This is a genomic window from Rhizobium sp. M1 (assembly GCF_002531805.1).
Taxonomy (GTDB): Bacteria; Pseudomonadota; Alphaproteobacteria; order Rhizobiales; family Rhizobiaceae; genus Rhizobium; species Rhizobium etli_C.
Window position 1 is genome coordinate 112,041 of the sequence record NZ_NWSW01000007.1, and the last position, 57,671, is coordinate 169,711.

Genomic DNA, 57,671 nt, shown 5'->3' on the forward strand with positions numbered 1-57,671 from the left:
TGCTGCGCCGTTACGCGCAGTAAAAGGGCTTGCCATAGCAGGCGCGCTGGAGTTGAACGACCGGCAACGGCTTCGTTGAACTGCGGCAGAACCTGTTTTTGCCGCATTGCTTCGCGAAATAGCGAAATGAGGGCCAAGTTTTAGAGGATTGCCGGTGAGCGATACGACGAACCAGAGCAACGACAGCCAGGCGCAGAAGGGACCGATCATCCCGAAGTCGCCGAACGAGGCCCTGCGTCCGGAACGTGTTCCGGAGCCGCCGAAGCGCTCCAAAAATGCGCGCAGCCAGATCGTCCTCTTTCTGAACTTCATCATGACGATGGCGGTCCTGGTCTGCGTCGTCGCGGTCATCGCCTTCTATTACGCGACCTCGACCTATCAGAGCCCGGGTCCGCTGCAGACGAACACCAATTTCATCGTCCGCAACGGCGCGGGTCTCGCCGAAATCGCTTCGAACCTCGAGCGCAATGCGATCATCTCCGATGCCCGCATCTTCCGATATCTGACGGCGACACATCTTTCCGCCGGCGAGAGCCTGAAGGCCGGCGAATACGAGATCAAGGCGAAAGCCTCCATGAGCGATATCATGGAGCTGCTGAAATCGGGGAAGTCCATTCTCTATTCGGTTTCCTTCCCCGAAGGCCTGACGGTTCGCCAGATGTTTGACCGCATGCTGCAGGATACGGTGCTGGAAGGCGACCTGCCGGCCGCACTGCCGGCCGAAGGCAGCCTGCGTCCCGACACCTACAAGTTCTCGCGCGGCACCAAGCGTTCGGAAATCATCGAACAGATGGCGGCGGCACAGCAGAAGCTCGTCGATCAGGTCTGGGACAAGCGTGATTCCTCGCTGCCGCTGCGGTCCAAAGAGGAATTCGTCACACTCGCCTCTATCGTCGAGAAGGAGACCGGCGTTCCCGACGAACGTGCCCATGTCGCGTCGGTCTTCCTGAACCGGCTTGGCAAGGGCATGCGCCTGCAGTCCGATCCGACGATCATCTACGGGCTCTTCGGAGGCGAGGGAAAGCCGGCCGACCGGCCGATCTACCAGTCGGACCTGAAGCGGGACACGCCCTATAATACCTATGTCATCAAGGGCCTGCCGCCGACGCCGATCGCCAATCCCGGCAAGGATGCGCTGGAAGCCGTCGCCAACCCTTGGAAAACCCAGGATCTCTATTTCGTCGCCGACGGCACTGGCGGCCACGTTTTCGCCGCGACGCTCGAAGAGCACAATGCCAACGTCAAGCGCTGGCGCAAGCTCGAGGCCGACAAGGGTTCGGATCCGAACATCGCGGTCGACGGCCAGCCGGAAGAGCAGCCGGCCGAGAATGGCGCGACTGTCGCGCCGCCGAAGAAAAAGAAGATCAACTGACGGATTTCGGGAGGCTCGCATGGCTTTGCAGTCCATGACCGGTTTTGCGCGGCGCGAGGGAACGAGCGGCCGCTGGCGCTGGGCATGGGAATTGCGCTCGGTCAACGGCAAGGGCTTCGACCTGCGCCTGCGCCTGCCGCCCGGCCTTGAACGCATGGAGGCGGAGGTCCGCCGCCTTGCCGGCGAAAGTTTCAGCCGCGGTAACCTGCAGGCTTCGCTCTCGGTCACTGCTGATGAGAACCGTTTCGAGGCGGTGCTGAACAGGCAGGCGCTTGCCGCCGTGCTTGCCATGCGCGAGCAACTGGTGGACGTGATCGATCCGGCGCCGCTGAAGCTCGATACGCTGCTTCTGGTGCGCGGCATCGTGGAGTTCCGCGAGGGCGAGGACGGCGAGGCGGCGCTTGCCGCCCGGGATGCCGATATTGCCGCCGGCCTCATGGGCGCGCTTGCCGACCTCCGGGCGATGCGCGAACAGGAAGGGGCGGCGCTCTCCCGCATTCTTCTCGATCACGTCGCAACGATCGAGGGCCTGACACGGACGATCGAGACGGATCCCTCGCGCTCGCCGCAGGAGATCGCCTCCCGGCTCGTGGCACAGGTCGCCTTGCTGATGGACGGCATGGCTGCGCTCGACCGGGACAGACTGCATGCCGAAGCCGCGCTGTTGGCGACCAAGGCGGATCTGCGCGAAGAAATCGACCGCCTGAAGGCGCATGTCGCCGCAGCGCGTGATCTCCTGGTGAAAGGCGGACCTGCCGGACGACGGCTGGACTTCCTTGCACAGGAATTTAACCGCGAATCGAATACCATCTGCTCGAAGTCGAATGCCTCGGCGGTTACCGCTGCCGGCATCGAGTTGAAAGTCGTGATCGACCAGTTCCGCGAGCAGGTCCAGAATTTGGAGTAAGACATGAAACCGGCGAAATCCTCGCCCGTGCAGATCGCCCGCCGCGGTCTGATGCTTGTCATCTCGTCGCCGTCGGGCGCCGGCAAGTCCACCATCGCGCGCACGCTGCTGGAGCAGGATAGGCAAATCGGCCTCTCCGTCAGCGTCACCACGCGCCAGCGCCGCCCGAGCGAAGTCGAGGATGTGCATTACCACTTCAAGAGCGTGCGCGAGTTCGAGCGGCTGCGCGATAGCGACGCGCTGCTGGAATGGGCCGAGGTGCATGGCAATTTCTACGGCACCCCGCGCGAGCCTGTGGAGCAGGCCATGGCCGAGGGCCGCGACATGCTCTTCGACATCGATTGGCAGGGCGCCCAGCAATTGCAGGAGAAGATGTCGGCCGACGTCGTCTCGATCTTCGTGCTGCCGCCGACCATGACGGAACTCCAGTCGCGGCTGCACCGCCGCGCCGAGGATTCCGAGGAGGTCATCCAGACGCGTCTTGCCAACAGCCGCGCCGAGATCGCCCACTGGCGCGAATATGACTACGTCATCGTCAACGACGATCTCAACGCCGCCTTCGACGCCGTCCAGTCGATCGTCAAGGCCGAACGCCTGCGCCGCGACCGCCGCCATGGCATGTTCGATTTCGTCCGTGGATTGCTGGAAGAGACGCCGTCGCTCTAAATTAAAAGCATATCGCAAAGCTCCGCAGCGGTTGAGGGCGCTTTAAAGGCTGTTTGCCAGAAGGCAGAACTCCTCGACGGACAACGTCTCCGCCCGCCGCGCCGGATCGATCCCGGCCTTGACGAGCAGACTCTCGCCGCCGAGTGGCTTCAGGCTCTGGCGCAGCATCTTGCGGCGCTGGCCGAAGGCGGCCTGCGTCACCTTTTCCAGATTGGCAACAGAGCAGGGGATGGGATTTTCCCGGGGCGTCAGATGCACCACCGTCGACGTCACCTTCGGCGGCGGCGTGAAGGCTTGCGGCGACACGTCGAAGGCCATGCGTGCCTCGGTCCGCCAGCCGCAGAGCACGCCGAGACGGCCGTAATGGTCATCGTCCTCACCGGCGACGATACGCTCGCCCACTTCCTTCTGAAACATCAGCGTCAGCGACTGCCAGAACGGCGGCCAGGCCTTGGGCAGCAGCCAGTTGACCAGCAGCTGCGTGCCGACATTATAGGGCAGGTTGGCGATGATCTTGACCGGGCCTTCCGGCGCCAGGGACTCGAAATCCGTCTTCAGCGCATCGCCTTCGATCACCTCCAGCCGGCCCGGATAGTGATCGGCGATCTCGGCGAGCGCCGGCAGGCATCGCGTGTCCCGCTCGATGGCGATCACCTTCCTGGCGCCGAGGGCCAGGATCGCACGCGTCAGCCCGCCTGGGCCTGGGCCGACCTCGATCACGGTCGTTTCTTCGAGCGCCCCTGCCGTGCGGGCGATCTTCTGGGTCAGGTTGAGGTCCAGCAGGAAGTTCTGCCCGAGCGCCTTGCGCGCATCGAGGCCGTGACGCTGAATGACGTCGCGAAGCGGCGGCAGGCCGTCGAGTGCTGCCATCAGCGGCGGCTTTCCCAAGTGCGGCCGAGCTGGAAGGCGAGCTTCAGTGCCGCAACGAGGCTCTGCTCGCGCGCCAGCCCTTTGCCGGCAATGCCGAAAGCGGTGCCGTGATCCGGCGAGGTGCGCACGAAGGGAAGTCCGAGCGTGACATTGACGCTGTCGTCGAAACCGAGCGCCTTGGCGGGGATCAGAGCCTGATCGTGATACATGCAGATGGCGACATCGTATCGCGCCCGCGCCTCGTCATGAAACATCGTATCGGCGGGCAGGGGGCCGATGGCGTCGATGCCCTCGTCGCGCAGGCGCTCGATGGCCGGGCGGATGACATCCTCGTCTTCCCTGCCGATCGTTCCGGTTTCGCCGGCATGCGGATTGAGGCCGGCAACGGCGAGCCGCGGCGCATCGATGCCGAAGCGCTGCCTCAGATCTTCGTGAGCGATCCGGCAGGTTTCCATGACCAATTCGTCCGTCAGCGCCTGCGGCACGTCCCGCAGTGGAATGTGAATGGTGACGGGAATGGCCCTGAGCTTCGGTCCCGATAGCATCATGACAGGGGTCACCGGCCTGCCGGTTGCCCTGGCGGCGAGATCGGCGAGAAATTCGGTATGGCCGGGAAAGCGGAAGCCCGCCTCGTAGAGCACGGCCTTGGCGATCGGATTGGTGACGACTGCGAGCGCCTCGCCGCCGATGACAAGCGATACGGCTTTCTCGATCGCCGCGATCGTGCCTTTCGCCGTTGCCACATGCGGCTCACCGGCCACGACCTCAATACCAACAGGCACGCTCATGACCGGCAGTGCATCGGCAAATATGCCGGTCGCCTCGTCGGTCCTGTCGATCTTACGGATGGAAACCGCCAGGTTGAGCTGGCGGGCTCGCAAGGCCAGGACATCAGGATCGCCGATCAGGAAAAAAGGCGGGAGTCCGAGTTCACGCCGCCGGAGCCAGGCCATCAGAGTGATATCCGGCCCGATGCCGGCGGGATCGCCCTGGCTCAGCGCAAGCGGCCGTGAGAACGGTATAGCCATTGTCGGTCAGCGATAGGCGATCTGCGCCTTCTTGCGCAGTTCATCCAGATATTTCTTGCTGTTCTCGTTTTCCGGCGGACCATTCTTGGCGGCCTTGGACTTGTCGAGATCCTCCTGGCGGAAGACCATTTCAGCGGCCTGGTCGTCGGAAACCTGGCGTTGGCTGCAGATCGCCAGATATTCGACACCCTTGTCGGTGACGCGCGTGCCGGTCGTGTTGCCCTTGGCCTGCTCGACCAGAGGCTTCCAATCCGGCGGGATTTCGGGAGCGAGCATGCGGCCGAGGTCGCGCACGGCGACATCGCGCATCGTTGCGGCAAAGACCTTTGCCTGGTCGCAGCCGGGGAATTTCGAGCGCGACGCCTCGGCCTCGCCCTTGCGCTTGCCGGTGATGGCGGCGCGCTTGGCTTGCGGGATGACGAAGATGATCTGCTGCAGCATATATTCCGTCGTCACCGGCTTCTGCTTGTTGTTCTGCATCATGCGCGAGACGAGATCGTAATTCGACAGCCGCGAGGTCGAGCCGTAACGCGCATTGACGACACGCGGCCAGCTCATCTGCACGGCGATGAAGCCCTTGAAATGGTCGACGCCGACGCCGGCGCGGTCGAGGATCTGCGACATCTGCTCGACGGAAAGCTTGTTGCCGGCCGAAAAGCGCGCGAAAGACGCATCGACGTCCTGCTGCGAAACCGACATACGGACGCGGGCGACCTCCTGCCGCTTGAGCGTTTCGTCGATCAACTGCTCCTTGGCGGTCTTGGCATCGGCCTTCGTATGCTGCAGGCGCAGGAAGGCCTGCCGCTTGGCGACATCGCCGCTGGTGATGGCAGTGCCGTTCACCACGGCCTGCACTTCGCTTGCCGCCAGCGCCGGCCCCGCAAGGCTCGTCAGCAAGGCAAGTGCTGCGCCGGCGAGAAAGGCGGTTATGGCTTTTTTCGCGTCAATCATCTGTTGACCTCCCAATAGCGCCGCGAGACGGTGTTCGCGGCGTTCTTACCACAGTGCGAGACACGCGGAAATCGCTTCCTTCACGGCGCGAATCCCCTATGCCTCAGATATCGGCTGGCGGCAATGTCCTGCACAGGCTTACGGCGAAAGAATGACTTGAGGCCATGTTTACGCCGTCCGCCGCTAGTTGGAGAGGGTATCTGAGCCGATCTTGATGTCGCCGAGCGTGCGGAACGTCAGCCGCGCGCCGATCGTCCAATCGCTTGCCGACTCGTCCTCGGAATCCCTGCTGTCCGTATAGGCGATCGTGAAGATCGTGCATTCGTCCTCATAGGAAAGGCCGAGCGTCCGGCGGCTGATCACATCATTGTTCAGATCCCAGGCGATGCCGCCGAAGATCGACCAGTAATCCTTGAACTTGACTCTGCTGCTCGTCTGGATCTCGTCATTGTCCTCGGCGAAGCCATAGGCCGGCTGGGCGCTGAGATGGGTGTAGGTCACCTGCGTCTGGAAGGTGTCGTTCTGGTAGGCCGTCGTCAGGTCGCCGCGCCGGAACTCGAAATCCTTCTCGTCGAGACGGTAGGAGGCGGCGACGGACACACCGTATGGCGTTTCGACGCCGCCGAGACCGACATAATCGGAGCGGTCGGTTTCGAGGCCCGAATCCGCGCCGACATTGACGAGGTCGTCGGTCGCGAACGAGTTCTGGCCGGCGATCTGGTAAGACTGGCCGAAGATGCCGTGCAGCTTGTAACCGCTGTCGAAAGTCCCGGTATACTGGACGCCGACATTGGCGCGGGTGCCGCCTTCAATACGGTCGTAGCCTGAGAACTTGTCGCGGTCGAAAAGCGACGTGGCATCGAAGACGAAGCTTTGTGCATCCTCGTTCGGCAGCCGGCCGGCGAGTTGCTCGTCGGGGCGGGCATAGATCTGCGCGATCGGCTCGAGGATATGGGTGCTGTTTTCCGTCGTCATCAGAATTGGATAACGCAGCTCCAGCCCGGCGGTGAGCATCGAACGGGTGGCGGAATTGTCGTCAAGGTAATTGCCGGCGTAACCGGTCGGATCGTTCATGTTCAGCGCGAAAGCGTCGCCGCGCGCGGCCAGAAGCGGCGTGATCACCAGGCCGGTCGGCGTAACGTAGGTGCGTTTCCACTGAAGTTCGGCGGTCAGGCGCGACGTCTGGCCCTTCAGGCCGCGGAAGCGGTCGAATCCGTCGACGGTATAGAAGTCGTCATGTGTGCGCGAAATATTCGTCAGGTTGACATCCGCGGACAGTTCGCCGCCTGCGAGCGGCTGAGGGGCTACATAATGATAATCGAGCGCGGGATAGACGATCGCCTGCTGTTTTTCGGCGGTGTTCGTGCGGTCGGCATCCTGGACGTCGAAATAAAACGCCCGCATGTCGAAATAATTCCGTTTGCCGAGCCCGGTCAGGTAGATCTGGTTCGTGCGATCCGTGCCGCTGAGGCCGCGGAGCTTGTACGTCTTCGAGAAATTGTTGTCGCTCTGCATCATGACGTCCCAGCCGAACGTCCAGCGCGGATTGATGCGGAACTCCGCCTTTGACGCCACCATGCCACGCTGATCGGCTTCGGCATCGCTGGTACCGGAGCTGAAATTGCCCGGGCTCGCTTGGTCGATGCCGGCGACACGCAGGATATGCGTGCCGTTTTCGAAGCGCTGACGGAATTCGCCTTCGACGAGGAAGCCCTGGGCCGTGTAGCCGGTTGCGGTGACCGTCGCATCCATGCTCGGCGAGATCACGTAATAATAAGGAATGGAAAGACCGAAGCCGAGATTCTGCGACAGGCTCATCGTCGGGAACAGGAAGCCGGACTTGCGCTTCACCGTATTGTCGGGAACTTCGATGAACGGCACGAAGGCAATTGGGTAACCGAGCAGCTCGAAGCGGGCCCGCTCCAGGCGGATCGTATGGGTCTCGCCGTTCTGGATCACGCGCTTGGCCTTGACCTGCCAGAAGGGCGCACGCTTCGGATCTTCAGCGCAGGGAAGGCAGGCGGTGTAGACGCCCTTGTTGAGAATCATCTTCGTGCCGCCGACACGCTCGCCGCTTTCGGCGACGATACGCGTATTGTCGGAGGTCTCGATGCGCAACGAGTTCAGGAACCCGTCGGCAAAATTGTCGGTCACGTCTAGGTTGTCGGCATAGATGCGGTTGCCGTCCGGGCTGACGAGCTCGACATTGCCGATCGCCATCATCCGGCCGGTCTTCTGATTGTACTCGACCTTCTGCGCGACCATTTTGTAGCCGCCATAGTTGATCTGCACGCCGCCGACCGCCGAGACGATCTCGGCGTCACGGTTATAGACGAGTTCGTTGGCCGAAAGCAGAAGCTTGGCCCCTTCGGGAATCTTATTCTCGATATTTTGCTCAGGCGTGCTGGCCTGGCCGTAGGAGGCCGGGGCGCTGCCGAAATAGGAACATAGAGCCGCACCGACAAGCAGGGCAACCAGTTGTTTACTAAAATACTTGCGGTCGCCTACCGCCACTAGCCGTCCTCCTGATGAAGCAAAATAGTCGCGCCCAAGGCCAGCGCGACGACCACCGGTATCCAGGTCGCCACGAAGGGAGGCACGACTCCACTGCTTCCGAATGCTTTTACAAGCACGGTGATGACATAAAGCATGAAGCCTGACAGGATTCCACCCAGAATCACGGGGCGGGATTGGTTGAACCGGCTAAATTTTAGGGACACTGTTGCAGCAATGAGAGTCATGGCCACCAGCAGCAATGGCTGGGACAACAGAGAGTTGAATTGCGTCTCCAATGCCTTGGTCGAGATGCCGAAGGATTTGGCCGCCGCGATGCGGTTGGAAAGGTCAAAGAAACCAATTGTTTCCGGCGCTGTCAGCCGCTCCTGGACGAAATCCTGTTTCAGATTGGTGCGAAGTTGGACCGAAGCTTTGCGCAGCGGGATTTCCCCAGGCTTACGCTCAACGACACCGTTAAGCTGCCAGTAACCATCTTCCAACTTTGCCGTGGCGGCATCCTGTCTCAGAATGACTCGGCCGCTTGAATCGAAGTGGATCAACACGGCGTCGACCAGCTTGGTGCCGTTCTCCTGGACCGTCTGGGCGCCGATGATGACATCGTCGCGGCCGCTGATCTGGCGCAGCCACGGAATCTGCGGCGCCTTGCGCAGAACCGCGTTTTCGCCGCGCCAGTCGGATTCGACGAGCAGTGCCTGGCGCTGTCCCCAGGCGGCAAGCGGATTAAGCGCCGTCATCGTCAGCAGGCCGAGCGCCAGCGAGCCGGCGATGAAGGGAAACATGAACTGCCAGACCGAGATGCCGGCCGCGCGGGTGACGACGAGCTCATATTTGCGATTGAGCCCGATCAGCACCGTCATGCCGACGAAGAGCGCGATGAAGGGGATTGTCTGCTGCAGGATGAGCGGCAGGCGTACGGCGGTCATCACGATGCCGCCGCCGATGGTGTAACCGGGCAGGCCGGACATGCGGCCCGCTGTCTCGCTGAAATCGAGGAGGAAGGAGATCGCCGACACGCCGATCAGGAACCAGCCCGTCGTCGCCAGGTAGCGGCGAAAGAAATAACGCGACAATGTCCCGAACATCATTGGGCAGCGCCCCCGCCGGACCTGCTGGTCGCGGCAAGCAGTCTTTCCTGCATCCGTCTCCAGGAGGCCGATATCCGCTCCCAGATGAACGAAGGCATGACCAGCCGCTTGTGCATGCTGAGGAAGATGATCGAGACGATGCTGCTGACGATCGGAATGGCGTAGAGAACGACGATATATTCCGGATCGGTGTCGATCTGGTTCGCCGCGTAGAAGGCAGCCCATCGGAACGCGAAGGCATAGGCGAGCGCGCTCACCATCGGATGCAGCCGTGCTTCGCGATGCGACCGCGCATCGCCGGCGATCGCCAGCGAAAACAGGGCAAAGACGACAGGCAGGATCCAGTCCGTCAGCCGCCGATGCAGTTCGGCGCGATAGCTCTGCGGCCGGATCGTAAAGTCTTTGTCGTTCGGATCCGGATTGAACAGGAACCACAGGTCGCGGTCGCTGGCTTTCAGCGTCGCCTGACCGCGGTTCTCCGTCATGTCAGAGAGGTCGAAGGAATAGGAATCGAAATTGATGACCGAGACGTTGCCGTCAGGCGTTTTGCGATGCACCTCGCCGTCATGCATGATCAGCGTCGTGCCCGTATCGTCGACCGCGCCTTCCTTGGCGTAATAGATCAGCTCGTAGGCCGGGTCCCGCTCGTCGGCGACGAACAGGCCTTTCAGCATGCGGCCCGCCAGACGCTTCGAGATCTGCACATAGAGACCCTCGTCGATCTTGCGGAAGGTTTTTTCCTCGATCACCGAGGAGAGAAGATCGGCATAGGTTTCGGCGATCATCTGGCGCGCCACGGTCTTTGCCCGCGGCTCGACGATATTGTCGACGAAGAAGGAAAAGACGCTGATGACGGCGGCAAGCAGCAGGATCGGGCGGACCAGAATGCTGCGCCGTGCCCCGGCCGCGTCGATGACGGTCAGCTCGGAATCGTTGTTCATCGTCGTCAGCGTTTGGGTGATAGCGATGACAAGCGCGAAGGGCAGCACGACAGGAATGATCGACGGCAGGATCATCGTCGCCAGCTTGGCGAACGAGCCGATCGACTGGCCGCTGTCGGTGACGAGGTTGATGCGCTGCAGCACCTGTGTCGTCCAAATGATCGCCAGCACGGGCAGGAGCGCCACGAGAAACATCTGGCCGACGCGCCGCAATATGTATGTCTCGAGTAGTTTCATGCCGGCCCTTGAAAGCACCTGCAGGCCCCAAACGGCTTGCAGGAGAATCCCTCTACGCTCTTTGTCGCGCTTTTGCGACAAGCAGGTGTCAAAAATTCATTCAAATTTCAGAATTTTTTTGGCTCTGTTGCGACTCAGTTAACGCCAGCAGCGCTGCGAAGACGACAAGCGAGGACAGCCATCCGAGCGTCACATCGGAGAGATAATGCGCGCCGAAGGATAGCCGCAAGGCCGGCGTCAGGATCGAGATCGCGGCGATTGGCGGTACCAGCGCGTAGCGCAGCGATTTCGGAACGAAGAGCAGCAGGCAGAGCAGCCAGCCGGCGCTCGCCGCCTCGCCGGAGACGAAGGAGCAGTTTGAAACGCATTTGCCGGCAAGCGAACCGGCCTCGACGAAATGCAGGGGGCCGCCGAAAATATCCGTCTGCACCGGCCGCGGCCGGCCCCAATGTTCCTTCAGGATGACATTGACGAGCAGCACCGGCCCGATCAGCAGCGTTCCGAGCGCGACTTTGAGCTTGCGCGCCCGCTCGGCGTTGAAGGTTGCGCCGTGCTGCTGGTAGCATTCGATGAGTTTCCACGCCATCACGATCGCCACGACATAGGGGAGGCGGAAGAAGATGGTGCGCAACAGGTCGAAGTTCCCCGAGTCGCGATAGGGAAAGCCGCCGCAGATGCTTCCGGCAGCGACCGTCGCGTCGCAATCGGTGCTCACGAAAAAAAGCTGGGAAAAATAGATGTCGATCCCGGGGAAGGCGCGGAAGACGATCAGCAGCCCCCACCACGCCCAGAACAACAGCATGAATGCACCGAAAGTCGTCTTCGGCAGGCGGATCACCGGGCCCCGCCATCGATTTTTCGAAAAAACTGTCAACGCGAATATCTACGAAACTGACGAAAACATGTGGGCCTGGACGGCCGCGGGCGACCATAACAAGTGTCGCAAGCCATTGACAGACCCGACAAACGCGAAATTATCCGCCAGGGACGGATTTCAGAGAATCCCAGCGGAGAAGACATGTCAGCAAAGTTTGAAATTTCATTCTCGAAGTCGGCGAAGCTCCATGGCGGGCTGGCGATCCTGTTGAAGACTGCGGAGGCCGACGGCGCCGCAGGCGCTGAAACGGCCGATCCGGCAGGCGTGATCGCCAAGGCTGCGAAGATCGCGCGATTCTCCGGAAAATCCATGGCCGCGCTCGATATCGTCGCCCCGGAAGGTGCGCCGGTCGAACGCATCGTCGTCCTCGGGCTTGGCAAGGCTGCCGAACTCACCGCCCATGACTGGCTGAAGGCCGGCGGTGCTGCGGCATCGAAGATCAAGAATACGGACAAGGCTGCCATCTTCATCGACGTGCCCGGCCTGGCGACGGACGCGCGCGCGGCCGCCGATTTTGCGCTCGGCATGCTGCTGCGGAGCTACAGCTTCGACGCCTATAAGACAAAGAAGAATGACGACGAGGAGAAACCGGCAAAATCCGTCAAGGTGACGATCGTCACCGCCGATGCGACCGGCGCCAAGAAGGCGTTTTCCGATTCCGAAGCGATCGCAGGCGGAGTCAATCTTGCCCGTGACCTTGTCAACGAGCCGCCGAATGCACTTGGCCCGGTCGAATTCGCCGGCAGGGCAAAGGAGCTGGAAAAGCTCGGCGTCGACGTGGAAATCCTGACCGAGAAGGAAATGCGCCGTCTCGGCATGGGCGCCTTGCTCGGCGTCGCCCAGGGTTCCGTGCGCCCGCCGCGTCTCGCGATCATGCAGTGGAAAGGCGGCAAATCCAAGGATCGTCCGATCGCCTTCATCGGCAAGGGCGTCGTCTTCGATACCGGCGGTATTTCGATCAAGCCGGCCGCCGGCATGGAAGACATGAAGGGCGATATGGGCGGCGCCGCAGCCGTAACCGGCCTGATGCATGTGCTCGCCTCCCGCAAGGCGGCCGTCAACGCCGTCGGCATCATCGGCCTGGTCGAGAACATGCCTGATGGCAATGCCCAGCGTCCCGGTGATATCGTCACCTCTATGTCCGGCCAGACGATCGAGGTGATCAATACCGATGCCGAGGGCCGCCTCGTGCTCTGCGACGCGCTCTGGTATTGCAATGATCGCTTCAAGCCGCAGTTCATGATCAATCTCGCCACCCTGACCGGCGCGATCGTCGTGGCGCTCGGCAATGTGCATGCCGGTCTGTTTTCCAATGACGACGAGCTTTCCGGCCAACTGACGGCGGCCGGCCTTTCGACCAACGAGAAACTCTGGCGCATGCCGCTCGGCAAGGATTACGACAAGCTGATCGACAGCAAATTCGCCGACATGAAGAACACCGGCGGCCGCCAGGCCGGCTCGATCACCGCGGCGCATTTCCTCAAGCGTTTCGTGCAGGAGACACCCTGGGCGCATCTCGATATCGCCGGCACGGCGATGGGCTCGCCGCAGGATGAGATCAACCAGTCCTGGGGATCGGGCTTCGGCGTGCGCCTGCTCGACGAGCTCGTTCGCGCCCATTATGAAGCCTGATGACCGACATTCTCTTCTATCATCTGACCGAAACCAGGCTGGAAGACGCGCTTCCGCCGCTCATCGACAAAAGCGTCGAGCGCGGCTGGCGCGTCGCCGTTCAGACGCGTGAGCCGGCGCGGCGCGACGCGCTCGATGCGCATCTTTGGACGTTCCGCGAAGAGAGCTTCCTGCCGCACGGCACCGACCAGGCCGATTTCGCCGAGAACCAGCCGGTGCTTTTGACGGTCACGTCGGACAACGCCAATGCGGCGACGGTGCGTTTCGTCGTCGACGGCGCCGAGCCCCCGCCGGCAGACCCTTATCAGCGCATCGTCTTCATGTTCGATGGTCACGATCAGGAGCAACTGGAAGCAGCGCGCGCGCAATGGAAGAGGCTGAAAGGCGAGGGGCATAACCTCACCTATTGGCAGCAGACGCCGGAAGGACGCTGGGAGAAGAAGGCCTGAGCAGGCCCCTCTAGGTCCTTGCCGTCGGGCTGACAGGCAAGGACCGCCAAGTGGCTCAATCGTGGAAGGCTTCGACGAATTTCCGCTTGCCGAGCATGAAGGCGTCGGCGACATGGCGCAGCGGCGCCAGATCGACATCCGATTTGCCGGCCTTGATGATTTCGGCAAAGCGACGGTAGAGCGAGGGATATTCCTGCTCCGGTTCGGCGAAGGTCAGCGTCCCGTTGATCGAAAGCTTGGCGCCGCCTTCGGCAAGCACCATCTGGCCGGCCGCCGTTTCCGCGACGATGTCCCAGCTCTGCTTGCCGGTCTGGCGCCAGTCGAATTCGGCGCGAACCGGCAGGCCGTCGGCATTGCGGAAATGAATGTCGGCGGCGATCGGCGCATCACGGTTTTCGGGAAATTCGAGCACCGCCTCGGTGATGAAGATCGGCCGCGGCAGGATGTGGGTGACGATCGACAGCGCATTGATGCCGGGATCGAAAACGCCGAGACCGCCGGCCTGCCAGATCCATTCCTGGTTCGGATGCCAGTGGCGGACATCCTCTTTCCAGATCACATGCACGCTTTTGATCGTCGTCGAAGCAAGAAACGCCTTGGCGGCTTCGACCGCCGGCGCATAGCGCGAATGCCAGCTGGCAAACAGCGACGCGCCCTGCTTTGCGGCAAGCGTCTCGAGATCGGCCACTTCGCTCAGCGTCGCGCCGGGCGGCTTTTCCAGGAAGACATGCTTGCCGGCGACGAGCGCCTTATAAGCGGCCTCGTAGCGGTATTGCGGCGGCATGCAGAGCGAAACGGCGTCGATCGAAGGCTCGGCGTCGAGCATCGCCTCGATCGTCGTATAGCTATTGATGCCTTCGACCGTGCCGTGGCGGCTGGCCGTGGCGACGAGTTTGAAATCGGCGTTCTTGGCGATGGAGGGGAGGTGCTGGTCGCGGACGATCTTGCCGACGCCGACGATGGCGAGATTGATGGGAGACATGGTGTTTCGCTCGAACCTGTGAAAAGTATGATTTATTGGGCGTCTTGTAGCAGAAAGAGGAGCGCCGACAAGCTCTCCCTTCATTCTATTGCTTCATCCTACCCCATGATGGCCCGTCTATCTCATGATAGTTTGGCGAAGGAAGCTGTAACCCATCGCCGCGCGAGCAGCGCGCTCTTGCGAATCGCCGTCGCCGCCATGCCCGCCCAGGCCGAATTCATGAAAGAGTGGCTTGTGTCCTTCCTCCTCCAGCCGCGCGGCAAAGCGGCGCGCATGCGAGGGATGCACACGGTCGTCATTGGTGGAGCTTTCGATATAAATCGGCGGATAGGCGATCTCGCTCGCCGGCCTGACATTGTGAAGCGGCGAATAACCGAGCATGAAGTCCCGATCCAGGGGGACCTCCGGATCGCCATATTCGTCCATCCAGGCCTGCCCTGCGCTGAACAGGTGGAAGCGCGTCATATCGAGCACCGGCACCTGGCACCAGATCGCGCCGAAATCGTGCGGATAGCGGGTCAGCATTACGCCGGTCAGCAGGCCGCCATTGCTGCCGCCCTGGCAGGCGATCCGCGACGGCACGGTGTAGCCGCGGGCGACGAGATCGCGGGCGATGGCGACGAAATCGGCAAAGGCCCGGTCTCGCCCCTGCCGTTTGGCGCTGCGATACCAGTCGGGCCCGAATTCACCGCCGCCGCGGATATAAGCCTGTACATAGGCGCCGCCTTGCTCAAGCCAGCGACCGGTCACGCCGGAATAATTCGGCGACAGCGCAACGTCGAAGCCGCCATAGCCGTAGATCAGCACCGGCAGCGCGCCCTTGGTCCACTGTCTCGGCAGGACCAGCCGATAGGCAACCCTCGTTCCGTCTTCGGAAACCGCCTCCAGTAGCTCGGACGACATGCCGGTCGCATCGAAATAGCTCGGCGCCACGGCGGTGAACACCGGCTCGGGCGGCTTGCTGCGATCGGAGAGTTCGAGGCGATAGCAGGTGGGTGGCTGCAGGAAACCCTGACCGACGATGTAGAGCGTGTCGTCGCCGAGATGCAGATCCGCATAGAGCGGCCTGAAATGAGCCGTCTGCATATCCGCCGGCAGCGCGATTTCCCGCTGTTCGGCATCGGGCTTCGTCAGGTCGAGCACCATGAGACGCGGGCGCAGCCGATCGGAGACGATGAACACGCACCACTCGCGCATCAGCATCATCTGCGAGATCGACTGGCCTTCACCAGGTTGAAACAAGATCCGCTCCGGCCCGAGCGGAACTGCCTCAGAGTTCGGATCGAAGCGCTGCAGCACCAGGCTGCCTGTCGCAACGCGCTCGTCGGTCTTTGCCCGCCAGAGGCAGTGATCGTGGTTGAACTGAAAGTCCGCCTCCCTAGGCAGGTCGATACGCCGTTGCCCGCCGTCATCGGCTATCAGGTAGGCGCTGGCGACGCCGATCTCGTGCGCGGCGACGAAGATGTCGATCAAGCCGGCATCCGCCGAGGTGCCCGACAGGGCAGGGTCGATAACGAGATTGAAGCCATAGACGTCTTCGTCGGCGGCTTCGAAGAGGATGGTGGCATCTTCCGGGCGCTGCCCGCGCTTCAATCGCCGACCGACGCGCGGCCATCCCGAGCGGGTCGCCGAAAATCGGTCGATCGAACCGAAATAGCAGATCTCGTCGCGGCTTAGCCAATTGGCATGCGATCGCGCCGCCGGCGTGTCGAAGCCGCCCGTCACGATCTCTTTGTTCTCTGCGTCGAATTCGAGCAGGCGGACAAGGTCCGAGCCGCCGTCCGAAAGCGTGAGCAGCACGCGCGTCGGTTCCCAGGGGCAGGTGACGACGCCGCGCCAGGTCCAGCGCTTGCCTTCGCCGACGCAAAAGGCGTCGAGATCGAAGACCTCCTCCCAATCGGCCTCCGGCAACGGCTGCTGATCGGCCGGCAGGCGCAGCCAGACGCCGAGCGGATTGGCCTTGGACTGGCGGAAATCGAACAGCCACTTGCCGCGGCGCATCGGCACGATCAGCCGGTCCTGCCGCTCGATCAGCGTCTTGATCGCGTCGCGATCCTCAGCGAATTCCGGCGTCCTCAATGCCGCGTCGGACAGCGCGTTATGTTCGTCGATGAACTGGCGGGTGCGCGGATCCTCGTCCGCTTCGAGATGAAGGTTCATGTCTGAGTTGCCGGCCTCCGTTGACGTCTCACAGATCTAGCGCATGATGTCGATGAGCGTGAGCGGTTTTCGATGATATCAGTTTCCGACTGTTCAAATGGCTTACCGCTTCCGGAGAGGGTGCAGACACGACGTTTCGAACCAAGCCAAGTTCGCCTGACGCTTACTCTTCAAGCTGGGCGTCATGAGCCTTTTTCAACGCGTCGCATCCCCCAAGCGCGTCCACAGTAGTCGATGCCCATTCCTGCACCTGTTGGTCGGACATCTCTAATGTGGGGTTTCCGTCTTGAGCGAGCAGTTTCAGGCTGGCGCCCTCCAATCGTGCGATAGCTGCCTCAACATCTGTGTAGATCTCTGTTCCTGGGTTGCATCCCTGCTTCTCGATGTATTCAAGAAACCGTGGACGCATCGGTTTTGGTTCAGCTCCGCAGTATCTTTCCGCGAGAGCATGAATGACCAGCGCGTACTCAAGTCCCATGAATCGCAACTCGACCGGTTCGTTCGGCTTGATACTGTTTCTGCAAAAATTTGCAGATTCAGCATTGGCGGCAACGAGCGGTACCAAAGCTAACACCGCGCCACAAAGATAGCGAAACAAAACACTTTTCTCCCGATATCCTCTGAATCACAATACGGCCGAAAATCCCTTAGCGCACAGTCACGAAACCGGCAGAGGCGACGAGGTTGGTCGGGGCGTGCGTCTTCTTGAACTTCAGCGTCACGACCTTGTAGCCTTCGGCTTCGAGTTTCGAAAGCAGGGTCGGCAGCATCTTCGCCGTGCGCTTGTGGATGTCATGCATGAGAATGATGCCGTGGCCGCGTTTGTGCAACTGGTCCATCGTCCGCTGCGTGACGGAGGCCGGCGTCGTGGCGAAATAGTCCTTGCTGTCGATGTCGACATCCATGACCACCATGTCGCGCATGGCGATCGCGGCACGCAGCCTGTGGCTCTCGGAAAGATAGGGGAAGCGGAAGAAGGAGACATCGCTTCCCGTCGCCTTGGTCACCGCCAGCTGGCCCTTTATCACCTCCGCCATCGCCGCGTCGAAACTCAGATCGTGTTGCCGTCCATCGCCACCTTGCGGGCGAGCGCCGGGTGCATCTCGGCCATCGCGCCGACCATCATGAAGGCGCCCTTGACGCCGAACTGGTCGAGGATCGCCAGAACCTTGTCGGTCCGGCCCGGGATCGGGCCGTCGTCGAAGCTCAGGATCACTTCCTTGTCCTGCAGCTTGAGATCGGCGAGCGAGGAGACTTCCAGCGTCCGTCCGGCCAGATGGTGCCAGCCGGTCATGCGCGGCGCCGCTTCGTTGTCCGCATAGGCGAGTTTGCGCTCCTCGGGGGCGATCACCGAGGAGGTCTTGATCGATGTGTCGGGGGCTTGTCTGGTCGTGCTGCAGGCGGAGAGGGCGGCCGTAAGGGCGATGCAGGCCAGGACGAAAAAGCGATGCATGGAAAGGGCTCAACAAATCGGTAATGAATGTTGAGACAACCTTTCGAATTATGGTTAACGATCGGTTGAGATCGCCGGGAATTGTCGTGATGCGCGCCACTTCGCCGCGCTTTCGATCAGGACTGTGGCTATCCCGCCATCGCTTCTTCGTATTCCGACGACAGCATCAGCCATTCTTCCTCGGCAGCAGCGAGTTTTGCCGCGGCCTCGCCGCGCTGCTTTGCCTTTTCGGCGGCCTTGGCGGGCGTCTTTTCGTAGAGAGCGGGATTTGCAAGTTCCGCGTCAAGCGCCTGAATCTGTTTCTCCAGCTTCGCCGTCAAGGATTCGATTTCGTTGATCTTTTTCTTCAGCGGCGTCAGCGAGGCGCGCCGCTCCGCATTGAGCTTGCGTTGATCGGCCTTGGAGGTCGCATCGTCGGCCGGCTGCGGCTTTTCTTCTTTTTTCTTGCCGGAGGCGACGATCAGGTCGCGATATTCGTCCATATCGCCTTCGAAAGCGGTGACGGTGCCGCCGTTGACCAGCCACAGCCGGTCGACCGTCGCCTCGATCAGGTGACGGTCGTGCGAGATCAGGATGACGGCGCCTTCGTAGTCGTTCAGCGCCTCGATCAGCGCGCGCCGGCTGTCGATGTCGAGATGGTTGGTCGGCTCGTCGAGGATGAGCAGGTTCGGCGCGTGGAAGGCGGCAAGCCCCATCAGCAGGCGGGCTTTTTCGCCGCCGGAAAGATCCTTGGCCGCGGTCGCCATCTTCTCGGTCGCCAGTCCCATCTGGGCGACACGGGCGCGCACCTTGGCCTCCGGGTCGCCAGGCATCAGCCGCCGTACATGCTCCACCGCCGACTGCTCAGGGATGAGGTCATCGAGCTGGTGCTGCGCGAAAAAGCCGATCTTCAGGGAAGGCGCGAGCTTCACTTCGCCACTTTCCGGGGCAAGCCTGCCGGAGATGAATTTCGCGAAGGTCGATTTGCCGTTGCCGTTCGAGCCGAGCAGGGCGATGCGATCGTCATTGTCGATGCGCAGGTTGAGGTTCTTCAGGATCGGCTTGCCCGGCTGGTAGCCGACGGCGCCGCCCTGGACCGCGACGATCGGCGAGGCCGGCTGCTTCTCGGGCTCGGGAAAGGTGATCGGCTGTACGTGGTCCTCGATGACGGCAGCGACCGTGCCCATGCGCTCGAGCGCCTTGACGCGCGACTGCGCCTGCCGGGCCTTGGAAGCCTTGGCCTTGAAGCGGTCGATGAAGCTCTGCAGATGTTTGCGCGCCGCGTCGTTCTTGGCCTTGGCCTTGGTCTGCAGCTCGTCGGCTTCCGCCTTCTGCCGCTCGAACTGGTCGTAGCCGCCGCGATAGAAGGTCAGTTTCTTCTGGTCGAGATGGACGATCGCATTGACCGCATTGTTCAGGAGGTCGCGGTCATGGCTGATGATAATGACCGTGTGCGGGTAGCGCCGGACATAGTCTTCCAGCCACAACGTGCCTTCGAGATCGAGATAGTTGGTGGGTTCGTCGAGCAGCAACAGGTCCGGCTCGGAAAACAGCACGGCGGCCAGCGCCACGCGCATGCGCCAGCCGCCGGAGAAGGAGGAGGCGGGGCGGGCTTGCGCCGCCTGGTCGAAGCCGAGGCCGGCGAGAATGCTTGCGGCGCGCGCTTCGGCTGAATGCGCGTCGATATCGACGAGGCGCATCTGGATTTCGGCGATACGGTGCGGATCGGTCGCCGTTTCCGCCTCGGCAACGAGGGCCGCCCGTTCCTTGTCGGCTGAAAGCACGATCTCGATCAGGGATTCCTCGGTCGCCGGCGCTTCCTGCGCCACCTGGCCGATGCGTGCCGCCTTCGGGATCGACACGGATCCGGTCTCCGAGCCGAGATCGCCGGTAATGACGCGAAACAGCGTGGACTTGCCGGCGCCGTTGCGCCCGACAAGCCCCGCCTTCGTGCCCGAAGGCAGCGAAATGCTGGCATTGTCGAGAAGCAGGCGCCCGGCTATACGGGCGGAAATATCGGTGAGCGTGATCATGGCCGGCGTTTTGGCCGAAAGCGTCCGCTAAGGCAAGAGCTTGTCCCACGGCAAGCTTGCTTGTCCGTCCGGCGGGGGTATTTGTCCGCTTCTCAGTGGCCGAAGGCTTGCACTGGCTGGCGGGGGTTGGTCTGCGCGGCGAGGAGCGCCACGCGGGCATTGGCCTGCAACTGTCCGGGCGTTGCCGCATCCGTGCTGAGGGCAACGCCGATCGAGATGGTCAGCCTGCCGCGATCGGCCCTGTCGGAGGTCGCGAAGACCAGATTGTCCTCGACGGAGGCACGCAAGCGCTCGGCGATCGTCATCGCATCCTGCATGCCGACATTGGCAAACAGGAAGGCGAATTCTTTCGCCTCGGTGCGGGCGACGAAGTCGTTTTTCTTGACCGACTTGCGGAAGAGGCCGGCGAGCTTTTTCAAGAGCTTGTTGCCGGCCTGGGTGCCGTATCTGTCGTTGAGATCCCTGAAATTGTCGATATCGACCATAATAAGCGCGCTGCCGGCGAACCCCTCGTCGCGCTCATAGAGATCGGCGATCTCGCGGTTCAGCGCGATGCGGTTCGGAAGTCCGGTGATCCGGTCGGCGACGGCGGCCGACTGCATCGCCGAAATGCCGCGTTCCAACCTTTCCAGTCTCTTGATGTCGTCCTGCAGCTTATCCGCGATCTCCGTTTCCGCCGACAGCACCGTCGCCAGCGAAGCGGAGAGGTAGTCGATCTCGCCGAGGAAGGCGGTGAGGCTCTGGTTGTCGTTGCCGGAAACCGATTTCAGGATCGTGCCGCAGGCGCGTGCAAAGGCGTCTTTGTGCCGCAGCCCCTCGGCAAGCCTCTCCGCCACCTCGCGCAGCATCCGGCTCGCCTCGTTGCGCGACGTCTCGCCGGCCAGACCGCAATGGCCGACAAGGCGGTACTTCAATCCGAGTGCGTCAAGCATCGCCTGTTGCGGCTGCTGTCCGAGCGCCGCAATATCCTGGGCAAGACCGGCATTGAGCCCGACGATCGCCTCGTGGAAAAGTTCGTAATTGCGCGGCAGCGCCGCAATGTTCAGCCGCGTCAGGTGCTGGGCGATCCTCTGAATGTCCACCATAGGCGCCGGGTGCGCCGCCTCGCGCGGCACCAAAGCGTTTGCGCTTGCATTCTGCATGACGATCCCTCGCAGCCGGCTTCTTCGTTCATTCCGCTATGCCCGCAAGGCTTTAAGAGAGGTTGAATCTTTGGGGCCAAAAGGCTTGGATTTGCGGCGAAACCGGCAAAGGCGGTTAACTCAGTCTTGATGGCCAGAACATGATGCCGAAAAGTGTGAGCGGTTTTCGGATGTGTAGCGCAAAACAAATGGCCTAGCGGGGACATCTGGGAATTGTCGGGAAATCACGGTGAAAGCATTTAAACGCAGGGCTTTCGGTGGATTTCGAGGCATCCTGACATCCGTAGAGTTTTCAGCATTCACAACGGTCGATCAATGGGTCTGGAGCCATTGATCGACGGCGGTTATCAGTTCAAGTGCTCTTATGAGTACGGGTCTCAGTGTGCGGTCGACCACGTCGCCATCTAGCTGCATCTTTTCGCCGAGTTCTCCTCTTGGGGCGTCTGGAAGAGACTGCACCTTGGATAGGTATTCACCGTCAAACCGAGAGGCTGCATGCACAATTAAATTTCGAATGCACGATAACTGATGAAACTCAGGTCCCTTGAGCAGCTCAAGTATGGAATCCCCATCTTGGGAAAAGGCGAGCGCGTATGCCTCAACGACTTTGTCGAGCCTGCTGAAATTTTGATATTCTGAAAGAATGGTTCCCATCGCGCCATTGATTTCGAAGTTGGCCTGGGCCAGCCGGGCAAGTGAGACGGTCTTCTTGTCACTTCGACCTTTCAGTTCCGCGAGAGTCGCAGGATGGGCGTTCAGAGCCGCCACCCATAGATCCTGAAAAAGGCTTTCGATCGCAGTCCAGACGCCGGTCAATTGGGCGGCAAACCATGACTCTAATGCATCTGAAGTCTTTTCATTATCAGATGATATACGCTGCACGTAACCATATGCGGCATCGACCAGAGCTATATACTCCTGTGAGGGATGCCGGGTTTTATTCATCCGGTTCAAGTCTTCAGCGTGCTTCGTGAGCTCGGAAGTCACGGTTCTTGAAAGGAATTCCTCAAGCGGAATGCCTGAAGAATTATCATGCCCGAGTGCCGCTTTGGCCGCTGCGCGCTCCGACACTATAATCGGGATGATCAGGTTAGATAGCAGCGTCGAGAAACGTTGCACCCTTTCCACGTTGCGAGCCAGGATGACTGCTGACTCGCGTAGCGCCGGATGGTCTGGAAGCTTCATATACAACACGACGGAGGATGCCCAATCGGCACCTGGCTTAAGCTTGAAATCGCGCATTGAGGCTTCCATTGAAGGCGGGTGAAGTTGAGTTCTGTAGTTTGCCTGGAGCGGCGTGAGTCCAAATGGCTCCATGACTGGCTGAACTGGTTGAAGCGAAATGTCCCACCGGGGCTGAGCCTGTCTCTGTTACTAACTGAAGTTGCGCGCTGCGCCATGTATGCGCCCTACGGATGACGTCAGTGCTGACTTTTTAACTGAGATCGGACCTCACATCCACTCACGGCCCTCGTTGCGCAGGAAGTAGATGAGATCGAGACTGAGGCTCGGCTTGCCGAGCGCCGTCAGCGTCATGTGGCATTGGCCGCGATGATGGGTCTGGTGATTGAAGAGATGCGCAAGCGCCGGCTGCAATGGCTGGGTGATCTCGATCGGCTGCGTCACCGGCACATAGGTGAAATCGGCGGCAAGGCTTGCCTCTCCAAGCGTGCCCGTCCAGGCAATGATCCGCTCGTCCTCCGCCTTGCGTGCGACAGCAAGCGCATCGAACTCCTCGAAGAGCACGGCATCGAGCGTCGCCGGCGCGTCGCCGGTACCGGTGAAGCGCTTCATCCAGATCCGGTCGGCGACGAGCAGATGATTGAGCGTGCGGTGCAGCGAGCCGAAAAAGGCGCCGCGATCGCTGCGGAATTCCGCATCGCTGAGTTCGGCCGCCGCAGCGTAGACCTGGGCGTTGGCCCAGCGGTTATAGGCGGCAAACATCCTGTAATGTCGGAGCATCGGTCCCCCTGTCATGATTGCGGCAGTCTAGCCGGTTTCCGCAGAAATCGCAGTGATGACGCCATGAAATTTCCTGATTTGATCGCAGGCGCGTTCTGTCGTCGAATGCAGGGAGTTGCGATCTCGAAAGGACTGTCATGACCAGAGCCCTCTATTCCCTCTGCGGCGCCGATGAGCGGCGCTTCTTTTCGCCCCATTGCTGGAAGGCGGTGATGGCACTGGCGCATAAGGGACTCGATTTCGAAGAGATTCCGACGACCTACGCCCGCATCCGCGAAATCGGCGGCGGTGTCTCGCCGACCTTGCCCGTCCTCGACGACAACGGCCGGCTGATCTCCGACAGTTTCGCCATCGCTCTCTATCTGGAGGAGGCCTATCCGGAGCGGCCGTCGCTCTTCAACGGCGAGGGTGGCAAGGCGCTGTCGCGGATGGTGGAGGGCTATTCGCAGATGATCGTCCATCCGGCGATCATGCGGATCGCGCTTCTCGACATCCATGCGATCCTCGACGAGGGAGATAAGGCCTATTTCCGTCAAAGCCGCGAAGCACGTCTCGGCAAGTCGATGGAAGTCATTGCCGCCGACAGCGAGGCGGAGAAAGCCGCCTTCGGCGCCAAGCTGGAGCCGCTCCGGCATATGCTGAAGTTCCAGCCTTTCATCGGCGGTGAGACGCCGCTCTTTGCCGACTATATCGTCTTCGGCGCGCTGCAATGGCTGCGTGTCTGCGCGGGTCTAGCCATGCTGGCCGCCGACGATCCCGTGATCGCCTGGTTCGAGCGCTGCCTGGATCTCCATGAAAGCCGCGGCCGGACTGTGACAGCGGCGTGAAATTGCCGCCGACCTCTTGTTTTCGGGCGTTGGGGCGGGTAAAGACCGCCCACTTTTCCCGAGAAAACAGAGGATTTGACTATGGCGATTGAACGCACCTTCTCGATGATCAAGCCTGATGCAACCAAGCGCAACCTGACGGGCGCCATCACCAAGATGCTCGAAGATGCCGGCCTGCGCGTCGTCGCCTCCAAGCGCGTCTGGATGAGCCGCCGCGAAGCTGAAGGCTTCTATGCCGTTCACAAGGATCGTCCCTTCTTCGGCGAACTCGTCGAAGGCATGACCTCCGGCCCGACCGTCGTCCAGGTTCTGGAAGGCGAAGGCGCCATCCTCAAGAACCGCGAGATCATGGGCGCGACCAACCCGGCAAACGCTGATGAAGGCACGATCCGCAAGGTTCATGCGCTCTCGATCGGCGAAAATTCCGTTCACGGCTCGGACGCTCCGGAAACGGCTGCCCAGGAAATCAAGTACTGGTTCTCCGATACCGAAATCGTCGGCTGAGGCCACGCTTCGGCATTGGCTGGCAACGCCTTGAATTGACTCTCGAAAGCCGGGGCCTCGCTCCGGCTTTTTCTATTCCGGGCATTTGTCGGTGTTCGAGAAATCGACGCTGCCGTCGGGCTTGAAGACCTCAGGGTTCTTGTCATAAAGCGCACCAACGACGAGCGGCTTGCTCGGCAGCACGGTCTGATCGAGGTCGGATCGGAACTGCGTCGTCAGTTCCTGCAGCACCTTGCCGTCCTTGTCGACCAGCCGGATGCTGACGGAATAGGGACGGTCCTTGCGGACGCAGTGCAGGTTTTCGCTCTGCAGCGCGATCTTGTCGTCGATGGGGTAGATTTTCTGGTTCAGCACCAGCGGCGCGCCGCCTTGAGGATTTTCGAATTCGGCGATGATGACCGAGCCGTCGGGAATGGGACCGGTCTTCTTCAGCGTCAGCAGATAGGTGGCGCTCGCCACCCGATAGTTGAAGACGAAAAGATGGCCGGTGACCTCGACCAGGTTTTCCGCCTGGCGCTGGCAGGCGGACAGCGCCAGGCCAATTGCAGCCGCTGTGACGATCAGATGTTTCCTCATGGGATTTCCTCCTTCTTGCGGCGGTAGTGCCGGTTCGCCTTGGCGCGGTTGCCGCAGACCGCCATGTCGCACCAGGCCCGGCTCCTGTTCTTGCTGCGGTCGATGAACAGCCAGCCGCAATTGCCGCAGATCTTCATGCGCTCCGGATCGGGCATGGCGATCAGCCGCAGCACCGAATGGGCGGTCGCCGCCGCCACGCTGCCGGGGTTTGCTTCGCGCAGCACCTTCGCCACCGCCTCCAGCAGTGCCGCCAGCGATTGGTCGTCGCCGCCCGTCAGTATACGCTCGCGGAAATAGCGGTCGATCGCTTCCCGCAGCGCGATGAAATCCGCCTCGTTTTCCTTAGCCACCGGGGCGATATTGCCGAAGAGGGCTCGTTCGGCGCAGAATTCGGCGGCAGCGTGCGGAAAGTCGCGCATCTGATTGCTGACGGCGAAGCGATCGATCCGCCGTGCTGCATCGTGGCGCAGAACGACGCTGTTGGCGACATCAAGCGCCAATGCGCCGCCGGCAAAACGGTGAGGGGTCCAGGAAAAGCTCATCATGAAATTATAACTGGCTAAATGAGTTTTGCCAGTTATAATTTTGGTGACGCGGAGTGTCCGGAATGGCCTATCTTCTGCAGCAGCTGGCGAATGCGGTTCCGCTTGCTGCCCTCTATGCCGCGCTCGCCTTCGGTTATGCCGTCGCCTTCGGCGTCACCAAGCGGGCCGACATCACCTATGGGGCGATCTTCGCCTTCTCCGGGCAGATTCTGCTGCTTTTCACCGAGCTCGCCTTCAATCGTTTCTGGCTGGTGCTGCCGGCCGCTCTTGCCGTCGGCGCCTGTGCCGCGATCGCCTATTCGCTGGCGGCGGGCATCTGGATCGGCCGTTCGATCATGCTGCCGCTGGTCAGCAAGTCGCCCAATACGGTGATCGTTGCCGCGCTCGGCATCATGATCGTGCTGATGGAAACCGCCCGACTGGCCGCCGATACAAGGGCGATCTGGCTGCCGCCGTTTCTGAACGACACGGTGGTCTTCTGGAGCGACGGGCCGTTCAAGGTGACGCTCACCTATATCCAGCTGATCGACACGGCGCTGATGGCGGCCATCGTCGCGGTGGGTGCGTTGATCCTCAGGCGCACCGCCTGGGGCCGCATCTGGCGTGCCGTCACCGACGATCCGCTGGCCGCCGAGCTCTGCGGCACCAGCGCCAGCCGCGTTTTCCTTGTCGCCTATGCGGCCGCCGCCCTCGTCGCCACGATCTGCGGCATCCTCGCCACCTTTTATTACGGCTCGATGGATTTCGGCGCCGGCCTGATGTTCGGATTGAAGGTGCTGCTGATCGCCGCTGTCGGCGGCTATTCCGATCCGCTGCGCTCCGCCGGCGGCGCCGCCGGGCTTGCCGTCGTCGAAACCCTATGGGGCGCGTACGGCCCCTTCGTCTGGCGCGATCTCGTCATCTTCTCGCTGCTCGTCCTATTGCTGGTCATGAGCCGCAGAGAGCGCGTGCTGCTTTAGCTCATTTCCACTTGTCGCGTGCTGCATCGTCGGCATCCTTTGCCGCGACCCAGTCGCCGGCGGCGCCGTCCTTGCCGTGCTCCTTCTTCCAGAAAGGGGCCGCGGTCTTCAGGAAATCCATGACAAAGTTGGCGCCATCGAACGCCGCCTGCCGGTGCGGCGCGGCCGCGACGACGAGCACGATATTCTCGCCCACGGCGATCTTGCCGTAGCGGTGAATGGCGGTCAGCCCGAGCAGCCCGAAACGGGCGATGGCGAGTGCGCCAATGCGGCTCATCTCGGCTTCGGCCATGCCGGGATAATGCTCGAGTTCCAGCGCCGCCAGCGCGCCGCCGTCATCACGGCAGAGGCCGGAGAAGGTCACAATGGCGCCGACGTCGGGTTTGCCCTTGGAGAGCAGGTCGACCTCGGCTTGAAGGTCGAAGTCTTCGGGTTGGACGCGGATGGTGGGAGTGATGGTCACCACAGGGGCCTCCGCTGCTTTGATGCGCTGCCGAAGCCGCAACTTCCCTCATTCCTGTGCTTGTCACAGGACTCCAGTGCGCCCAAGTCCTTGGGCGCGGGAGACATTACTCGCAGGCGAAAGGAGTCATTCACCGCGCGGACGCGCGGTGGCTGGATTCCTGTGACAAGCACAGGAATGAGGGAGAGAGAAGGAGATGCAGCCATGCCCATCGTCAGCCTCCCTTGGTCACCCTCCCGTCATCGGCGGAAATATTCCAATTTCCCGCGCCCCCGCGATCGGCTCGTCATGCTCGACATGCTCCATGTCGAGCGCCACGCGGATCACCTCGGGATATTGAAGTGCGGCCTGATATTCTTCGCCCAGCGTCTTCAAATGATTCAGAAGATCGGCGACGGTGACGATGGAGGAGGGGAGGTCGATCTCCTCCTCACCCTTGCCGATGCGCTCGCGCACCCAGGCGAAATAGACAAGTCGCGTCATTCCTCGTTATCCACGATATGTTTCAACCCGGCGCGGAAATAATCATAACCGGTATAGATGGTCAGCAATGCGGCGATCCACAACAGTGCGATACCGGTCTGCGTCGTATAGGGGAAAATTTCGTCGCCGGCAGGACCGGCGAGCAGGAAGGCGATGGCGACGAGCTGCAGCGTCGTCTTCCATTTGGCGATCCGCGTCACCGGCACGCTGACCTTCAGCGCCGCCAGATATTCGCGCAGGCCGGACACCAGGATCTCGCGGCAGAGAATGGTGATGGCCGCCCAGATCGACCAGCCGGCGATGGTCTGGTCGGCCGCGACCAGGAGAAGGATCGAGGCGACCAGCAGCTTGTCGGCGATCGGATCGAGCATGCGGCCGATATTCGACGTCTGGTTCCAGATGCGGGCGAGGTAACCATCGAGGAAATCGGTGAGCGAGGCGATGATGAAGATCCACAGCGCCACCCAGCGCGCCGTATTGCTGATCGACAATCTGCCTTCGATGAAGAAGCAGAGGACGATCAGCGGCACGGCGAGGATGCGGCCGTAAGTCAGAAGGTTGGGGATGCTGTACGCGCGCGATGCCATGGGATCGTTTCTCTGAACTGATGCGCCGCGATAGCGCCGCGCGTCTTTACGAAAATCGATTCCGATTTTCGGGGCCGATGCCGTAGATGACGGCTTTGACCGCGGACCGTCAACATTGTTTCTGTCTTTTCACTGCCTTTGCGTGGAATTTGCGACGGCCGCCGGTTATTTCGCGGCGTCCTCGTGGAAATGGTTGTAAACTTGCCTGGCGACGGCTTCCGAGATGCCCTCTACCGCCATCAGGTCGGAAAGAGCGGCGCGCGAAACCGCTTTCGCCGTGCCGAAATGCTGCAGCAGCGCCCGTTTGCGCGATGGGCCGATGCCGCCGATCTCGTCGAGCGGGTTCTTGACCATTTCCTTCTTGCGCCGGGCCCGGTGCGAGCCGATCGCGAAACGATGCGCCTCGTCGCGCATGCGCTGGATGAAGTAGAGCACCGGATCGCGCGGCGGCAGCGTGAAGCTCTCCCGCCCCGGCGGAAAGAAGCGTTCGCGCCCGGCATCGCGGTCGACACCCTTGGCGATGCCGATCGCCATGACGCTGTCGGTGATGCCGAGCTCGGCGAGGATGGCGCGCACCGCCGTCATCTGCCCCTGGCCGCCGTCGATCAGGATTACATCGGGCCAGGCCGGGAAGGGCATGTCGGCGGCGTCGCTTGCCGTTGCCTGCGCCGTCCGGTCGGGAATGCCTTCCTCCTTGATCAGCCGCGAGAAGCGCCGCGTCATCACCTCCTTCATCATGCCGAAGTCGTCGCCCGGGGTGATGTCGGTCGATTTGATGTTGAACTTGCGGTACTGGTTCTTTACGAAGCCTTCCGGCCCCGCCACCACCATGCCGCCGACGGCATTGGTGCCCATGATGTGCGAGTTGTCGTAGATTTCGATGCGCTGCGGCGCATAGGCAAGCCCGAAGGTGTCCTTGAAGCCTTCGAGTAGCCGTGACTGCGACGCGGTCTCGGCAAGCTTTCGCCCATGCGCCTCGCGTGCATTGCCGACGACATGGTCGACGAGATCGCGCTTTTCGCCGCGTTGCGGCACCAGGATCGACACTTTGTGGCCGGCCTTTTCGCTGAGCGCCGCGGCGAGCAGCTCCAGTTCCTCGATCGTCTCCGACAGCATGATCTGTTTCGGCACCGGCTTGTCGTCATAAAACTGCGCGAGAAAGGCATTCAGCACTTCGGCGCTGGAAAGCTGCGGATCGGCCTTCGGGAAATAGGCACGGTTGCCCCAGTTCTGGCCGGTGCGGAAGAAGAACACCTGGATGCAGGAGACGCCGCCTTCGTGATGGATGGCGAAAACGTCGGCCTCCTCGACTCCAGCAGGATTGATGCCCTGGTGGCTCTGCACATGCGAAAGTGCCGCCAGGCGATCGCGGTAGATCGCCGCCCGCTCGAAGTCGAGATCCTCGGCCGCCTGGTTCATCGCTTCGGCCATGTGCGATTTCACCTTCTGGCTCTTGCCGGACAGGAAGTCTTTCGCCTCCTGCACCAGTTCGGCGTAGCCCTCGTCGCTGACCTCGTGCGTGCAGGGCCCGGAACAGCGCTTGATCTGGTAGAGCAGGCAGGGGCGGGTGCGCGTTTCGAAGACGCTGTCGGTGCAGGTGCGGATCAGGAAGGCGCGCTGCAGCGAATTGATCGTCCGCCCGACCGCGCCGGCCGAAGCGAAGGGCCCGAAGTAATCACCCTTTCGCGCCCTGGCGCCGCGATGCTTGAAAATCGCCGGCGCCCGGTGATCGCCGGTGATCAGAATATAGGGAAACGACTTGTCGTCACGCAGCAGCACGTTAAAGCGCGGCCGCAAGCGTTTGATCAGATTCGCTTCCAGCAGCAGCGCTTCGGTTTCCGTGCGCGTCGTCACGAATTCCATGTTCGCCGTCTGCCGCACCATCTGGGCGATGCGGTTGGAATGCACGCGGCCGACGGCGTAGTTGCCGACGCGCTTCTTCAGGCTGCGCGCCTTGCCGACATAGAGCACGTCGCCTTCGGTATTGAACATGCGGTAGACGCCGGGGCTGTTCGGCAGCCGCTTGACGAATTCGCCGATCAGTTCCGCGCCGATGAGCCCGGTCTCGTTGAGGCTGCCGGCGTTCCAGTCGACCGCTGCCGCGAGGGGGGCGGCGGCGGAAACCTCGCCTTCCACCTCGATATCGTCTTCGCTCTCATCCGTATCGTCGTAGAGAACGCCGCCATCCGGCAGCTTTCGTCCGTTCATTCCGTAATCTCCGCCACGTCGGGCGTCTGCCAGGCGAGGTGCTGGCCGCCGTCGAGGGCAATCATCTGGCCGGTGATCGAGGGCGTGTCGAAGAGGAAGCGAATCGTTTGTCCGAACTCGCCGAATCCCGGCCCTGCCTTCATGATAAGCCCGTCGATCTGAGCCTGGAAGTCCTCTTCCGATTGCCGTGCACTGCGCACCGTCGGGCCGGGACCGATGGCGTTGACGCGCAGCTTCGGCGCAAAGGTCTGTGCCATCGTCTGCGTCGCCGTCCAGAGCGCCGCCTTGGAGAGCGTATAGGAGTAGAAGCCCGGATTGAGCGCCCAGACGCGCTGGTCGATGATGTTGACGATCAGTCCGGTCGTTTCGTCAGGCAACTGTTCGGCAAAGGCTGCGGCAAGAATCGAGGGCGCGCGCACATGGATATCGAAATGCTGCGCCCATGCTTCCGCGTCGAAACCGCGGGCCGAATCCTGGCGGAAGATGGAGGCATTGTTGACCAGCAGATCGATCGGACCGAGTGCTTCCGACGCTCTTTTGATCAACTCGCTGGTTTCGCCGATATCGGTAAGGTCGGCCTTGAGCGCGATCGCCCGATATGCCTTCCGCCGCAATTCCGCCGCCAGCTCTTCGGCTTCGCCGACGGAGCCGTTCGCATGGATGGCGACGGAAAAGCCATGTGCAGCAAGGTCTTCGGCGATTGCCCGGCCTATTCTCTTGGCAGCCCCGGTTATGAGGGCCGCGCGAAGTCTTTTGTGGTTCAAAATCTTGCCTTCTGATCCCGCGAGTCTGTTGGCAGACTATATAGGTGGCCGGGGAGATTATATAAATAGGCCGCTGCGGTTGCCTTCTTTGGCCCGATATTCTATGTATTATTTAAGAATGCGATTTCTTAAAATAAGTATTTTAAGTTTAACACTTCGGTATGGTTAATGAAATGTATGTTGCGCTTAAGCAACATCGAATTTCGGCCATGCGGCAGCCACAATGATATCACAATTTGGCTCTTTCAAATCCGCATTTCAGTTTCAATTTCAGTCTCGATCCGGAAGGGACATCTGGCAATTTCCCCGCCAATGCTTCGCTGATAGACAGATGAAAAGCGGCGCGGGACTGAAAGGAGAAAAGTATGCGTGTACTCATTGCTGGCCTCATGGCCTCTGCTTTTGCAATCGCGGGCGTCTCGGCAGCTCAGGCGGCCGATGCCGTCGATCAGGTTCCGGAAGCACCGATCGCCCAGGACGCTCCGGTCAAGCCGGCCGGCAACTGGGAGGGCTTCTACCTCGGTGGCGCCGGCACCTACAACATGGGTGACTTCGGTTCCGACCGTCACACCTACGGTTTCGGCGGCCAGGTCTTCACCGGCTACAACTGGCAGCAGGGCCAGATCGTTTACGGCGTTGAATCCGACCTAGGCTACAGCGGCGACGACGTTTCCTCGGGTGGCGTCAAGAACAAGTATGGCTGGAACGGCTCCGTCCGTGGCCGCGTCGGCTACGACATGAACCCCTTCCTGCTCTACGGTACGGCCGGTCTTGCCCTCGGCAACATCAAGGTCTCCGACGACACCTCGGACGAAAGCAAGACCGCTTACGGCTATACGGTCGGCGCCGGCGTCGAAGCCTTCGTGACCAACAACATCACGACGCGCCTGGAATATCGCTACACCGATTACCAGAGCAAGGATTACGACCTCGACTCCGGCAGCTTCTCGCGCGGTTACGACGAGAACAGCGTCAAGCTCGGTATCGGCGTCAAGTTCTAAGCCGAACAAAAACATCCAGACATGAAGAAGCCGGGCATTTCGCCCGGCTTTTTGCTATCTGCTCGTTGTTTGCGCGCGCCACCCGGTTTTCGGACTATGCGCTGGGCTTGAGCTCTTGATAGGCTGGAAATTTCTTTTCGAACTGCGCCAGCCAGTCGATCAGCGGCGCGTGATCGGCTTCCCACTGGCCCTTGAATCGCAGATCGAGATAGCCGAGCGTGGCGGCGAGCGCGAGATGCCCGCCGTTGAGTTTCTTGGCCGATTTCGGGAGATTGGCGCTGAGATGAGCAAGCCCGCTCGTCGCTTTCTTCCATTGCCGGTCGATCCAGGGCTGGTGAACCTTTTCCTCATCGCGGAAGCGGCGCTCGTAGATGATCGCCAGAAGGCAATCGCAGATGCCGTCGGAAAGCGCCTCCAGGACTTCCGCGTCGGTGCGTTTGCCCTTCTTGGAAGGATAGAGCTTGCCCTTCGCCAGCCGGTCGAAATAGTGCATGATCGCCACACTGTCGAAGACCGATGCACCGTCGTCGGTCAGAAGCGTCGGGATCTTGCCGAGCGGATTGTTTTCCACCAGGATCGCCGGTGCGGTATTCGTGTCGACCCGGATCTCGTTCAGCTTCAGACCCAGAAAATGCGCGGCCATCCGCACCTTGCTGGAATAGGGCGAGGAGGGCGACCAAAGAAGCTTCATGCGACACCTGATTTGTGGAACTACGCGGACTATTCCCGAAGCGGATCGCCCGGTCAATCGTCCTTCACCGCCTTGTTCTCGCCGCGCAGCCAGAAGGCGCGGTGCGAGGCGAAACGGTCCTGCGCCAGATGGTCTTTCAGCGCCGGCAGCAGCTGATGCAGCTCGTCCTTCAGCGTGAAAGGCGGATTGACGATGACGAGGCCGGAGCCCGTCAGTCCGGTCATGCCGCGATCGCTGCGCACGGTCAGTTCGGCGCAGAGCATTTTCGGAATGTCGAGCGCCTGCAGCGTCTCGTGGAATTCCTTGATCGGGGCGCCCTTCTTCAGCGGATACCACAGGCAGTAGGTGCCGCCGGGAAAGCGCCGATAGGCCCTCTCCAGCCCCTTGGCCAGACGCTGATATTCGTCCTCTTCCTCGAAGGGCGGATCGACGAGTACGATGCCGCGCTTTTCTTTCGGCGGCAGATGCGCGCCGAGCGCCAGCCAGCCGTCGAGTTCGGTGATGCGGGCATGGTGATCGCCCTCGAACAGCCGATGCAAGCGGGCATAGTCCTCGGGATGCAGCTCCATCGCCGACAGCCGGTCCTGCGGCCGGAACAGCATGCGCGCCAGTTTCGGTGATCCGGGATAAAAGCGGATGCCGCCCTCGGGATTGAGTTCGCGAATTGCCGAGAGGTAGGGTTCCAGCAGCTCGGACACCTGCGGTCCGAGGTCGGCCTCCATCAGCTTGCCGATGCCCTCGAGCCATTCGCCGGTTTTCTGCGCTTCGTCGGAGGAAAGGTCGTAGAGCCCGATGCCGGCATGCGTGTCGAGCACGCGGAATCCGCCTTCCTTCTTCTGCATGTAGCGGATCAACCGCGCCAGCACGGCATGTTTCAGCACATCGGCAAAATTGCCCGCGTGGTAGATGTGGCGGTAGTTCATTTTCGCTGATGTCCGTATGAATTCGCGTCATGGGGAGTTTTTCTGGCTTTTGGCCATTCAAGCCTTGGAATATACAAATGCCATGAACATTGCGACCCCCATCGACGCCAAATCCCCGAAGGCGGACACCAGGCTGGGCCACACGGCCTGTCCGCACGACTGTCCCTCCACCTGCGCGCTGGAGGTCGAACTATCTGAGGACGGCCGCATCGGCCGCGTGCGCGGCGCCAATGATCATTCCTACACCGCGGGCGTCATCTGCGCCAAGGTCGCCCGTTATGCCGAACGTCTCTACCATCCCGACCGGCTGATGCATCCCTTGCGCCGCAGCGGTGCCAAGGGGGCAGGGCAGTGGCAGCAGATTTCCTGGGACGAGGCGCTGGATGAGATCGCTGAAGCCTTCGTCAAGGCCGAGGCACGGGACGGCAGCGAGGCGATCTGGCCTTATTTTTACGCCGGCACCATGGGTTGGGTGCAGCGCGATTCGATCGAGCGTCTGCGCCACGCCAAGCGCTATTCCGGCTTCTTCTCCTCGATCTGCACCAATCCGGCCTGGACCGGCTTCACCATGGCGACTGGCGTGCTGCGCGGCCCCGACCCGCGCGAGATGGGCCGCACCGATTGCGTCGTCATCTGGGGCACCAATGCGGTTTCGACCCAGGTCAACGTGATGACCCACGCCATCAAGGCGCGCAAGGAGCGCGGAGCCAAGATCGTCGTCATCGACATTTACGACAATCCGACGATGAAGCAGGCCGACATGGCCTTGATCGTCAGGCCCGGCACCGATGCGGCACTGGCCTGCGCCGTCATGCACATCGCCTTCCGCGACGGCTATGCCGACCGGGATTATATGGCGAGATATGCCGATGATCCCGCCGGTCTCGAAGCGCATCTGAAATCCAGGACGCCGCAATGGGCGGCCGAGATCACCGGCCTTTCCGTCGAGGAGATCGAAGCCTTCGCCCGCCTCGTCGGCACGACGAAGAAGACCTTTTTCCGCCTGGGCTATGGCTTCACCCGCCAGCGCAATGGCGCGGTCGCGATGCATGCGGCCGCCTCGGTCGCCACCGTGCTCGGCTCCTGGCAATATGAGGGCGGCGGCGCCTTCCATTCCAACAGCGATATCTTCCGCATGAGCAATGCGGAACTGACCGGCCGGTCGATGAAGGATGCCGATATCCGCATGCTCGATCAGTCGCAGATCGGCCGGGTGCTGACCGGCGATCCGGTGGCGCTGCGTCACCGCGGCCCGGTGACGGCAATGCTGATCCAGAACACCAATCCGGCCAACATCGCTCCCGAGCAGCGCCTGGTCAGACGCGGCTTTGCCCGCGACGACCTGTTCGTCGCCGTGCATGAGCAATTCATGACCGAAACGGCCGAGATCGCCGATATCGTCATTCCCGCGACGATGTTCGTCGAGCATGACGATATCTATCGGGCCGGCGGCCAGAACCATATCCTGCTCGGGCCGAAGCTGGTGGAGCCGCCGCCAACCGTGCGCACCAATCTCTTCGTCATCGAGGAACTGGCAAAGCGCCTCGGCGTCGCCGATCGCCCCGGCTTCGGCTTCACCGCCCGCGAAATGGTCGACCGCATCCTGAAATCGAGCGATCTGCCGGATTACGATCACTTCCTCGAACACAAATGGTTCGATCGCCAGCCGGCTTTCGAGGAGGCGCATTTCCTCAACGGCTTTGCTCATCCGGACGGCAAGTTCCACTTCCGGCCGGACTGGATCAACCAGCCGGCGCCGAACAAGCCGCCGGCGGCGATCGGTGCGCTCGGGCCACATGGGGAGTTGCCTGTCTTCCCCGATCAGGTCGATGTCATCGAAGTCGCCGATCCCGAGCATCCCTTCCGTCTGGCCACGTCGCCGGCCCGCAACTTCCTCAATTCGAGCTTTTCCGAAACCAAGACGTCGCGCCAGAAAGAAGGCCGCCCGGAGGTCATGATCAATCCTGTTGATGCCGAGGCCAATGGCATCGCGCATGGCGATCTTGTCCGCATCGGCAACGGCCGCGGCGATCTGCGCATCCATGCCCGCATCACCACCGAGGTCAAGCCGGGCGTGCTGATCGCCGAGGGCCTCTGGCCGAACAAGGCGCATGTCGACGGTGAGGGCATCAACGTTCTGACCGGCGCCGACCCCGTTGCGCCCTATGGCGGAGCGGCCATACACGACAACAAGGTCTGGCTTCGCAGGGACACAGCATGATGCAGCCGAAATCACGCATGAAGATCGTCAGCGAGCAAACGCTGTCGAATGGCTGGACGCGGTTGAGCAGCTACCTGCTCGATTACATCGATCGCAAGGGCGCGACCCAGCAGTTGAAGCGGGAGGTCTACCATCGCACGCCCGCCGCCTGCATCCTGCTTTATGATCCCAAACGCGACCTCGTCGTTCTCGTCCGCCAGTTCCGCCTTGCTGTTCATCTGAACGGCGATCCCGCCTGGATGATCGAGGTGCCGGCCGGCTTGCTCGACGACGACCATCCCGAGGCGGCGATCCGCCGCGAGGCGATGGAGGAGACCGGCTATCGCCTGCGCGAAGCGCGCTTTCTCTTTAAATGTTATATGTCGCCGGGCGCCATCACCGAAGTCGTCCACTTCTTCGCAGCCCTCATCGACACCGAAGACCGCATCGCGGAAGGCGGCGGCCTGGAGGAGGAGCACGAGGATATCGAGGTCCTGGAAATCCCGCTCGACGACGCCAACAGGATGATCGAAGCCGGCGAGATTTTCGACGCCAAGACGATCATGCTGCTGCAATGGGCGGCGTTGAACAGGGACCGGATCGGATAACGGTCGGGCGTTTCGGGCGACGTGCCGGCTGCACCCATGACGGCTCTCGCATGGAGCTGCCAGCGCTTGAGAATTCATACGTTTGTCACGAAGCGGTTCTATCCGCTGCGCTTTGTCGATCATCGGATGCGGTCAGGAGAAGCCCATGTGGCTCAGCAATTTCACCCTCGTTCTCCCCGACCAGGTGGTGAGCGAAGGTTCCGTGCGTGTTGAGGATGGCGCCATCGCCGAGATCCGGCCGGAGCCGGTCGCCGGCGCCGCCATCGACGGCGGCGGACGGCTGCTGATGCCGGGATTCGTCGATCTGCACGGCGACATGATCGAGCGCGAGATCGCGCCGCGGCCGAATGCGACGATGCCGATCGATTTCGGCATCCACGAGCTCGACAAGAAACTTGCCGCCGCCGGTGTCACCACCGCCTTTGCCGCCGTCTCCTTCGCCACCGAAAGCGTCTACGGCCACGTCCGCTCGCTGGAGACGACGTCGGCGGTGATCGAGGGCATCAACCGCCTGCGCGACAATCTGTTGATCGACCACCGCGTCCACGCCCGCTACGAAATCACCAATGTCGGCGCAGCCGGTGCCCTCGAGCGCCTGCTGAATGCCGATCAGATCGACATGGTGTCGCTCACCGACCACACGCCCGGCCAGGGCCAGTACAACAACCTGCAAAGCTATATTCTCAGCATTTCCGAGCGCCGCGCCATCTCCGAGGAAATGGCCGCCGAGATCGTCGCCAAGCGCATCGCTATGCGCAATAACCCCGACATCGAGGCCAAGCTGAGAGAGATTGTCGCGCTGTCGCTGAAGCACAAGCTGTCGCTCGCCTCGCATGACGATGACAGCATCGAGAAGGTCGCCGAAATGCACGATCTCGGCGTCACCATCAGCGAGTTCCCGGTCACCGCACCCGCGGCCGAAGAGGCGCGCCGCCGCGGCCTCTGGACGCTGATGGGCGCGCCGAACGCTCTGCGCGGCCAGTCGATGTCGGGCAATCTCAGCGCCCTCGATGCCGCAAGGGCGGGCCTGCTCAGCGTCATCGCCGCCGATTATCACCCAGCCGCCTTCGTGCCCGGCATCTTCAAGCTCGCCGAGATGGTGGAAGGCGGCCTGCCTTCAGCCGTCGCCATGGCGACCGGCAATGCCGCCCGCTCCGCCGGCCTCCTGGACCGCGGCGAAATCGCCATCGGCCAGCGCGCCGATCTGGTTGTGGTCGAGCCGGGCGACATCAACCGCATCCGCGCCACCTTCCGCGCCGGCCGCTTCGTCTATAGTGATGGCACGCTGCATCCGTTGCGGGCGTTGGCGGCTTAGCCGCGCGTCTGAGCGTCGATCACGAGATCCCGGCGAGGCGAACTTTCTCGTCGACGCTGCCCCGACCATCACATTTCTCCGGAACACGACTACCAACGATGCGGAAACGAGATGTCATCTGAGCCAAGGTTGTTGCACAAAGAGTGGGGACTGCTGCCGCTCATTTTAAGTGGAATTGCGACGATATGTGTAATCGTGATGTCAATTTACTATGATAACCAATATGGTATCTCGTACGTCTATATAGGTGATAAATATATACAATGCGAAAAGTCAGTTGCCTCCTTATTGAAAGCCATTGTATCTATATATAAATACACAGGCTTGGCTCTACTAATTATTTCATTGATTTCCGTTGTATATTCTTATGTTCATGACAGATGAATTTTTATATTTATTCTAATATGCTTTGTCTTTTTTAACTATCCATTTGCAACGATGTTGGGCGGCGCCAAGATCGTTCTAAGTCAATCATCCGTAGCGACGCTGTGCGAGAGGGGAAGTTACGGCTCGGTCGCGATACACCTCCCGATATTGTTTTTGTCGTCTTACGTGATCATTGGAAACATTGTTCTGCTGGCCAAGCGATGGCTCAGAGGAAGAGCCAAGAATACTGATATCTAACCGCGGTCGCCGATCAGCGAAATCAGCTGGGTCTTGGCCGCGGTGGTCGTAGCAGCCCCTATGCCCACCGCCTTGCCGCCTTCCATCGTCACGCGGCCTTCGGCAAAGAGCCGCAGCGCCTGCGGATAGATCTGGTGTTCGACGGTCAGCACCCGTGCGGCAAGGCTTTCGGCCGTGTCGCCGGAAAGAACAGGAACGGCGGCCTGGCCGATGACCGGGCCTTCGTCCATGCCTTCGGTGACGAAATGCACCGTGCAGCCGGCAATGCGCATGCCGGCGTCGATGGCGCGCTGATGGGTGTGGAGGCCGGGGAAGAGCGGCAGCAGGGAAGGGTGGATGTTGAGCATCCGGCCTTCATAACGCTGGATGAAGGTCGGCGTCAGCAGCCGCATGTAGCCGGCCAGGCAGAGGATGTCGGGTGAAAGTTCGTCGAGCGCCGAAAAGATCGCCGCTTCATGCGCATCCTTGCTGGCATAGTCCTTGCGGGGAAAGGCGAAGGTGGCGATGCCTTCGGCCGCCGCCTTGGCAAGGCCGCCGGCCTCCGCCTTGTCGGAGATCACGCCGACGATTTCGGCCGGATAATCGGCGGCCTTCGCGGCCGCGACCAGCGCCATCATGTTGGAGCCGCCACCCGATATGAAGACGACGACGCGTTTGCGCGGCGTGCTCATATGGCAAGCGTACCCTTGTAGACCGTGCCGGCAGCGCCTTCGGCGCGGGCAATCATGCGGCCGAGGGTGACGACCTTTTCGCCTTCGACTTCAAGGGCCTTCGATACCGCGGCGACATTCTCTTCGGCGACGACGACGATCATGCCGATGCCGCAGTTGAAGGTGCGCAGCATTTCCTTGGCTTCGACGCCGCCGGTCTTGGCGAGCCACGAGAAGACCGTGGGAACCTTGACGGCCGCAAGGTCGATTTCGGCCGCCAGATGCTTCGGCAGCACGCGCGGAATATTTTCAGGGAAGCCACCGCCGGTAATATGGGCGAGCGCCTTCAGCGCACCGGTATCGCGGATCGCCTTCAGCAGCGGCTTCACATAGATGCGGGTCGGCTCCAGCAGCGCTTCACCGAGCTTCTTGCCTTCGGCGAACGGCGCCGGTGCATCCCAGCCGAGGCCGGAAAGCGAAACGATCTTGCGCACCAGCGAGAAGCCGTTGGAATGGACGCCGGAGGAGGCGAGGCCGAGGATCACGTCGCCCTCGGCGATGTCACCGGAGGGGAGCAGCTTGCCGCGTTCGGCAGCGCCGACGGCAAAGCCGGCAAGATCGTAATCGCCGGAGGAATACATGCCCGGCATTTCAGCCGTCTCGCCGCCGATCAGCGCGCAGCCGGCCTCGCGGCAGCCGGCGGCAATGCCGCCGACGATCGCGGCACCCTGGTCGGGGTCGAGCTTGCCGGTGGCGAAATAATCGAGGAAGAACAGCGGCTCGGCGCCCTGGACCACCAGATCGTTGACGCACATGGCGACGAGGTCGATGCCGACGGTGTCGTGGTAATCGGCATCGATGGCGATCTTCAGCTTGGTGCCGACGCCGTCATTGGCGGCGACGAGAACCGGATCGGTAAAGCCCGCGGCTTTCAGGTCGAAGAGCCCGCCGAAGCCGCCGATCTCGCCGTCGGCGCCCGGACGGCGCGTCGAGCGTACCGCCGGCTTGATCTTCTCGACGAGGAGGTTGCCGGCATCGATGTCGACGCCCGCGTCGCTATAGGTCAGGCCGTTTTTCCCAGACTGGCTCATGCTGGTCTCCGATGGCTGTTTTCAGGCGGCGGACGCGCCGCGTCATCTGCCGGTCGCAATTGCATGACAGGGCCGTTTATGCAAGCGCCGCATGGCAAAAGCCCCCAATTTCCCGCGTCTTCCCGGAGGCTTTCCGGGATTTGGCGCGACAGGGTTGACCATCTTTGCGCCTGCATCCTATGTGCTGAATGGCGGCGGCGCATCGGGTGCGGCGTTTGGCGGCGGCGAGCGATCAGCGGGGAAGCAATGCCACAGCAAATCAGCGGCAACAGTCTCAAGCGTCAGATCTTCTTCTGGCTGGCGGTGCTCGTCTTCTTCATCGTCTTTCTCTATGTCTTCAGTTCGATCCTGCTGCCCTTCATTGCCGGCATGGCGATCGCCTATTTCCTCGATCCGGTGGCAGACAGGCTGCAGCGGCTTGGCCTGAGCCGCATGATGGCGACGATCGTCATCCTGATCGCCTTCGTGATCACCTTCACGCTGGCGCTGATGATCCTCATTCCCGTGCTCGTCAGCCAGTTCAACGATTTCGCCGAGCGGCTGCCGGGCTATATCAGCCAGCTGCAGCAGTTCATCGACACCTCGAAAAACTCGCTGCTGCCGGAATGGGTCAGGAGTCAGGCCGGCACGATCAAGGATAATTTCTCCGGCATTCTTTCCGAAGGCATGGGCTTTTTGACGGGGCTGTTCGGGCAGATCTGGAATTCCGGCAAGGCGATCGTCGATGTCATATCGCTGCTCGTCGTCACCCCCGTTGTCGCCTTCTACATCCTGCTCGACTGGGACCGCATGATCTCCAAGGTCGATCAGTGGATTCCGCGCGATTACGTCGCCGATGTCCGTCAGATCGCCAAGGAGATCGATCAGGCGATCGCCGGCTTCATTCGCGGCCAGGGCTCGCTCTGCCTCATCCTCGGCATCTATTATGCCGCCGGGCTCTCCCTCGTCGGCCTGAATTTCGGCCTGCTGATCGGCCTCTTTGCCGGCATGATCAGTTTCATTCCCTATGTCGGCTCGCTGGTCGGCCTCGTTCTGTCCGTCGGCGTGGCCCTCGTGCAGTTCTGGCCGGATTATCCCTGGATCGGGCTGGTGCTTGCCGTCTTCTTCAGTGGCCAGTTCCTGGAAGGCAACATTCTGCAGCCGAAGCTCGTCGGCTCCAGCGTCGGCCTGCATCCGGTCTGGCTGATGTTTGCGCTGTTTGCCTTCGGCGCGCTCTTCGGTTTCGTCGGGCTTCTGGTCGCGGTGCCGGCCGCCGCGGCCGTCGGCGTCCTTGTTCGCTTCGCGCTTTCGCGCTACCTTCAGAGCGATCTTTATTTTGGCGGGTCGCCGAGTGACCGCGCTCAGAAGACGAAATCAGTTCCCAATGAATGACGTCAAGAACGCTGATCCGAAGCGCAAAGCCGGAGAGCAGCTGCCGCTGGTCTTTTCGCACGATGCCGCCAGCGGCCGCGACGATCTCCTGATCTCGGAGCGTCTGGCCGCCGCCGTGTCGATCGTCGATGCCTGGCCGGCATGGCCGTCGCCGGTCGTCGTGCTTGCCGGTCCGGTCGGTTCTGGGAAATCGCATCTCGCCCGCATCTGGCGGGAATTGAGCGGCGCCGTCAGCATTCACCCCGAGCTCGGCTCGGACGCCGCCGTCGCCGCCGCCGCCGGCCCGGTGCTGTTCGAGGATGCCGACCGCCTCGGCTTCGACGACAATGCGCTCTTCCACGTCATCAACAGCGTTCGCGAACATGGCACCAGTCTGTTGATGACCAGTCGCCTCTGGCCGATCTCCTGGCCGGTTTCGCTGCCCGATCTGCGCTCGCGCCTGAAGGCTGCGACGGTCGTCGAGATCGGCGAACCCGACGAAGGACTGCTGTCGCAGGTGATCGTCAAGCTCTTCGCCGACCGGCAGCTTTATATAGATGACAAACTCGTGCTCTATATCGTTAACCGCATGGAGCGGTCGCTGAACGCGGCCCAGACGATCGTCGAAAGGCTCGACCGGCTGGCCCTGTCCCGGGGCACGAAGATCACCCGGTCTCTTGCTGCCGAGGTATTGAATGAATTGGGAAATTCGGAACCGACCGATTGACTGTCACAGTTCCGTCGTGAAACTGATATAATTGCCGTCGCGATTGAAAACGGGGTAGTGGACCATGGATAGCGCAGTCGCAGAACATCAGGAACTCACTCCGGAAACCAACGACAACACGCCCGCGCTGGAAGAGCTGCTGACCAGCCCGGAGCGCTTCATCAACCGCGAATTCTCCTGGCTGCAATTCAATCGCCGCGTCCTCGAAGAGACGCTGAACACCGAGCATCCGCTGCTCGAGCGCGTCCGCTTCCTGTCGATCTCGGCCGCCAACCTCGACGAGTTCTTCATGGTGCGCGTCGCCGGTCTCGAAGGCCAGGTGCGCCAGAACATCGCCATCCGCAGCCCTGACGGCAAGACGCCGGCCGAGCAGCTCGACTCGATCCTGCAGGAGATCGACCATCTGCAGATGGAGCAGCAGGCCTCGCTCGCCGTGCTGCAGCAATATCTCGCCAAGGAGGACATCCTGATCGTACGCCCCGGCGCGCTCAGCGATGCCGACCGCCAGTGGCTGGCCGCCGAATTCGAACAGGCGATTTTCCCGGTCTTGACGCCGCTGTCGATCGACCCGGCCCATCCGTTCCCGTTCATTCCCAATCTCGGCTTTTCGATCGGCCTGCAGCTCGTCAGCAAGAACGGCCGCGAGCCGATGACGGCGCTCCTGCGCCTGCCGCCGGCGCTCGACCGCTTCGTCCGCCTGCCGGATGATGCGAACACGATCCGCTACATCACGCTGGAGGATGTCGCCAACATCTTCATCCACCGGCTCTACCCGGGCTACGAGGTGCAGGGCTCCGGTACCTTCCGCGTCATCCGCGACAGCGATATCGAAGTCGAGGAAGAGGCCGAGGATCTCGTCCGCTTCTTCGAAACGGCGCTGAAGCGGCGCCGCCGCGGCAAGGTCATCCGCATCGAGACCGACTCGGAAATGCCGGCTTCGCTGCGCCAGTTCGTCGTCCAGGCGCTCAGCATCCCCGATAACCGCGTCGCCGTTCTGCCGGGTCTTCTGGCGCTGAACACGCTGTCGGAGATCGCCAAAGCGCCGCGCGACGACCTCAGGTTTCTTCCCTACAATGCGCGATTTCCCGAGCGCGTCCGCGAACATGCCGGCGACTGCTTCGCCGCCATCCGCGAAAAGGACATGGTCGTCCATCACCCCTACGAATCTTTCGACGTGGTCGTCCAGTTTCTTCTCCAGGCTGCGCGCGATCCTGACGTCCTGGCGATAAAGCAGACGCTTTACCGCACCTCCAATGACAGCCCGATCGTCCGTGCGCTGATCGACGCCGCCGAGGCCGGCAAGTCGGTGACGGCGCTGGTCGAGCTCAAGGCCCGCTTCGACGAAGAGGCGAACATCCGCTGGGCGCGCGACCTCGAACGCGCCGGCGTGCAGGTCGTCTTCGGCTTCATCGAGCTCAAGACCCACGCCAAGATGTCGATGGTCGTCCGGCGTGAGGAGGGCAAGCTCAGGACCTATTGCCACCTCGGGACCGGCAACTATCACCCGATCACCGCCAAGATCTATACGGATCTCTCCTATTTCACCTGCAATCCCGTAATTGCCCACGACATGGCGAACATCTTCAACTTCATCACCGGCTATGGCGAGCCGGAACAGGGCATGCAGCTGGCGATTTCGCCCTACACGATGCGCCCGCGCATCCTGCGGCACATCGAGGAAGAGATCCAGCATGCCCGCAACGGCGCGCCGGCGGCGATCTGGATGAAGATGAATTCGCTCGTCGACCCTGATATCATCGACGCGCTCTATCGCGCCAGCCATGCCGGCGTGGAGATCGATCTCGTCGTGCGCGGCATCTGCTGCCTGCGTCCGCAGGTGCCCGGTCTCTCAGAGAAGATCCGCGTCAAGTCGATCGTCGGCCGCTTCCTCGAGCACAGCCGCATCTTCTGCTTCGGCAATGGCCACGGCCTGCCGTCCGACAAGGCGCTGGTTTACATCGGTTCGGCCGACATGATGCCGCGGAATCTCGATCGCCGCGTCGAGACCATGGTTCCGCTGACGAATCCGACCGTTCACGAGCAGGTCTTGTCACAGATTATGCTCGGCAACGTGATTGACAATCAGCAAAGCTACGAGATATTGCCCGACGGTACGTCGCGCCGCATGGAAGTGCGCAGGGGCGAGGAACCGTTCAATGCGCAGCAGTATTTCATGACCAATCCGAGCCTGTCGGGCCGTGGTGAAGCTCTGAAGTCCAGCGCGCCGAAACTGATCGCCGGCCTGCTCGAAGGCCGCAACAACAAGTAAAACTGGACCTAAATGGTTGAATCTGAAGCCCAGGGGCGCCTTCCAGGGATCGCTCCGGTCTCCGTTGTCGACATCGGATCGAATTCCATTCGTCTCGTCGTCTACGAAGGCATGTCCCGCTCGCCGACCATTCTCTTCAACGAAAAGGTCCTTTGCGGCCTCGGCAAGGGCATAGCCGTCACCGGTAAGATGGATGAAGAGAGCGTCGGCCGGGCTCTGGCGGCGCTGCACCGTTTCAAGGCCCTGTCCGACCAGGCGCGCGCCGCCACCATGTATGTGCTGGCGACGGCTGCTGCCCGCGAGGCGAGCAACGGTCCCGATTTTATCCACCAGGCGGAAACCATCCTCGGCCGCAAGGTCCGCGTGCTCTCGGGCGAGGAGGAGGCGAAATTCGCCTCGCTCGGCATCATCAGCGGCTTCTTCAATCCCGACGGCATTGCCGGCGACCTCGGCGGTGGCTCGCTGGAGCTGATCGATATCAAGGGCAAGGAAGTCGGCAAGGGCATCACGCTGCCGCTCGGCGGCCTGCGCCTGTCGGAATATGCCGGCGGCTCGCTTTCCAAGGCCAGAGCCTTCGCCCGCAAGCAGGTGAAGACGGCAAAGCTGTTGTCGAAAGGCGAGGGGCGCACCTTCTACGCCGTCGGCGGCACCTGGCGAAACATCGCCAAGCTGCACATGGAGATCACCCATTATCCGCTGCACATGATGCAGGGTTATGAGGTCTCGCTCGAGGCGATGATGCTGTTCCTCGAACAGGTGGTGACCGCGCGTGATTCACGCGAGCCGGCGCTGCAGGCCGTGTCCAAGCACCGCCGGTCGCTGCTGCCCTTCGGCGCCGTCGCCATGAAGGAAGTGCTGAGCGCGATGAGGCCGTCGATGATTTCCTTCTCGGCGCAGGGCGTGCGCGAGGGGTATCTCTACTCGTTGCTGTCCGAGCCCGAGCGCCGCCTCGATCCGCTGCTGGCCGCCGCCGGTGAATTGGCGATCCTACGTGCCCGTTCGCCCGAGCATGCCCGCGAACTGGCGGAATGGACCGGCCGGATGATGCCCTTCTTCGACGTCCAGGAAACCGAAGAGGAAAGCCGCTATCGCCAGGCCGCCTGTCTGCTCGCCGATATCAGCTGGCGCGCCCACCCCGACTATCGCGGCCTGCAGGCGCTGAACGTCATCGCCCACTCTTCCTTCGTCGGCATCAGCCATCCCGGCCGCGCCTTCATCGCATTGACCAATTATTACCGTTTCGAGGGTCTGCACGACGACGGCGCTACCGGCCCGCTGGCGCAGATCGCCACGCCACCCTTCATCGAGCGCGCCAAGCTGCTCGGCGGCATGCTCCGCGTCGTCTACCTCTTCTCGGCCTCGATGCCCGGCATCGTCAAGAACCTGACCTTTCGCAAATCATCGACCCCGGACTTCGACCTCGAATTCGTCGTTCCCTCCGAATACCGCGATTTCGCCGGCGAACGCCTGGACGGCCGCCTGCAGCAGCTGTCGCGGCTGACGAACAAGAGGCTGGCGTTTCGGTTCGAGTAGGGTAGTGCTTGCTCCCTCTTCTCCCCAGCGGGGAGAAGGTGGCCCGAAGGGTCGGATGAGGGGGCCACACGGCACACCAATCATTGCCTTTCGCTTACGCTCAACGCATTCGCGGCTTTGCCGCTCACCCCCTCAACCGCCTGCCGGCACCTTCTCCCCGCTGGGGAGAAGAGGTGTGTGGCGGCGCCGAATACCTCTTTCACGCGTCGGAAGCCTGAGGGAACGTACGACGTGGCTGCTCCCTCACCGTGCTGGTCACAAGAATAGAAAAAAGGCGGCGCTCACGCACCGCCCCTCCATCTCACATCAAACCCAACTTACTTCGCGTTCAAAAACTCGCCAACCTCAAGCAGGCTGAACTCGTTATTGTCGGCCTTGTCGACCGCGCGGCCGGCCGAGAAGGGCAGGTTGTTGTCGTTGCCGATGATGATGTGGGTGGCGTCGACGCGGTCGACGTTTTCGATCGTCACGAACGGCATGTCGTAGATGCCGTCCTTGGCGCCGGCCTTCTTCTTGTTGTCGGGGTCCTGGATGTTCAGGAGGTCGATATAGCCGATCTTGCGGACGGCCTTGCCGGCATTGGCGTCGTTGAACTCGATCTTGTAGACGCGCTTCAGCACGGCCGGTGCTTCGAAGCAATCCGGCTTCGGCTGCTTCGGATCGGCACAGGCCTTGTCGGAAGTGCCGGCGCCGCTGTCGCGCTCGATGACGAGGGCGGTCGCATCGTCGAGCATGTTGAAGTCGCCAATCGACACGCCCTTGTCCTCGAACGGATAGAGCCAACTGCGGCCGGTCCACTTCTTGGCGGCGACGTCGAATTCGATGATGCGGATGGCGGTGTGGCCGTCGGCCGTTTCCAACTGGCCGTCATCCTTGTAAATGGCGCCTTCGAGCAGGCCGTAGAGCTTGGCGCCGTCCTTCGACATGGCAAGGCCTTCGAAGCCGCCGGAGCGCTTCAGATTGAACACCGGCATCTTCGCGGCCGGATTGCCCGGCAGCTGGATCAGCGGATTGTCGGGCGACAGCACCGGCTTGCCGTCGAGCGTGGTCGCAATGACATCGGTCAGACGGCCCGTAGTGTCGAATTTCAGGATATAGGGGCCGAACTCGTCGCCGAGCCAGAAGCCATCGGCAACCGGCTGGATCGATTCGATGTCGAAGTCGGCGCCGGTGAGGTAGCGCGTGTCGGTGCCTTCGAGCACGATCGGGAACGGAGCGATCTTGTTCGGGTCAGAGAGGAAGAGGTTCTTGACCACTTCAGCCTTGTTGGCGGCCCAGTCGAACTTCATCTCATGCAGGAACAGCATGGAGTCGGAAGAATTGGCCTTGGAGCCGAAGCCGTTGTCGGAGAGCGTCCAGAAGGTGCCGTCGGCCATCGTCTTGATGCCCGAGAAACCCTGGATCGGCTGACCGTCGAACGGAAGCTTCAGGTCGGTCACACGTGCGCCGTCCTTGCCGGGAACGGTGCCGAGCGCTTCGGTGCGCTTGCGGTCCGGCGTCGTGAACTTGCCGGAATGCTTGAGGAAGTCGGGGGCGTCGGCCGGAGCCGCAACCATGGTGTTGGCAGGCAGGATCGCCTGGCCGGCGAGCTTGGCCGGGAATTGCTGCTGATCGGCCGAAACGGGGCCGGCAATCAGAATGAAAAGCGATACGGAAGCAAAAAGGACGTTCTTCATAATATCCCCATGGAACGGATGCGAATGGCTTCCGCTTAGCAGGGCTTCCGTGTCAGCGAATTGACGGTTGGGTGAAGCTTTGGTGACGGGGTGATAAGAGCGTTGCTCAGCCGTGCAGAACGACCGCGGGGGTGTTGAGCACGGTCACCGCCCGCGAGGAAAGTGCCATGACGCCGAGCGCCTGGCCGCGTCCCTTGACGGCATGGATGCCGAGATCGTCGCAGGAAATGTCGCCGGGAAAGGTCATGCGCCGGGCAAGCTCCGCGGAGATCAGCACCTGTCGGTTCAGGCTGCGGCAGAGCGTCTCCAACCGGGCGGTCGTATTCACCGTGTCGCCGAAATAGCTGATCTTGTGGTGGTCGACGCCGACTTCCGCGGTGATGATCTCGCCGCCGTGAAGAGCGGCGCGAAGCTTCGGCACCTGTCCGTAATTTTTCCGCCAGCCGGCGGCATTGGCTTCGATATCGGCGATGATATCGAAGATGCAGCGCACGCAGCGCGCATCCTTGACGCCGCGGGCAAGCGGCCAGGTAATGATCGCCGCATCGCCGACATAGTCGTTGATCATGCCCTTGTGGCGCCGGACCGGCTCGGCGAAGGTCGCAAACAGCGAGCTCAGCAGCTGCTGTGCTCGGAGGTCGCCATGCTTTTCGGCAAAAGCCGTCGAATCGACGAGATCGATGAACAGGAAGACACGCTCTTCCTTGACCGGATTGCGATAGCGGCTGATGAGCATGCTGATGAACACTTCGCGGCCGAGCAGCTCCCGTACGCGCAGGATGAAGATCAGCGCCGAGCAGACGGCAAGGGCATAGAGGAAGACGTCGAACGGCATGATGACGAGCTCGATGAGCGACGACGGCTTCAGCACGCCGAGCGAGCGAAGCAGCAGGCCGGCGCAGGCAAAACCGATGCTCATCAGGATTTCGTAGATCACCAGTTCGGTGATGATGAAGGCGAAGGTCGGCAGCTTCTGGATGCGCCGGTAGAGCCCGCGGAACAGCACCTTGCGCTCGAAGGCGATGATCGGCATGCCGATGAACAGAGCGAAGATCGCCCCGATGACCGGCGTCTGATCGGAGTAGAACATCGAATCATAGACGACGCCGCTCGCCGCCAGGACGAGGACGATCAGGATCCAGTTCTGCGTCGGAGATATTTCCCGCATGCCGCCCCTTCGCTTCGCAGTTTCGCCCGGCCATTGTTTCAGCTGGGAAAACAGCGTCAAGCGAATTCGATTTGGTGTTAGAGCGCGACGGTTTCAACCTTCCGGCCGGCAAATCGCAGTCCGATCTGGCCCTGGATCAGCTGCAGCGCCGGCTCGCCGAAAAGATCGCGCCGCCAGCCGTGCAGGGCAGCGACGTCGGCCTTCTCGCCATCAGCGGCGATCTTGTCGAGATCCTCGCTGTTGGCGATCACCTTCGGCGCGACGCCGTGTTTTTCCGAGATCAGCTTCAACAGCACCTTCAACAGCTCGACGGCGGCAGCTGCGCCCTCCGGCGCCTGCGTCTGCCGCGGCACATGCGGCATATCTGCCTTCGGAAGAGCGAGCGCCGCATTGACGGCTTCGACGACCGCCGTGCCGGAAGCGGAGCGCTCCCAGCCTTTCGGAATGGTGCGCAGGCGACCGAGCGCTTCGGCATCCTTGGGCTGCTGCTGGGCGATCTCATAGATCGCATCGTCCTTCAATACGCGCGAACGCGGCACGTTGCGCGCCCGCGCCTCGCGCTCGCGCCAGGCGGCGACATATTTCAGGATCGCCAGCTCCTGCGGCTTGCGCAATCGCATCTTCAGCCGCTGCCAGGCATCGTCGGGATGCATGTCGTAGGTTTCGCGCGCCTCGAGAATATCCATTTCCTCGGAGAGCCAGGACGTACGGCCTTCGCGATCGAGTTCGGCCTTCAGCGACAGATAGACGTCGCGCAGATGCGTAACGTCGGCCAGCGCATATTCCAGCTGCTTGTCGGAGAGCGGCCGGCGACTCCAGTCGGTGAAGCGCGACGACTTGTCGATATGGACGCTCTTGATGCGGCTGACCAGCTGATCGTAAGAGACGCTGTCGCCGAAACCGCAGACCATGGCAGCAACCTGCGTGTCGAAGATCGGATGCGGAATGAGATTGCCGCGATTGAAAATGATTTCGATGTCCTGGCGCGCCGCGTGAAAGACCTTCAGCACCTTGGTGTCGGCCATCAGCTCGAAGAAGGGGGCGAGGTCGATGCCCTTGGCCAGCGGATCGACGAGAACTTCCAGTGTCGGGCTGGCCATCTGGATCAGGCAGAGCTCCGGCCAGAAGGTCGTCTCACGCAGGAATTCGGTGTCGATGGTAATGAAGTCGGACTTGGCCAGCTCTTTGCAGGCGGCCGCCAAATCGGCGGTGGTTTCGATCATATCAATTCATTCGCAAGGAAAAGGTCGGTTGAACCTTCCTTCTCCTTTCGCTTCGATATGTCAATACAACAGCATAAGCTTCGCGCACTGCTGACGAAGAATCACGTCCAAACTGAGGCAAAGCAATGCTTCAGCTCACTCTGACATAGCTGGTCATGCCCGTCTTCTGATGTTCGATGATGTGGCAATGCAGCACCCAGTCGCCGGGATTGTCGGCGACGAGGGCCAATCGCACCTTCTCGTCCGGCTGGACGAGGTAGGTGTCGGAGACGAGCGACATCACCTCCCGCGTCGAGGAGGAGATCACCGTGAAGCTCATTCCGTGCAGATGGATCGGATGGGCGTGCGGCGTGGTGTTCTCCAGATTGAAGACATAGCTCTTGCCGAGCTTCAGTTCCGCCAGCGGCGCCGTCGGATCGGGGGTGTCGCCCGGCCAGGGCACCTTGTTGATCGCCCAGAAACTGTAGCCGAGCGTGCCGCAGATACTCTCGACGGCGGCATTTTCCGCGGTGGCGCTCAACACCAGCGGGATCTCTTCGGCGGCGGAAAGATCAGCCTTCGGAACGGGGTTCTCTGCAAGCGGGCCGAGATCGCCGATATTGCGTTTCAATGACTGTCCGACGGCACGCAGGCTGGCAATCGTCTTCGGCGTCGTGCCGCGGATATCTTCCAGTGTGGCGACGGCGCCTTCGCCGTCCGGCATGCGCACGGCAAGGTCGAGCCGCTGTCCAGGCCCGATCTGCAGGAGCTCGAGGGGAAAGCGTTTCGGCACCGGATTGCCGTCGATGGCGATGACGGTCGCATCGGCGCCCGCCATCGTCAGCGAGAAAATGCGCGTCACGTCGGTGATGGCGATGCGCAGCCGCACCAGCCCTCCGGCCGGCGCGTCATATTGCGGCTCCCGATGCCAGTTGGCGGTGCGCACCGTGCCGTAGGTGCCGCTCTTGGCGGCATCGCGCGGACGGAATGGGGCGATGAACTGTCCGTCGCCGCCAAGGCGCCAGTCGCGCAGGTTCAGCAGCACCTCGGCATCGAATTCGGGATCGGCCGGGTCCTCGACCACGAGCATGCCGGTCATGCCGTGGCCGATCTGCGTCAGCGTGTTGCAGTGCGGGTGATACCAGAAGGTGCCGGCGTCGGGCGGGGTGAAAGCATAGTCGAAGCTGTCGCCGGTATAGATATAGGGCTGGGTCACGAAGGGCACGCCGTCCATGCGGTTGTCGATGCGCAGCCCATGCCAGTGGATTGTCGTCGGCTCGTCCAGCTGGTTGTTCAGCCGTGCCGCGTAGGGCCGCCCCTTCGTCAACCTCAGAACCGGCGGCATGCCGTCGTGACCCCAGCTCATGACGTCCCGGGTCGGTCCCGCCTCAGTCAGCATGGCCTCGGTCTTCACAGCCGTCAGCAGCTGCGGCTCCGGTGCGGCCGCGGCAAGCCCCAATTTGCCGGCAATGCCCATGCCGACGCCGTAGGCGCCCGCGACGGCGGATGCCCTGAGAAGGTTACGGCGGGTCAGCAAAGGCATGCGGGGCTCCACGATGAAAATGCACCTCCTTTTAAAGTTGACCGACATCTTCATCAATACGGCAGGCGCGGCCAAACTGCCGCAGCATGCGGGCCGCAGCTTCGCCATAAACGCGTGCCAATCGCGCGGCGAGGACGCGCCAAGCCTTGACAAATCGGAGCGTCCATGCGCTTTTCCGCCCGATTTTCTTGTCGGCGCTTGAGGGCCTTTGAACCCTTGCTGCCGTCTTAAGCCACATGCCAGGAATTGAGATCATGCATCGCTATCGCAGCCACACATGCGCCGCCCTCCGCAAGACGGATGTCGGCTCGACCGTCCGTATCTCCGGTTGGGTCCATCGCGTTCGCGACCATGGCGGCGTTCTGTTCATCGACCTTCGCGACCACTACGGCATCACCCAGGTGGTCGCCGATCCCGACAGCCCGGCCTTCAAGCTGGCCGAGACCGTGCGTGGTGAATGGGTCATCCGCATCGACGGCCTCGTCAAGGCGCGGACCGAAGACACCGTCAACAAGACCATGGCGACCGGCGAGATCGAGCTCTATGCTCAAGAGATCGAAGTGCTCTCCGCCGCCAAGGAATTGCCGCTGCCGGTTTTCGGCGAGCCTGAATACCCTGAAGACGTCCGCCTCAAATACCGCTTCCTCGATCTTCGCCGCGAAACGCTGCACCGGAACATCGTCAAGCGCACCCAGGTCATCTCGGCAATGCGCCGCGAAATGGGCGCTGTCGGCTTCACCGAATATACGACGCCGATCCTGACGGCCTCCTCACCGGAAGGCGCGCGCGACTTCCTCGTTCCCTCGCGCATCCATCCCGGCACCTTCTACGCGCTGCCGCAGGCCCCGCAGCAGTACAAGCAGTTGCTGATGGTTGCCGGTTTCGACCGCTATTTCCAGATTGCGCCGTGCTTCCGCGACGAAGACCCGCGCGCCGATCGCCTGCCGGGCGAATTCTACCAGCTCGACCTCGAAATGAGCTTCGTCACCCAGGAAGACGTCTGGAACACCATGGGTCCGCTGATGACCCAGATTTTTGAGGAGTTCGCCGAAGGCAAGCCGGTCACCAAGGAATGGCCGCGCATCCCCTATGACGAGGCGATCCGCAAATATGGTACGGACAAGCCGGATCTGCGCAACCCGATCGTCATGGAAGCGGTGACCGAGCATTTCGCCGGCTCCGGCTTCAAGGTCTTCGCCGGCATGATCGCCTCCAACCCGAAGGTTCAGATCTGGGCGATCCCGGCAAAGACCGGCGGCTCGCGCGCCTTCTGCGACCGGATGAACGCCTGGGCGCAGAGCCAGGGCCAGCCCGGCCTCGGCTATATCTTCTGGCGCAGCGAGAACGACAAGCTCGAAGGTGCGGGACCGCTCGCCAAGAACATCGGCGAGGAGCGCACCGAAGCGATCCGCACCCAGCTCGGCCTCGGCGATGGCGACGCCTGCTTCTTCGTCGCCGGCGAGCCGGAAAAATTCTACAAGTTTGCCGGCGAAGCGCGCACCAAGGCCGGCGAGGAACTGAACCTCGTCGACCGCGACCGTTTCGAACTCTGCTGGATCGTCGACTTCCCCTTCTTCGAATGGAACGACGAGGAGAAGAAGGTCGATTTCGCCCACAACCCGTTCTCGATGCCGCAGGGTGGCCTCGATGCGCTGCAGAACCAGGATCCGCTGACGATCAAGGCCTTCCAGTACGACGCCGTCTGCAACGGCTTCGAAATCGCCTCGGGCTCGATCCGCAACCAGTCGCCGGAAACCATGGTCGCCGCCTTCGAGAAGGTCGGCCTCAGCCAGCAGGACGTCGAGGATCGTTTCGGCGGTCTCTACCGCGCCTTCCAGTACGGCGCCCCGCCGCATGGCGGTGCGGCCTTCGGCATCGACCGCATCGTCATGCTGCTCGTCGGCGCCAAGAACCTACGTGAGATCTCGCTGTTCCCGATGAACCAGCAGGCCCAGGACCTCCTGATGGGCGCGCCGACCCCGGCAACCCCGACGCAGCTGCGCGAGCTCTCGATCCGGCCGATCCCGCCGGTCAAGAAGGACTGATATAACAGGCTGCAAAGCGCCGACCGGCCTCCTTACGGCCCGGCACCACCGCGCTGCAAGATGAACCTCGGTGGCCAGCCTCGTCCTTCGAGGCCCCTGCGGGGGCACCTCAGGATGAGGCCGGAGAGAGGTCGCCTTCAAAAAGATAAAGCCCGGCGGTGCGAACGGCCGGGCCTTTTCGTGGTCAGATCAAAGCGATCAGTCGTTGGCCGAAACCTTGACGCCGAGCACTTGCGGCAGCGTGTTCGGAGCGCCCATGGCGGCACCGACGATCGTCGGGAAGGGCACCGGCTTTTCAGGGGCGGCCTTGACGGTCAGGCTCTTCGGGTCGTCGAGGAAGGTGTTGACGGCGGCCGAAACGGCATTCTGCAGTTCCGGGATGTTGAGCTGCGCCAGCATGATCGGCGTCATCGCCTTCAGCGAATCCGCCATCTGCTTGCCTGATATGTTCTGCTGAGCACCGGCATAATCGAGCGCCCGCTTGGTGATCGAGGCATCCTCGAAGCGCACCTGTGCGCCTTCGAAGGACAGCTGCTGCATCAGACCCAGCATGGCAAGACCGAGCGCCTGCTGCGCCTGTTCCTTGTTCGGATTGGCTTCGGACTCCTTCATCGCATCCTGCATCGACTTCACGAAGGGCATCGTATAGCCGGAGATCTTGAAGCCGAGGTTGAGCTTGCCGATATTGGTGAAGTCGAAGGCGATTTCCGAAACGTCGATCGTGCCGGGCCCGAGCTCCCAGGCGCCCTTCATGGTGATGTCGCCCTGGACGTGCTGCAGGGCGAGTTTCTCGATCGCATCCTTGGTCTTGGGATCGTCGGTCTTGCTGAGATCGGCCTTCATGCTCTTGAAGGCGCCGTCGAAATCGAAGCCGGATTCGTCCTCGCGCAGCGTCAGATTCATGTCGCTTTGAAGCACCGAGAACACTTCCGCGCCGTCCTTGACCACTTTCAGCGGGCCGGTATGGGCGGTCTCGTAAAGCATCATGGTGTCGAGCGTGTCGCCGCCTGACGTTGCCGGGACGGAGATGCCGCCGAGCGTCAGCTCCTGCGCCGTGACGGTTACGCCATCTCCCGTCTTGTTGATGTCGGGGAAGGCCGCCTCTTCGATGTAATAGCCGCCATCCTCGTCTTCTTCGACGCCGGACAGGGTGACTTCGCCGATGGGCAGGCTTTCGCCGCCGGTCGGCTTAAACGTAACATTCTTCAACGTCACGGTCGTGCCGTCGATATTGACGCCGTCAGCGGAGATCGTTCCGCCTTGCGCTTCATAGGCGGCATTGATCTTCTTCAAGAGATTGGCGCCATCGAGAGCGAAGGCCGAGCCGGCGAGCGAGAAAAAGGCTGCGCCCGACAGCATCAGCCGCGTTGTCCGGTAAATGTTCATGGGGTGATTCCTCTGGTGGCGTGGTGGCGGTTGGAACTCTGCAGTTACGCTACTACGGATTGGCCTGCTTTATATTTGCGGACTTCTAAATTTCCGTTGAAAGGAACGGCAAACGAAGTCCAAATTGCGGCGAAGGGTTTGTCCCATCCTTTGATGTCAGTCCCAAGACTTCATCCACAGCTGCAATACCCCGGATTCCTTGCCCGCCGGCCTCTTCTGGGCTAGTCAAGACCCATGGGACAAGAGATTTTGCCGCCTTCCGGCGGAGACGACGATAATATCCAACCGGTCGACCTCAAGGCGGCGCTCGAGCAGCGTTACCTCGCCTATGCGCTGTCGACCATCATGCATCGCGCTCTGCCTGACGTGCGCGACGGGCTGAAGCCCGTGCATCGCCGCATCGTCTATGCGATGAACGAGATGGGTCTGAGGCCAACCTCGGCCTTCAGGAAATGCGCCAAGATCGTCGGCGAGGTGATGGGTAATTACCATCCGCACGGCGACCAGTCGATCTACGATGCGCTTGCCCGTCTCGCCCAGGATTTCTCGCAGCGCTACACGCTGGTCAACGGCCAGGGTAATTTCGGCAATATCGATGGCGACAGCCCGGCCGCCATGCGTTACACCGAATCGAAGATGACGGCGGTCTCCGAACTGCTGCTCGAAGGCATCGATCAGGATGCCGTCGACTTCCGCGACACCTACGACGAATCGAATTCCGAGCCGGTCGTCCTTCCCGGCGCCTTCCCGAACCTGCTCGCCAACGGCTCCTCCGGCATTGCCGTCGGCATGGCGACCTCGATCCCGTCGCACAATGCCCATGAGCTTTGCGACGCCGCCCTGCATCTGATCAAGCATCCCGATGCAACCGTCGAAAAGCTTGTCGAATTCATTCCCGGCCCGGATTTTCCGACCGGCGGCATCATCATCGACAGCCGCGACAGCATCATCGAGAGCTACCGCACCGGTCGCGGCGGTTTCCGTGTGCGGGCGAAATGGCAGACCGAGGATCTCGGCCGCGGCGGCTACCAGATCGTCATCACCGAAATTCCCTTCCAGGTGCAGAAGTCGCGGCTGATCGAGAAGATCGCCGAGCTGCTGATCGCGCGAAAGCTGCCGCTGCTCGAAGATATCCGCGACGAATCGGCCGAGGACATCCGTGTCGTCCTGGTGCCGAAATCCAGGAGCGTCGATCCGACGATCCTGATGGAATCGATGTTCAAGCTGACGGAACTCGAAAGCCGCTTCCCGCTCAACATGAACGTTCTGTCCATGGGCCGCATCCCGAAGGTCATGGCGCTGAACGAGGTGTTGAAAGAGTGGCTGGATCACCGCCGCGAGGTCCTGCAACGCCGCTCGCGCTTCCGTCTGGCCGCGATCGAAAAACGTCTCGAAATCCTCGGCGGCCTGCTGATCGCCTATCTCAACATCGACGAGGTGATCAAGATCATCCGCGAGGAGGATGAGCCGAAGCCGGTCATGGTGGCGCGCTGGGATCTCACCGACAACCAGGTCGAGGCGATCCTCAACATGCGGCTGCGCTCTCTGCGCAAGCTCGAAGAATTCGAGATCCGCAAGGAGTTCGACGAACTCACCAAGGAAAAGGGCGAGATCGAGGCGCTGCTGGCCTCCGACGACAAGCAGTGGCAGACGGTTGCCTGGGAAATCGGCGAAGTGAAGAAGAAATTCGCCAAGGCGACCGAGGTCGGCCGCCGCCGCACCCAGTTTGCCGACGCACCCGAAGCCGATGAGCAAGCCATCCAGCAGGCGATGATCGAGAAGGAACCGATCACCGTCGTCATATCCGAAAAGGGCTGGATCCGTGCGCTGAAGGGCCATATCGCCGATACGGCGACGCTGACCTTCAAGGAGGGCGACGGCCTGAAGATAGCCTTCCCGGCGCAGACGACGGACAAGATCCTGATCGTCACGACAGGCGGCAAGGCCTTCACGCTTGGCGGCGACAAGCTGCCGGGCGGTCGCGGCCACGGCGAGCCGCTGCGCATCATGGTCGACATGGACAACGACCAGGCCGTGCTGACCGCTTTCGTCCACGATCCCGCGCGCAAACAGCTAATCGTCTCCACAGCCGGCAACGGCTTCGTCGTTGCCGAGGCCGAGCTGGTCGCCAATACCCGCAAGGGCAAGCAGATCATGAATGTCGCGCTGCCCGAGGAAACGCAGCTGCTGGTGCCCGTCAGCGGCGACCATGTCGCCGTCGTTGGCGAAAACCGCAAGCTGCTGGTCTTTCCCTTGGCGCAGGTGCCGGAAATGTCGCGCGGCAAGGGCGTTCGCCTGCAGCGTTACAAGGATGGCGGCATTTCCGACGTCCGCTGCTTTGCGATATCGGACGGCCTCGTCTGGGAAGACAGTGCCGGCCGCACCTTCACGAAGAACAAGGACGAGCTTGCCGAATGGCTGGGCGACCGCGCCAGCGCCGGCCGCACTGTGCCGAAGGGTTTTCCGCGTAGCGGCAAATTCGCCGGGTAGAGCAATTCCAGGAAGAGTGC

General features: G+C 61.7%; 50 protein-coding genes and 1 pseudogene (1 of these 51 only partly in view). 20 read left to right on the forward strand and 31 right to left on the reverse strand.

The window, feature by feature from the left end:
• The 4 genes from fabF to gmk all read left to right on the forward strand — a co-directional run.
• Positions 1–23 carry the end of a beta-ketoacyl-ACP synthase II gene (fabF, locus tag CO655_RS08015; protein ID WP_097606384.1) on the forward strand. It extends 1,240 nt beyond the left edge of the window, so 23 of the gene's 1,263 nt are visible here — the last part of the coding sequence; its start codon lies off the left edge, out of view; the stop codon is at positions 21–23.
• 131 nt (positions 24–154) lie between these two features.
• A complete protein-coding gene (mltG, locus tag CO655_RS08020) occupies positions 155–1,372 on the forward strand; it encodes an endolytic transglycosylase MltG (RefSeq protein WP_097606515.1) in 1,218 nt (405 codons plus the stop codon).
• 19 nt (positions 1,373–1,391) lie between these two features.
• Positions 1,392–2,279 carry a YicC/YloC family endoribonuclease gene (locus tag CO655_RS08025; protein ID WP_097606385.1) on the forward strand — a complete coding sequence of 296 codons (888 nt, stop codon included), beginning with the start codon at positions 1,392–1,394 and terminating at the stop codon, positions 2,277–2,279.
• A 3-nt stretch (positions 2,280–2,282) separates the two neighbouring features.
• Positions 2,283–2,945 carry a guanylate kinase gene (gene gmk / locus CO655_RS08030; protein WP_064682104.1) on the forward strand — a complete coding sequence of 221 codons (663 nt, stop codon included), beginning with the start codon at positions 2,283–2,285 and terminating at the stop codon, positions 2,943–2,945.
• A gap of 42 nt (positions 2,946–2,987) precedes the next feature.
• Here gmk and rsmA read toward each other — a convergent pair whose 3' ends face one another.
• From rsmA to CO655_RS08065, 7 genes are all read right to left on the reverse strand, one after another.
• Complete coding sequence (gene rsmA / locus CO655_RS08035; RefSeq protein ID WP_010030517.1) at positions 2,988–3,815, reverse strand: 16S rRNA (adenine(1518)-N(6)/adenine(1519)-N(6))-dimethyltransferase RsmA; 828 nt, start codon at positions 3,813–3,815, stop codon at positions 2,988–2,990.
• Positions 3,815–4,843: a 4-hydroxythreonine-4-phosphate dehydrogenase PdxA gene (gene pdxA, locus CO655_RS08040; protein ID WP_097606386.1), complete on the reverse strand. Its 1,029-nt coding sequence runs from the start codon at positions 4,841–4,843 to the stop codon at positions 3,815–3,817. The genes rsmA and pdxA overlap by 1 nt, the downstream gene beginning before the upstream one ends.
• Positions 4,844–4,849: 6 nt before the next feature.
• On the reverse strand, positions 4,850–5,794 hold the full coding sequence (locus tag CO655_RS08045) for a peptidylprolyl isomerase (RefSeq protein ID WP_010028026.1): 945 nt from the start codon (positions 5,792–5,794) through the stop codon (positions 4,850–4,852).
• A 183-nt stretch (positions 5,795–5,977) separates the two neighbouring features.
• On the reverse strand, positions 5,978–8,308 hold the full coding sequence (locus CO655_RS08050; protein ID WP_097606387.1) for an LPS-assembly protein LptD: 2,331 nt from the start codon (positions 8,306–8,308) through the stop codon (positions 5,978–5,980).
• Positions 8,308–9,396, reverse strand: coding sequence for an LPS export ABC transporter permease LptG (lptG, locus tag CO655_RS08055; RefSeq protein ID WP_097606388.1), 1,089 nt, complete (start codon positions 9,394–9,396; stop codon positions 8,308–8,310). Before lptG ends, CO655_RS08050 begins: the two co-directional genes overlap by 1 nt.
• Positions 9,393–10,574, reverse strand: a complete 1,182-nt coding sequence (gene lptF, locus CO655_RS08060) for an LPS export ABC transporter permease LptF (protein WP_097606389.1) — start codon at positions 10,572–10,574, stop codon at positions 9,393–9,395. Before lptF ends, lptG begins: the two co-directional genes overlap by 4 nt.
• 100 nt (positions 10,575–10,674) lie before the next feature.
• Positions 10,675–11,448, reverse strand: coding sequence for a phosphatase PAP2 family protein (locus tag CO655_RS08065; protein WP_097606390.1), 774 nt, complete (start codon positions 11,446–11,448; stop codon positions 10,675–10,677).
• 144 nt (positions 11,449–11,592) lie between these two features.
• Between CO655_RS08065 and CO655_RS08070 the strand changes: the two genes are divergently transcribed.
• Together CO655_RS08070 and CO655_RS08075 are read left to right on the forward strand one after the other, a co-directional pair.
• The gene (locus tag CO655_RS08070; protein ID WP_097664307.1) at positions 11,593–13,083 is read left to right on the forward strand and encodes a leucyl aminopeptidase; all 1,491 of its coding nucleotides are present in this window, start codon (positions 11,593–11,595) and stop codon (positions 13,081–13,083) included.
• Positions 13,083–13,532: a DNA polymerase III subunit chi gene (locus CO655_RS08075; protein ID WP_097664308.1), complete on the forward strand. Its 450-nt coding sequence runs from the start codon at positions 13,083–13,085 to the stop codon at positions 13,530–13,532. Before CO655_RS08070 ends, CO655_RS08075 begins: the two co-directional genes overlap by 1 nt.
• Positions 13,533–13,587: 55 nt before the next feature.
• On the opposite strand, the gene CO655_RS08080 is transcribed toward CO655_RS08075, so the two are convergent.
• The 8 genes and pseudogenes from CO655_RS08080 to CO655_RS08115 form a co-directional block, all read right to left on the reverse strand.
• Positions 13,588–14,514: a Gfo/Idh/MocA family oxidoreductase gene (locus CO655_RS08080; protein ID WP_097664309.1), complete on the reverse strand. Its 927-nt coding sequence runs from the start codon at positions 14,512–14,514 to the stop codon at positions 13,588–13,590.
• Positions 14,515–14,631: 117 nt separating this feature from the next.
• A complete protein-coding gene (locus tag CO655_RS08085) occupies positions 14,632–16,674 on the reverse strand; it encodes a prolyl oligopeptidase family serine peptidase (protein WP_097664310.1) in 2,043 nt (680 codons plus the stop codon).
• 163 nt (positions 16,675–16,837) lie between these two features.
• Positions 16,838–17,272 carry a hypothetical protein gene (locus CO655_RS08090; RefSeq protein ID WP_097664311.1) on the reverse strand — a complete coding sequence of 145 codons (435 nt, stop codon included), beginning with the start codon at positions 17,270–17,272 and terminating at the stop codon, positions 16,838–16,840.
• Positions 17,273–17,321: 49 nt separating this feature from the next.
• A pseudogene (locus CO655_RS08095) lies at positions 17,322–18,127 on the reverse strand (polysaccharide deacetylase family protein).
• Between the two features lie 128 nt (positions 18,128–18,255).
• Positions 18,256–20,139, reverse strand: a complete 1,884-nt coding sequence (locus CO655_RS08100; RefSeq protein ID WP_097664312.1) for an ABC-F family ATP-binding cassette domain-containing protein — start codon at positions 20,137–20,139, stop codon at positions 18,256–18,258.
• A gap of 92 nt (positions 20,140–20,231) precedes the next feature.
• Complete coding sequence (locus CO655_RS08105) at positions 20,232–21,281, reverse strand: GGDEF domain-containing protein (RefSeq protein ID WP_097664313.1); 1,050 nt, start codon at positions 21,279–21,281, stop codon at positions 20,232–20,234.
• A 312-nt stretch (positions 21,282–21,593) separates the two neighbouring features.
• A complete protein-coding gene (locus CO655_RS08110; protein WP_097664314.1) occupies positions 21,594–22,523 on the reverse strand; it encodes a hypothetical protein in 930 nt (309 codons plus the stop codon).
• 210 nt (positions 22,524–22,733) lie between these two features.
• Entirely contained in the window at positions 22,734–23,243 is a 510-nt protein-coding gene (locus CO655_RS08115; protein WP_097664315.1) for a DinB family protein, read from the reverse strand.
• A 137-nt stretch (positions 23,244–23,380) separates the two neighbouring features.
• Between CO655_RS08115 and CO655_RS08120 the strand changes: the two genes are divergently transcribed.
• Both CO655_RS08120 and ndk read left to right on the forward strand, forming a co-directional pair.
• Positions 23,381–24,070: a glutathione S-transferase family protein gene (locus tag CO655_RS08120; RefSeq protein ID WP_097664316.1), complete on the forward strand. Its 690-nt coding sequence runs from the start codon at positions 23,381–23,383 to the stop codon at positions 24,068–24,070.
• Positions 24,071–24,151: 81 nt separating this feature from the next.
• Positions 24,152–24,574 carry a nucleoside-diphosphate kinase gene (gene ndk / locus CO655_RS08125; RefSeq protein WP_004680549.1) on the forward strand — a complete coding sequence of 141 codons (423 nt, stop codon included), beginning with the start codon at positions 24,152–24,154 and terminating at the stop codon, positions 24,572–24,574.
• 72 nt (positions 24,575–24,646) lie between these two features.
• Here ndk and CO655_RS08130 read toward each other — a convergent pair whose 3' ends face one another.
• Together CO655_RS08130 and CO655_RS08135 are read right to left on the reverse strand one after the other, a co-directional pair.
• A complete protein-coding gene (locus CO655_RS08130; protein WP_097664317.1) occupies positions 24,647–25,150 on the reverse strand; it encodes a hypothetical protein in 504 nt (167 codons plus the stop codon).
• The gene (locus CO655_RS08135; RefSeq protein WP_039623164.1) at positions 25,147–25,692 is read right to left on the reverse strand and encodes a CGNR zinc finger domain-containing protein; all 546 of its coding nucleotides are present in this window, start codon (positions 25,690–25,692) and stop codon (positions 25,147–25,149) included. Before CO655_RS08135 ends, CO655_RS08130 begins: the two co-directional genes overlap by 4 nt.
• 65 nt (positions 25,693–25,757) lie before the next feature.
• On the opposite strand from CO655_RS08135, the gene CO655_RS08140 reads away from it, so the two are divergent.
• Entirely contained in the window at positions 25,758–26,654 is an 897-nt protein-coding gene (locus tag CO655_RS08140; RefSeq protein ID WP_097606399.1) for a branched-chain amino acid ABC transporter permease, read from the forward strand.
• A gap of 1 nt (position 26,655) precedes the next feature.
• Here the strand turns inward: CO655_RS08140 and CO655_RS08145 are convergent, their stop codons facing one another.
• The 5 genes from CO655_RS08145 to CO655_RS08170 form a co-directional block, all read right to left on the reverse strand.
• Positions 26,656–27,117 (reverse strand): molybdenum cofactor biosynthesis protein MoaE, encoded by a 462-nt coding sequence (locus CO655_RS08145; protein ID WP_097664400.1) that lies wholly within the window; start codon positions 27,115–27,117, stop codon positions 26,656–26,658.
• 228 nt (positions 27,118–27,345) lie between these two features.
• A complete protein-coding gene (moaD, locus tag CO655_RS08155; protein WP_010034985.1) occupies positions 27,346–27,600 on the reverse strand; it encodes a molybdopterin converting factor subunit 1 in 255 nt (84 codons plus the stop codon).
• A complete protein-coding gene (gene pgsA / locus CO655_RS08160) occupies positions 27,597–28,187 on the reverse strand; it encodes a CDP-diacylglycerol--glycerol-3-phosphate 3-phosphatidyltransferase (RefSeq protein WP_097664319.1) in 591 nt (196 codons plus the stop codon). The genes moaD and pgsA overlap by 4 nt, the downstream gene beginning before the upstream one ends.
• Positions 28,188–28,352: 165 nt before the next feature.
• Positions 28,353–30,395, reverse strand: a complete 2,043-nt coding sequence (uvrC, locus tag CO655_RS08165; protein WP_097664320.1) for an excinuclease ABC subunit UvrC — start codon at positions 30,393–30,395, stop codon at positions 28,353–28,355.
• Positions 30,392–31,159, reverse strand: coding sequence for an SDR family oxidoreductase (locus tag CO655_RS08170; protein ID WP_010034996.1), 768 nt, complete (start codon positions 31,157–31,159; stop codon positions 30,392–30,394). The genes uvrC and CO655_RS08170 overlap by 4 nt, the downstream gene beginning before the upstream one ends.
• A gap of 365 nt (positions 31,160–31,524) precedes the next feature.
• On the opposite strand from CO655_RS08170, the gene CO655_RS08175 reads away from it, so the two are divergent.
• The gene (locus tag CO655_RS08175; protein ID WP_010034999.1) at positions 31,525–32,160 is read left to right on the forward strand and encodes an outer membrane protein; all 636 of its coding nucleotides are present in this window, start codon (positions 31,525–31,527) and stop codon (positions 32,158–32,160) included.
• Between the two features lie 94 nt (positions 32,161–32,254).
• Here the strand turns inward: CO655_RS08175 and CO655_RS08180 are convergent, their stop codons facing one another.
• Both CO655_RS08180 and CO655_RS08185 read right to left on the reverse strand, forming a co-directional pair.
• Positions 32,255–32,851, reverse strand: coding sequence for a glutathione S-transferase family protein (locus CO655_RS08180; protein WP_010035002.1), 597 nt, complete (start codon positions 32,849–32,851; stop codon positions 32,255–32,257).
• 53 nt (positions 32,852–32,904) lie between these two features.
• Positions 32,905–33,774, reverse strand: coding sequence for a 23S rRNA (adenine(2030)-N(6))-methyltransferase RlmJ (locus tag CO655_RS08185; RefSeq protein ID WP_097664321.1), 870 nt, complete (start codon positions 33,772–33,774; stop codon positions 32,905–32,907).
• A gap of 16 nt (positions 33,775–33,790) precedes the next feature.
• On the opposite strand from CO655_RS08185, the gene CO655_RS08190 reads away from it, so the two are divergent.
• The 3 genes from CO655_RS08190 (at position 33,791) to CO655_RS08200 (ending at position 37,897) form a co-directional block, all read left to right on the forward strand.
• The gene (locus tag CO655_RS08190) at positions 33,791–35,995 is read left to right on the forward strand and encodes a molybdopterin oxidoreductase family protein (RefSeq protein ID WP_097664322.1); all 2,205 of its coding nucleotides are present in this window, start codon (positions 33,791–33,793) and stop codon (positions 35,993–35,995) included.
• Positions 35,992–36,582 (forward strand): NUDIX domain-containing protein, encoded by a 591-nt coding sequence (locus CO655_RS08195; RefSeq protein WP_097664323.1) that lies wholly within the window; start codon positions 35,992–35,994, stop codon positions 36,580–36,582. The genes CO655_RS08190 and CO655_RS08195 overlap by 4 nt, the downstream gene beginning before the upstream one ends.
• Before the next feature lie 145 nt (positions 36,583–36,727).
• Entirely contained in the window at positions 36,728–37,897 is a 1,170-nt protein-coding gene (locus CO655_RS08200) for an alpha-D-ribose 1-methylphosphonate 5-triphosphate diphosphatase (protein ID WP_097664324.1), read from the forward strand.
• Positions 37,898–38,517: 620 nt separating this feature from the next.
• Here the strand turns inward: CO655_RS08200 and purN are convergent.
• Both purN and purM read right to left on the reverse strand, forming a co-directional pair.
• Positions 38,518–39,192 carry a phosphoribosylglycinamide formyltransferase gene (gene purN, locus CO655_RS08205; protein ID WP_097664325.1) on the reverse strand — a complete coding sequence of 225 codons (675 nt, stop codon included), beginning with the start codon at positions 39,190–39,192 and terminating at the stop codon, positions 38,518–38,520.
• Entirely contained in the window at positions 39,189–40,262 is a 1,074-nt protein-coding gene (gene purM / locus CO655_RS08210; RefSeq protein ID WP_097664326.1) for a phosphoribosylformylglycinamidine cyclo-ligase, read from the reverse strand. The genes purN and purM overlap by 4 nt, the downstream gene beginning before the upstream one ends.
• Positions 40,263–40,508: 246 nt before the next feature.
• Between purM and CO655_RS08215 the strand changes: the two genes are divergently transcribed.
• From CO655_RS08215 to ppx, 4 genes are all read left to right on the forward strand, one after another.
• The gene (locus CO655_RS08215) at positions 40,509–41,633 is read left to right on the forward strand and encodes an AI-2E family transporter (RefSeq protein ID WP_097664327.1); all 1,125 of its coding nucleotides are present in this window, start codon (positions 40,509–40,511) and stop codon (positions 41,631–41,633) included.
• Positions 41,626–42,339: a DnaA regulatory inactivator HdaA gene (gene hdaA / locus CO655_RS08220; protein ID WP_097664328.1), complete on the forward strand. Its 714-nt coding sequence runs from the start codon at positions 41,626–41,628 to the stop codon at positions 42,337–42,339. Before CO655_RS08215 ends, hdaA begins: the two co-directional genes overlap by 8 nt.
• A gap of 64 nt (positions 42,340–42,403) precedes the next feature.
• A complete protein-coding gene (locus CO655_RS08225; RefSeq protein ID WP_097664329.1) occupies positions 42,404–44,608 on the forward strand; it encodes an RNA degradosome polyphosphate kinase in 2,205 nt (734 codons plus the stop codon).
• Between the two features lie 12 nt (positions 44,609–44,620).
• A complete protein-coding gene (ppx, locus tag CO655_RS08230) occupies positions 44,621–46,141 on the forward strand; it encodes an exopolyphosphatase (RefSeq protein ID WP_010035474.1) in 1,521 nt (506 codons plus the stop codon).
• Between the two features lie 317 nt (positions 46,142–46,458).
• Here ppx and CO655_RS08235 read toward each other — a convergent pair whose 3' ends face one another.
• The 4 genes from CO655_RS08235 to CO655_RS08250 form a co-directional block, all read right to left on the reverse strand.
• Positions 46,459–47,817 carry an esterase-like activity of phytase family protein gene (locus tag CO655_RS08235; RefSeq protein ID WP_097664330.1) on the reverse strand — a complete coding sequence of 453 codons (1,359 nt, stop codon included), beginning with the start codon at positions 47,815–47,817 and terminating at the stop codon, positions 46,459–46,461.
• 106 nt (positions 47,818–47,923) lie between these two features.
• Positions 47,924–48,985: an adenylate/guanylate cyclase domain-containing protein gene (locus CO655_RS08240; RefSeq protein WP_097664401.1), complete on the reverse strand. Its 1,062-nt coding sequence runs from the start codon at positions 48,983–48,985 to the stop codon at positions 47,924–47,926.
• A gap of 77 nt (positions 48,986–49,062) precedes the next feature.
• On the reverse strand, positions 49,063–50,208 hold the full coding sequence (gene rnd, locus CO655_RS08245; RefSeq protein WP_097606413.1) for a ribonuclease D: 1,146 nt from the start codon (positions 50,206–50,208) through the stop codon (positions 49,063–49,065).
• 130 nt (positions 50,209–50,338) lie between these two features.
• Positions 50,339–51,730, reverse strand: coding sequence for a multicopper oxidase family protein (locus tag CO655_RS08250; RefSeq protein WP_097664331.1), 1,392 nt, complete (start codon positions 51,728–51,730; stop codon positions 50,339–50,341).
• 13 nt (positions 51,731–51,743) lie between these two features.
• Between CO655_RS08250 and CO655_RS08255 the strand changes: the two genes are divergently transcribed.
• Positions 51,744–51,932 carry a hypothetical protein gene (locus CO655_RS08255; protein WP_141514296.1) on the forward strand — a complete coding sequence of 63 codons (189 nt, stop codon included), beginning with the start codon at positions 51,744–51,746 and terminating at the stop codon, positions 51,930–51,932.
• A 52-nt stretch (positions 51,933–51,984) separates the two neighbouring features.
• A complete protein-coding gene (aspS, locus tag CO655_RS08260; RefSeq protein ID WP_097606415.1) occupies positions 51,985–53,775 on the forward strand; it encodes an aspartate--tRNA ligase in 1,791 nt (596 codons plus the stop codon).
• Between the two features lie 198 nt (positions 53,776–53,973).
• On the opposite strand, the gene CO655_RS08265 is transcribed toward aspS, so the two are convergent.
• The gene (locus CO655_RS08265; protein WP_097664333.1) at positions 53,974–55,161 is read right to left on the reverse strand and encodes a hypothetical protein; all 1,188 of its coding nucleotides are present in this window, start codon (positions 55,159–55,161) and stop codon (positions 53,974–53,976) included.
• Positions 55,162–55,395: 234 nt separating this feature from the next.
• Between CO655_RS08265 and parC the strand changes: the two genes are divergently transcribed.
• Positions 55,396–57,651 (forward strand): DNA topoisomerase IV subunit A, encoded by a 2,256-nt coding sequence (gene parC, locus CO655_RS08270; RefSeq protein WP_097664334.1) that lies wholly within the window; start codon positions 55,396–55,398, stop codon positions 57,649–57,651.
• The last annotated feature ends 20 nt before the right edge of the window (positions 57,652–57,671 follow it).

Coding starts and splice junctions, on each gene's coding strand:
- CO655_RS08025 (WP_097606385.1), top strand. CDS start 1,392: ATGGCTTTGCAGTCCATGACCGGTTTTGCGCGGCGCGAGGGAACGAGC.
- gmk (WP_064682104.1), top strand. CDS start 2,283: ATGAAACCGGCGAAATCCTCGCCCGTGCAGATCGCCCGCCGCGGTCTG.
- rsmA (WP_010030517.1), bottom strand. CDS start 3,815: ATGGCAGCACTCGACGGCCTGCCGCCGCTTCGCGACGTCATTCAGCGT.
- pdxA (WP_097606386.1), bottom strand. CDS start 4,843: ATGGCTATACCGTTCTCACGGCCGCTTGCGCTGAGCCAGGGCGATCCC.
- CO655_RS08045 (WP_010028026.1), bottom strand. CDS start 5,794: ATGATTGACGCGAAAAAAGCCATAACCGCCTTTCTCGCCGGCGCAGCA.
- lptG (WP_097606388.1), bottom strand. CDS start 9,396: ATGATGTTCGGGACATTGTCGCGTTATTTCTTTCGCCGCTACCTGGCG.
- lptF (WP_097606389.1), bottom strand. CDS start 10,574: ATGAAACTACTCGAGACATACATATTGCGGCGCGTCGGCCAGATGTTT.
- CO655_RS08070 (WP_097664307.1), top strand. CDS start 11,593: ATGTCAGCAAAGTTTGAAATTTCATTCTCGAAGTCGGCGAAGCTCCAT.
- CO655_RS08075 (WP_097664308.1), top strand. CDS start 13,083: ATGACCGACATTCTCTTCTATCATCTGACCGAAACCAGGCTGGAAGAC.
- CO655_RS08080 (WP_097664309.1), bottom strand. CDS start 14,514: ATGTCTCCCATCAATCTCGCCATCGTCGGCGTCGGCAAGATCGTCCGC.
- CO655_RS08085 (WP_097664310.1), bottom strand. CDS start 16,674: ATGAACCTTCATCTCGAAGCGGACGAGGATCCGCGCACCCGCCAGTTC.
- CO655_RS08100 (WP_097664312.1), bottom strand. CDS start 20,139: ATGATCACGCTCACCGATATTTCCGCCCGTATAGCCGGGCGCCTGCTT.
- CO655_RS08105 (WP_097664313.1), bottom strand. CDS start 21,281: ATGCAGAATGCAAGCGCAAACGCTTTGGTGCCGCGCGAGGCGGCGCAC.
- CO655_RS08110 (WP_097664314.1), bottom strand. CDS start 22,523: ATGCGCGATTTCAAGCTTAAGCCAGGTGCCGATTGGGCATCCTCCGTC.
- CO655_RS08115 (WP_097664315.1), bottom strand. CDS start 23,243: ATGCTCCGACATTACAGGATGTTTGCCGCCTATAACCGCTGGGCCAAC.
- CO655_RS08120 (WP_097664316.1), top strand. CDS start 23,381: ATGACCAGAGCCCTCTATTCCCTCTGCGGCGCCGATGAGCGGCGCTTC.
- ndk (WP_004680549.1), top strand. CDS start 24,152: ATGGCGATTGAACGCACCTTCTCGATGATCAAGCCTGATGCAACCAAG.
- CO655_RS08130 (WP_097664317.1), bottom strand. CDS start 25,150: ATGAGGAAACATCTGATCGTCACAGCGGCTGCAATTGGCCTGGCGCTG.
- CO655_RS08135 (WP_039623164.1), bottom strand. CDS start 25,692: ATGAGCTTTTCCTGGACCCCTCACCGTTTTGCCGGCGGCGCATTGGCG.
- CO655_RS08140 (WP_097606399.1), top strand. CDS start 25,758: ATGGCCTATCTTCTGCAGCAGCTGGCGAATGCGGTTCCGCTTGCTGCC.
- moaD (WP_010034985.1), bottom strand. CDS start 27,600: ATGACGCGACTTGTCTATTTCGCCTGGGTGCGCGAGCGCATCGGCAAG.
- pgsA (WP_097664319.1), bottom strand. CDS start 28,187: ATGGCATCGCGCGCGTACAGCATCCCCAACCTTCTGACTTACGGCCGC.
- uvrC (WP_097664320.1), bottom strand. CDS start 30,395: ATGAACGGACGAAAGCTGCCGGATGGCGGCGTTCTCTACGACGATACG.
- CO655_RS08175 (WP_010034999.1), top strand. CDS start 31,525: ATGCGTGTACTCATTGCTGGCCTCATGGCCTCTGCTTTTGCAATCGCG.
- CO655_RS08180 (WP_010035002.1), bottom strand. CDS start 32,851: ATGAAGCTTCTTTGGTCGCCCTCCTCGCCCTATTCCAGCAAGGTGCGG.
- CO655_RS08185 (WP_097664321.1), bottom strand. CDS start 33,774: ATGAACTACCGCCACATCTACCACGCGGGCAATTTTGCCGATGTGCTG.
- CO655_RS08190 (WP_097664322.1), top strand. CDS start 33,791: ATGAATTCGCGTCATGGGGAGTTTTTCTGGCTTTTGGCCATTCAAGCC.
- CO655_RS08195 (WP_097664323.1), top strand. CDS start 35,992: ATGATGCAGCCGAAATCACGCATGAAGATCGTCAGCGAGCAAACGCTG.
- CO655_RS08200 (WP_097664324.1), top strand. CDS start 36,728: ATGTGGCTCAGCAATTTCACCCTCGTTCTCCCCGACCAGGTGGTGAGC.
- purN (WP_097664325.1), bottom strand. CDS start 39,192: ATGAGCACGCCGCGCAAACGCGTCGTCGTCTTCATATCGGGTGGCGGC.
- purM (WP_097664326.1), bottom strand. CDS start 40,262: ATGAGCCAGTCTGGGAAAAACGGCCTGACCTATAGCGACGCGGGCGTC.
- CO655_RS08215 (WP_097664327.1), top strand. CDS start 40,509: ATGCCACAGCAAATCAGCGGCAACAGTCTCAAGCGTCAGATCTTCTTC.
- hdaA (WP_097664328.1), top strand. CDS start 41,626: ATGAATGACGTCAAGAACGCTGATCCGAAGCGCAAAGCCGGAGAGCAG.
- CO655_RS08225 (WP_097664329.1), top strand. CDS start 42,404: ATGGATAGCGCAGTCGCAGAACATCAGGAACTCACTCCGGAAACCAAC.
- ppx (WP_010035474.1), top strand. CDS start 44,621: ATGGTTGAATCTGAAGCCCAGGGGCGCCTTCCAGGGATCGCTCCGGTC.
- CO655_RS08235 (WP_097664330.1), bottom strand. CDS start 47,817: ATGAAGAACGTCCTTTTTGCTTCCGTATCGCTTTTCATTCTGATTGCC.
- CO655_RS08240 (WP_097664401.1), bottom strand. CDS start 48,985: ATGCGGGAAATATCTCCGACGCAGAACTGGATCCTGATCGTCCTCGTC.
- rnd (WP_097606413.1), bottom strand. CDS start 50,208: ATGATCGAAACCACCGCCGATTTGGCGGCCGCCTGCAAAGAGCTGGCC.
- CO655_RS08250 (WP_097664331.1), bottom strand. CDS start 51,730: ATGCCTTTGCTGACCCGCCGTAACCTTCTCAGGGCATCCGCCGTCGCG.
- CO655_RS08255 (WP_141514296.1), top strand. CDS start 51,744: ATGAAAATGCACCTCCTTTTAAAGTTGACCGACATCTTCATCAATACG.
- aspS (WP_097606415.1), top strand. CDS start 51,985: ATGCATCGCTATCGCAGCCACACATGCGCCGCCCTCCGCAAGACGGAT.
- CO655_RS08265 (WP_097664333.1), bottom strand. CDS start 55,161: ATGAACATTTACCGGACAACGCGGCTGATGCTGTCGGGCGCAGCCTTT.
- parC (WP_097664334.1), top strand. CDS start 55,396: ATGGGACAAGAGATTTTGCCGCCTTCCGGCGGAGACGACGATAATATC.